We start from the raw sequence: 46,878 nt of genomic DNA, 5'->3' as shown, positions 1-46,878 counted from the left end.
TTTATCTTCATAAACAAATTGAATCCCGGTAAATATTGCCAAAAATATGGCTGCTGTTCCAAGATCTTTTTGAATAAACAACAAGCCTATTAAAAAATAGATAATTATCATTAATGTATATGGTTTAAACCTAAATTTTTTACTTATTTGATATTGGAAACTGGTATAATATGCAGCTACTAAAAAAATTACTATTATTTTAGTAATTTCTGACGGTTGCATTGAAAAGCTTCCCATGGATATCCAGTTTTTTGCACCCATCCCTTGATCGGTACCAAAAACTGCAGTAATTAAAAACAAAAATATTGAAATAGCAAAATAATGCAATGTATATTTTTCAAGCCTTCTGAAAACTCTCATTGCAAAATAAGTAATATAAAATAGTGAAATTCCCACTAATGACCAAACAATTTGTCTTATTCCAAGACTTGGATTTATTCTATATATAGTTATTATGCCTATTGATAAAAGCATAGAAGCTATTAAGAATAAATAATTATCTCCGGTAGAAACTCTACCTAATATAAAATTTGAAATATATAATATTAAAACAAGACCTGTAAATAAAAGTACAATGTATTTATCTACATGTTTATTATTAAAAAAGAATAAAAGTAAAATACTCAGTAATTCAAATGCCAATAATAAATCTCTTGGGCGTCTTGTTTTTAAAACCTTTTCTAACATGTTACCCCCTATTATCGACGAAAATAAATTGGATAAATCCGACACCTATTTTATCTCCATTTCTAAGCTCTATAATATCATGAACTTCTTCTCCATTTAAAAAAGTTCCATTAGCCGAATCTAAATCCTCTAAAAAATATGAATTCCCATCTTCAATTATTTTTATATGCTCTTTGCTTACAAATTTATCCTTTATAACTATATCACATTTTGATGAACGTCCAGCTACAACCTTCCCTTTTAATACATAATATTCATGCATTTTAAAATTTAAAGTATCCAGTCTATTTACTACTTTTAAATATGCTGTATCCGGAGACGATCCTTTTTTATCCATGCTTCTTATGTCAAGATACATAAGTCTTATAATTCCAAAAATAAATAAATATATTATAAATATGAATATATATTTTAAAACTTGTGATATTAATTCAAACACTTTTACACCTCTCTAATATAATCAACAATATAATATCACAAATTTAAATTAAATTAAACAAAAATGATATTTATGGTGTTAGTATGATAGAATATAAATGGTGATACATTATGATTATAAAAAATATTTTATATAACAAAAAATCTAATACTTTTACTGTAAATACTGACACTGACTACAATTTTGAAATTTTAGAAGATACCTTAGTAAAATTTAATTTGTATAAGTCAATGGAAATAAATCATGAAATTATAAAAAACATTTTATTTGAAAATAAAAAATATATAGCTATAAATTTAAGCCTAAAATATATAAGAAATTTAAAAACTGAATATGAAATAAGAGAATATTTAAAATTAAATCAAATAGAAACCGAAATAATAGATAAAACTATTTGTTACTTACAGTCTATGAACTATATAGATGATCTGAAATATGCTAAATATTATACATCCGACAAAATAAGAATAAATAAACATGGACTTCAAAAAATTAGACTTGCTCTATCATTAAAAGGAATAAATAAAAATATAATAGATTCCGTTTTTGAAGATGCAGATACGGACACCGAACATAAAAATTTATTATCTGAAATAGAAAAGAAAATTAAGTATAATAAAACAGATAAAAATCAATATGAGAAATTACTTAAATATTTAACAAATAAAGGATATAGTTATAGTAAAATAAAATTGGCTTTAAAGGAGATAAATTATAAATAATGAATTATTTTGTGTATATATTAGAATGTTCTGATAAAACTCTATATACAGGATATACTGTAGATTTATCTAAAAGAATTCTACTTCATAATTCAAAACTTGGCGCTAAGTATACAAGAGGAAGAACTCCTGTAACTTTAAAATATTTTGAAAAATTTAACAATAAGTCGGATGCTTTAAAAAGAGAAATTGAAATAAAAAAACTTTCAAAAATCCAAAAATTAAATCTAATAAAAAAGGGATAGTTTAAACTATCCCAAATCATTTTGTATTATACCAAGTATAAGCGCAAATAAAAATGAAATTATTCCCGCTGCACTACTTATTACAAAAATAACTATATTATCTAAGTTTTCAGGGTTAAAAAGATCATTTACTACAGAAAAAAGAGAAAACATACCTATACATATTAAAAAAATTCCCGGTAAATATTTCACAAATCTTAAGCTTTTAGTTACAAAATTAACTACAAATGTAACAATTATAGCTGCTATTATAACATAAATTGAAATCATTATATATTGATTGTGCCCTGACATTATTTCAAGTATCTTTGACATAACTCACCCCTATTTTTCAGTAGACATTTCTTTATCCCACATTTGAGAATATTTTCCCATCGACCATTGCGTCATTATAGTTTCAGAATTTTTAGGTATTTTAATCTCATAAATAACATTTGGATTTATTTCCTTATTTATTATATTATAAACCTTCAAGCTTTCAATTTCCATAGTTATTAAAAATCTATTATTTGGAGAAATAAAAGCATCTTTTACATTAGGAAATTTTTCTTTTATTTCCGACATAGGAATAGATAATTTATCATATTTTACAATATCTTTTGGAAGTAATATATTAAGATCAAAAATCTTATCTTTATAAGAATCGTCTTTAAACTTAATTATTCCAACAAGTTTCCAAAATCCATTTTCTCTTATAAAACCGATATTAGAACTATCATAAAAACCCATTTCATTGCCGTTCATACTAACCATTCCGGCTCTTTTAAAAAGATACTCTCCATCTTTAACTATATCATCAAGATCTATCTGATTATGATTATTTAAAATATTTAATGAATATAAACTATATCTGTTCTCATTTAAATATTGCTCAACAGTTTCATAGTAGTTAATATAATTTTCTGAAACAAACATAATTTCTTTTAAACTTGGTACTACTTCATTATTTATCTTAAATGATTCGTTGTTAAATTTTGAACTTACAATTACATCATCATTATAGAAATCTCCATTTTTTTGTCTATCAACTGAAATTTCAAAAAACTTGTTTTGTTTTGGCAATAAAATTTTATCAACTTCATTAGAATTTTCTATTTCATTATCTTTAAACTTAATAAAAATAGTCTTGTAGTCAAAAGCCTTAGTCGATGATTCATCTTTTGTATATTTTATTCCAAGTAAAAATCCATTTTCACTTGATTTTATACTTTCAATACTTTCAGATCTGTTAAATTCATCTTTTCCTCTTTTTAAAATTTCATTAAATTCATCATCACTTATTGTATCTGATATTTTAGTGATTTTTAAAAATACTTCATCTGCATAAATATAACATACATCTTCTGATGCTTTAATTATTTCATAAAATAAGCTATATTTATCATAGATATCAACAATATACAAATTATCTGAATCTATATTTAACTTTTTCTTATTTATATCAAATTTCTTGTATAAATAATTTGCAGCATTTACTTTTTTAGCTTTAAATGTTACATTTTCAGAATATAAATTTCCTACTATAGCACTATTGTTTGTAAAAACTACATCTTTTCCTATATAGTCTTTATAATTGAAATTTACTTCCCCATAATCTTCTTTAAATACGCACTTTGTTATAATCCACTTCCCGCTTATTGGAGTTTTTGAAATAGTAGGTGTTTCTACTTTATTCATATCAATATTAATGAATGAACAACCTGTAAGAATTAAAAGCATCAGTGTAATTAAAACTAATTTCACTCTATTCATTAATATCACCCTTATCATATATCGGAACAGGTATTGTAACCTTTACAGTTGTACCTATTTTTTCTTCTGAAAAAATCTCCACTTTTCCTCCATGTAATTTTGCTATTTCATCTGAAACTGAAAGCCCTATACCACTATGACTTTTAGAATGTTTTCCTTTATAAAATTTCTCTTTAACATGTGCAAGATCTTTTTTAGAAATTCCCATTCCATTATCAGAAACTAGAATCACAAATTTTTCATCCTCAACATAAGATTTCAGTTTCACCCAACCATTTTCAGATGTAAACTTTATTGCATTATCTATCAAATTTATAAGTAATTGTCTGATTCTATTCTCATCTCCGACTATTATAGCCTTATCTTCAGAAATATCTATTATAAAATCAACCTTATTAAGCTCCGCCCTCGGCTTCATTTGTTTTGCAACATCATTGCATGTATCAGCAATGTTAAAAGCATCTTTTTCAAGCTGTATCCTACCTGAAATAAATCGTGAAAAATCAAGTAGTTCTTCCACCATTTTTGCAAGTCTGTCACTCTCGTTTTCTATAATATTAAGTCCATCTTCAATCAGCTGTCTTTCATCTTCTTTTGCACTCTTTAATACAACTGCCCAACCTTTAATTGATGTTAATGGTGTTCTGAGTTCATGTGAAACCGAAGAAATAAAATCATTTTTTATTTGTTCTTTCTTAACAATCTCTTGCGCCATGGTATTTAATGTTTTAGATAACTGTCCAAGTTCATCTTTACTATTTACATTAGAATGTACCTTATATTGTCCGTTAGCCATTTTTTCTGCAACATTTTTAAGCTCCACTATGGGTTTTACTATTGATCTTGCCAATATTAAACTCATTATCGCTGTAATCAAAATTACTAGCAGCCCAAATAAAACTATTACAACAGCAGTTTTAAATATTGATATATTAACTTCTTCAAGTGATGATATGAATCTTAAATAACCAATTATATCACCATTTTGATTTTTTAATACTCCTGTAACTGCCATTGTTATTTCATCGGTATAGTTGTTTGAACCTACCCAAGAAGTTATTGTTCCGTTTTTTGCATATTTTACATCAGAACTTGTAATAGGATCTGTTGGCATAGCTCCAACTGTATCTAAAACAACATAGTGTTCTGCATCCAATATTTGAACTTCATAATTACTATGTGCCCATATTAAATCATTATCATCAATTAAAATTTCTTCAAGATTTTTATCCGAGTAAAATTTTTCAAAAAAATCCATTGATATGAGAAGCCTATTTTCAAGCTCATTTTCAATTGTATTATAATAAAATTGTTTGAATCCAACTATTAGAAAAAATGCTATTATCGTAACTGCAAATATTATTATAAATAAAAAACTATTTACAAGTCTTTTTCCTATACTTTTTTTCAAGCTACACCTCAATATGCCATCTATATCCGAGTCCCCAAACGGTTTCTATAAATTTTGGTTTAGCTGCATTTTCTTCTATCTTAGATCTTAGTCTTCTAATATTAACATCTACTATTTTAGAATCTCCGACAAAATCTTCTCCCCAAACAAGATTTAATATTTCATCTCTATTTAATGCTTTCCCGGGATTTTGCATAAAATTTTTCATTATTTGATATTCTGTAGGAGTTAATTCTAATTCTTCATCTCCTTTATAAAATTTTCTCGAATAAGTGTCTAGCTTAAACGGAGGAAATATTATTAAATTCTTATTTGTATGCTCTTCAGGTTCAAGTCTTCTTTCAAGTGATTTTATCCTAAGAGTAAGTTCAGTTGGATTAAAAGGTTTAGTTAAATAATCATCCGTTCCATATTGAAGTCCCATTATTTTATCATAGTCTTCTGTTTTTGCAGTTAACATCACAATTCCAAGCTCAGGAAATTCTCCTCTTAAAATTCTACAAACTTCAAAACCATCAATGCCGGGTAACATTACATCAAGAACAACAATTTCAGGATGAACTTCTCTTGCAATTGCAACTCCATCTTCTCCTGTTGGAGCCTCATATACATCATACCCTTCTCTTTCTAAATTTATCTTTACAAACTTTCTTATTGCATCTTCATCTTCAACTAACAAAATTTTAGTACTCATTATTTTAACCTCACTTTTATTATATGTGATACTATTTAAATTTTATCATAAAAAATAATCTTATTCCATATAATAAGAAACATAAGTTTTTAAAAACAAAAATCTTCGCATCATTTTTTAATACGAAGATTTTGATTTATTTAATCTATTTACTTATATAATTTGGAGCCTCTCTTGTTATTGTGATATTATGAGGATGATTTTCTTGCAATGTTGCAGTTGTAATCTTAATATACTTAGTATTTGTTTGAAGCTCCTTAATATTATGTGAACCTGTATAACCCATACCGGAACGAAGACCTCCCATTAATTGGTATACTACATCTCCGACTTTTCCCTTAATAGGAACTCTACCTTCCACTCCTTCAGGAACATATTTCTTAGTTTCTGTTTGGAAATATCTGTCACTTGAACCTGAGTTCATAGCTCCTAATGAACCCATTCCACGATAGCTCTTAAATCTTCTTCCTTCAGCAAAAATTTCTTCTCCGGGTGATTCATCAGTACCTGCTAATAGAGAACCTAACATAACTACATTAGCCCCTGCAGCTATGGCCTTTGTTATATCTCCCGAATATTTGATACCACCGTCTGCAATAATTGGAACTCCAAGTACATTTGCAGCTCTTGCAGCTTCCATAATTGCTGTTATTTGCGGAACACCTATACCAGTTACAACTCTTGTTGTACAAATAGAACCAGGTCCTATACCAACTTTTACACAATCTGCTCCGGCTTTAATAAGGTCATAAGTCCCTTCGTATGTCGCAACATTACCCGCAATTAATTGTATATTTGGAAATGCTGATTTAATTTCCCTTATTGTATTTAAAACACCTTCAGATTGTCCATGTGCTGTATCAATTACAAGTACATCTACTTTTGACTTAATAAGTGCATCAACTCTACTTAATACATCAGATGTTACACCTATTGCCGCTCCTGCTAGCAATCTTCCGCTCTCATCTCTTGTAGAATTAGGATATTGAACTTGTTTTTCTATATCTTTTATTGTAATTAATCCCTTTAATAATCCATCATCATCTATTAAAGGAAGTTTTTCAACTTTATATCTTCTCAATATTTTTAAAGCTTCATCTAAAGAAATTCCAACATGACCTGTTATTAAGTTCTCCTTTGTCATTACCTCAGAAATCTTTTTATCTAGGTCTTGTTCAAATCTTATATCTCTATTTGTTATTATACCTTCAAGCTTATTATTTTCATCCACAATAGGAACTCCACTTATCCTATAAGTATCCATCAATCTATCTGCATCAGCAATTGTATGATTTTTAGATAGAGAAAAAGGATCTGTTATAACTCCGTGCTCCGACCTTTTTACTTTATCAACTTCTTTTGCTTGAACTTCAACGGACATATTTTTATGAATTATTCCTATTCCGCCTTCTCTTGCCATGGCTATTGCCATATTAGCCTCAGTAACAGTGTCCATTCCGGCACTCATCAATGGAATATTAAGAGAAATTTTCTCAGTAAGCTTAGTCTTTAAATCTGTGTTATTAGGTAATACATTTGATTTCCCAGGTAACAACAAAATATCATCAAACGTTAATCCTTCTCCAAAATATTGCAAAATATCTCCTCCTTAAATATCATTTCATAATATTATAATTCTCTAAATTCATTTTTTCAAATAAAAAGTTAAAATATTCTTTTTTTATCTATTGTGATTTCTATAAACTCCGGTTTTATTTTCACTACCTTATATATTTCAGGCAAACTAACATTCAATTTAACATTATGAACTCCCGTTGTATAGTCTTTTAAATCTAAACTTAAACTCATATTTTCCTTATCAATTTTTTCAGTAGACAGTGGATCTTTGGGTGTTACAACAACTGTTATTTGATCGCCTTTATTAAAGTTCAATGTCAATTTTTCTTCTAATTTTTCTTCTAAATTTAAAATTTTTATTTCACTAAATTTAAAATCTATATTTTGCTCTGATAATGAAATTGGAAAATGGCTTGCAACGAACTTTAAATCATTATCAACAAGTGCAACCCCATCAGGCAAATCTATATCTACAGGGATTTTTTTCTCTGTCAAATCATTAACATTTACAGGTTTTGTAAGAATTTCATCAATCTTATTAATTACTGCAGAGTTTCCCTTTATAGTAACTGAATTAGGCTCTACAAAAAATTCCTTAGCATCTATATTATCAGATCCTTTTCCAATTATTCTAAGTCTTACCGGAACTATTTCTGTCTTTAATATAGGTACTTCTATATTTAAATTTTCAGGTTCAACTGTAAGCTCTGAAATTTCTTGAGCATCCTTATTATAAGCAATTACCGGTGTTGTTATAACTGTACTTTCACTTTTACCGGATATATCTGCAACAGCTACTATTTTATCAATTGAATCAATATATGTTTTTGGTCCGGTAATTTTAACTTCCTCTTTTTGTTTTACATTTCCAAGAACATAATTATCAGCAAGTTCACCAACCGTTTTTATATCAACATTTATATTCTTACTTATATTTTCATCAATTTTAAATGATATAGATTCAGGTTCTTTTGAATCTACAATTATATTATTCGCATCTACCTGTACCTTAATTGGAATTTTATAATCTCCAGAATAGTAGCCCGATAAGTTTACAGAAGCTCTTACACTTTCACGACTTATTTTAGAAATATTAGACTGCTTTCCCTTTAAAACTACATCAACTGTTGCTTCCTTTGGAGATATAACAGATAAATTATTACTTTTAATTTCAGCTATGTTTTCATATCTAACTTCTATACCCTTATATGTTACCTTCATTTCAGGATCAACTCCACTTCTGACATAAGACCATAAAAGTATCGCAAAAACCACAGAAATAATTTGAAGCATTCTTTCTTTACTTATCTGAGTTATTGCCTTTTTCATTACCTATCCTCCATTTATTTAATATTGAATTAGTAGTTTCTATTGATGTTTTAGTATAAACCTTTTCTAATATAGTTTTTAAAGTCGGTAAATCCAGATATCTTGAAATAATTCCACCTTCAGCTATAGAAATTGAACCTGTTTCTTCTGAAACTATTATACTCAAACAATCAGATCTTTCTGTAATTCCAATCCCCGCTCTATGACGTGTTCCAAGTTCTTTTGAAATATTGCCGTTATCAGATAAAGGTAAAAAACAAGCTGCTGCAACAACTCTATCTCCTTTAACAATGACAGCTCCATCATGAAGAGGAGTATTTGGAATAAATATATTAATCAATAATCCGCTTGAAACATATCCATCAATGCTTGTTCCGGTTTCAACTATTTCATTTAATCCGGTTTTTCTTTCAATTACAATTAATGCTCCTATCTTTTGTCGTGAAAGAGAAGCAACTGCATCACAAATTTCTGTAACAGTTGAAGGCATCTCATACTTAGTATTTAAATTATTTCTAATTGAACTTGAGCGCCCTAAAAATTCAAGTCCTCTTCTAAGTTCAGGTTGAAAAACTATTAAAAGTGCAACAATTCCCCATGTCATAAGTTTATTCAGCAACCAATAAAGAGTATAAAATTTTCCCCATTCACTTAATTTAGTCAAAATCAATATAACTAAGATACCTTTTGCAAGTTGCTCCGCACGAGTTCCCTTTAATAATTTTAAACAATTATATGTAATAATAGCTATTACGGTTATATCTATAATATCTCTAACTCTTATTATATTAAAAATATTGTCAAAAAAATTCATGATTTTCTCCTCGAAATTAAAATTAATGAACAAATCAGTCCAACTGAAATCAAAATATCTCCAATACTTATGACTTTGGGCATTGGATAAGGACTTGTAATCGCTATTATATCAGATAAAATTCTAGCTTTAGGATTGTCAAGCACTATATGACTTAAACTTCTACCTTTAGAAATAATATCAATAAGTCTATTATTATTTGTCAATAAAAGTGCTTCATAATCAACAGGCATTTTCCCGTTTAAAATTATTGGCACCAAATTTAAAATAAGACCTATTGAAATTAAAATTATCCCAAAATTATCATAATTAAATAACAGACCTATAATTAAAACTGCAAATGAAATAATATGAAAATACTCATAATATTTGATTACAGTATATGTGATTATCTTAAAATCATAACTTGTAAATAAAATTATCAATAAATTTGAAATAATTCCAATGACAATTAAAGACTTTCCTTTTAAATTAAATTTATTGAAATTATCAAAATTTCCATTGAAAAATTTTGATAATATTAAACCTATAATAATTGCTTCTAAAATCATATCAACACCTAATATAATAATATCATAAATCAGCTGATAAATGTTAAAAAAGGAGACAAGATTCTCAATTATTTTAATTTATTTTTAAGTTCTCTAACTTGTAATTTTATAAAAAATATAGTTAATAAAAAATTATATGTCATCATTTTAAAATATTCCAATTTAGAAAATGATTTATATGGAAAATGATTCATGGCAAATGTCATATTTGCATTGCTAAAAATATATTTGAGCTCAGGTATTTTTGCAAAAGCTGCTGCCAACATTCCTAATAATGCATACACAATTGAAAGTGCAACCGGTATTGCAAAAGAATTTATTTTTAATGATAAATAACACTGAATACATATTATAGAAATATTAAATAAATTTATAATTATAATAAAATATAAAATTTCAAATGGAAATTGACTATTAAAATTTAAAAAACTTCCAGAAATATTAAATAATATTAAAAAATATATTTGTATTATAAAAGAAATAATAAATACAACACAAATTTTAGATAGAATTATATTATAAAAACTTTTTGATGAACTGAATAATAATTTAAAATTATTATTTTTATGTTCGTTATTCCAAATATATGCACATACAATTCCAATAAGAGCCGGAAAAAATATTAATCCATAAAACAGATAAACCTGCGTCCAAAGACTAATCCATTCCAAATTTAATATTTCTCTGTTTATATAATAATTTACAGTTCCATATCCTACAGAAAATATTGGAAGTAAAATGATCGGCAAAAACAACTTTGAGTTTTTAAGTTTCTTAAATTCAATTCTTATCATGAAATCATTCATCTCCTCTTATATTTCTACCGATTAAATATATAGTTATTCCAAGAATGCCTGATAAAATAAGCGGTAAATAATTTATAGGTAATATATTTCTTACAAATTTGTCCTCTGAAATCATCGTAACTTTAATTGACGAAAGTGACAAATACCAAGAATAAGGCATAAATATACAGATAAATTTAGAAATAAGTGATGATAGAAGTCCTACCAATGTGCCTATTATCGCTATTGAAATTGATATTAGTTGATTTTCCCATTTTAAAGATAAAACATAATGAAAACTCATAAGTAAAAATGATATTAAACTCTGCGATATAAAATATACAATAAATCTAAAAATAGGTATTGGTTGATGAAGTCCTACAAATTTAGAAATACATATGAGAAAAATCCACTCTAACATTTGATATATCAAATACTTTTTATAAATATTCCAAAATTTTACACTATATATTTTATTAAAACTGACCCCGCAACTTTTTAAAAATTTCCACATATATGTGTCATTTTCGATACTTACTGCTTTACTTATAATAGAGGCAATTAGTATAGGAGTTAATAACTGCTTAATGAAAAAGTAAAAATCCAATGCATAATTCCATGGGATATCCTTGCTACTAAACATATTTTTAAAATTTGTTGAAAATAAAACAACAGACATAAAAAATCCATTTATCGTAAAAAAGGCTAAAAATACCAAAAATAAAAAACTTCCCCTAAACTTTTTATTTTCTATTTTTCTTAAATTAACATTCACATTATTTTTCATAACATCACTTATAAAGTATTCCTTTCAGTAAATTCTATAAATAAATTTTCCAAAGATTTAATCTCTTCAAATACTCTGTAAATTTTTATATTGTTCTTCACCAACAATTCAATAATATTTCCCACCACATTGTTTTCAACATATTTTATTTTTATAAATTCATCATCACATTCAAAATTTATATTGTCTAAAATTTTAGTAGCTCTATTATTATCGGATGTTTTAAACTTAATTTCTCCTCTATAATTACTTTTAAAGTCTGAAATTGTACCTTGATAAAGCATCTTTCCATTTCCTATTATCCCTATTTTATCTGCAACTTTCTCAATTTCATCGAGAATATGAGATGAAACCATAACAGTACAACCATATTTTTTGGGTAAGTTCCTTATTAAATTTCTTATATCTTCCATAGCATGAGGATCTAATCCGTTTGTAGGCTCATCTAAAATTATAAGTTTTGGAAAGCCCATAAGTGCCATTGCTATGGCAAGTCTTTGTTTCATTCCAAGCGAATAATTTTTAACCCTCTTTTTTATATTGTTTTTTAATCCTACAATATCTATAACATCATCTATATCTGTTTTCTTTAAACCTTTAAGCTCTCTTACTATATCCAAATTATCATAAGCAGTTAAATTATTATAATATGCAGGTCCCTCTATCAATGAACCTATATTTTTTAGCATATTTAACCTATTATTATCATTAAACTCCTCTCCTGCAATTCTTATAATTCCTTCATCTTTAACAGTAAGTCCACAAATCATCTTCATTGTCGTAGATTTACCTGCTCCATTCGGTCCTATAAGTCCATAGATACTTTCTTCCGGTATTTTCATATTATCAATATCTACTACTGTATTTTTACCATAATTCTTTTTTAAATTAGTTAATTCTATAAAATTATCCATAAATCTCACCTCAACAGTATATTATCAATTTATGTTTAAATTTACTTTTAATTAACCTTAAATTTACCTTAATTTTAAAATCAATCCACAAATATCAAATATAAAATGATATACTTAATTTTGAGGTATAATTATGAATATAAAAAATAGAAAAATCTTAATAGTAGATGATGATGTAGTAATTGTAAATCTTGTTAAGAGAATTTTAAATGAATGTGGATTTAAAAATATAAAATGTGCTTACAATATAGCTGATGCAATTAAATTATTTGATAGAGAAAAATTTGATATTGCAATACTCGATATATTACTTCCTGACGGACTCGGATTTGATTTAATTAAATACTTTCGAAAAAACAATAATATTCCCGTATTATTTTTATCGGCAATATCAGATATAGAAAATCAATATAAAAGCTTTATGCTTGGAGGAGATGATTATATAGTTAAACCGTTTTTACCAAAAGAATTGGAACTTAGACTTATTGCTATTTTAAACAGAAGTTATGGAAATGATGATAACATTGTATTTCTAAAAAATTCTAAAATAGATTTTGAAAAAGCATTAGTCATCAAATCTAATAAAGAAATTCCCCTTACTGCAAAAGAATATGAAATTTTAAAACTTCTTTATGAAAACAAAAATAAGATTGTTACAATAGACGGAATATTAAATTCCATTTGGGGTGTTGATTCTTTTGGATATGAAAATTCACTAATGGCACATATCAGAAAAATTAGAGAAAAAGTTGAATTAAATCCATCGTCTCCTAAAAACTTACTTACATTTAAAGGCCTTGGTTATAAATTGAAGGTAGAAACATGAACTCCATAAAATATTATCTAAAATCACTTCTTAAATTCTTTATAATCATATTCCTGTTTTTTATAGCATCACTATTTTTATTTATTTTTGGAGTATATTATAATTACCAAAAATTCAATAAATCTGACATAGAACCGTTAAGCGTTTATTATATGATTGAAGAAAATGGAAAGTTGAATCTTTCAGATAAAAACAAAGAATTTTTAGATAAAAATAATTTGTGGATAATGGTAATATCTTCAAACGGAAAAATTAAAGAAAATTATAATCTTCCAAAACACCTAAATAGAGATTATAGTATTCAAGATATAATAAAATTCACAAGGTGGTACCTTGATGGTTATCCGGTATTTACTTTTGTATTAGATGAGGGTATATTGGTAATCGGATATCCTCACGGTGTATATGAAAAATTTCCAACAAATTTTTATCAATATGATTTATTTGCAAATATATTAAAATTGATTTTTATAGTTTTTTTATTTGATATATCAGCTTTATTTTTAGTGTATATATATTCCAAGAAAAAAATAATCGATGAAGTTTATCCTATTGCAACAAGTATTAAAAACTTATCTGAAAATAAATCTATAAATCTCCCTGAAAACGGAAATCTTATAGAAATAAAACAAGCCTTAAATAAAACATCAAAATTAATGAAAAATAACAGTTCTCAAAGAGAATTTTGGATTCGCGGAATAAGTCACGATCTTAGAACCCCGCTTACAAAAACTATCGGATACAGTTATTTGTTAGAAAAGAGAATAGGTAAATGTGAAGAAATTGAAATAATAAAGCAAAATTCCGAACTAATGCAAAATATTATTTCAGGACTAAATTTAACATATACTTTAGAAAATTCAATTTTTGAATATGGTTTTGAAAACACGGACATAAAAAAATTATTAAGAGAAATAATAGTTGATCTTATCAATACTTCTTCTACGTTTTTTGAAATCAAATTTAACCCAAATGACCAAGAATATAAAATAAACTGCAACAAAAATTTGATAGAACGCGCGATAAGAAATATTCTTTTGAACAGCATAATTCATAATGATAATGTAATAATTACAGTATCTCTCAATAAAATTGATGATAATGTAGAAATAATAATAAAAGACAATGGATCTATATCTAAACAAAAAATAACTGAATTAAATTTAAAAACAGAAAATCAAGACGTACATGGACTTGGAATTTTAATCACAAAAAAAATAATTGTCTTGCATGGAGGAACAATAAATTTTTATTATAATAATCCCGGATTAAAAACTGAAATAAAACTAAAAAAGGGTTTATAGTCAGTCATTCGACTTTATTATAAACCCTTTTCCATTATAAATATTTATTTTACACTTCTGATTCAATATTTCGTTACTAACTCCTATTCCGGATGTACTATTTATTATAATATGATTTGTATCATATAATAATCCTTCAGTGGAATATTCAACACATGTACTTATAGGAATAACACTTATATATTTATACCAGGACTTTTCAAATTCATAAATACCATTTTCAAAATAATATATTTCATTATTGTTATCTATTAATTTAGCATTTATTTTCCCAAAAAGTTTCTGAAGTAAAAATATATTTGAAACAGTATGATCAAGCCTTGTTCCTGTTGCTCCTAAAATAACTATTTCATCAACATTCTTCTCAAGTAAAATTTCAAGTGCAGCCTCAGTATCAGTAAAATCTTTCTGGCATGGATATTTTTTAAATTCAAGATTTTTTTCTTTTACAAATTTTTTACCATTGTCATCAATAGAATCAAAATCTCCGACAATCAAATCAGGCTTTAAATAAGTTCCAACAAAATTTTTAATTCCACCATCCGCACATACAATAAAAGAATTCTTAGATTCTCTTTCTAATATTGGAAAATTTACTTTATTTCCACCTGATACTAATAACCCCTTCATTTTAAAAGCTCTTTAAATTTAATTATAGTTTTTTTTGGATTTTCACTCCCAAATATTGCAGAACCTGCAACTAAAATATCAGCTCCTGCATTATATACTTTAAGTGCATTATTTAATTTTATTCCGCCATCTACCTCTATTAAACATTTTGATTTAGCATTATTTATAATCTTTTTAACATCTTCAACTTTTCTGGTAGAGCTTTCTATAAAACTTTGACCTCCAAATCCCGGATTTACGCTCATTATTAAAACTAAATCAATATCTTCAAGTGTATAATCTAAAATAGATAATTCCTGTGCAGGATTTATTGCAATTCCAGCTTTAATTCCAAAACTTTTTATTAAATTAATTGTTCGATTTAAATGTAGTGTTGAATCAGGATGAATAGTAATAATATTTGCTCCGGCTTTCACAAAATCTTCTATATATTTTTCAGGCTCATTAATCATTAAATGTACATCAAAATCTATATCAGTAAGCTTTCTAAATTGAGACACTATTGACGGTCCAAACGATATATTCGGAACATAATTTCCATCCATTATATCTATATGAACAAAATCAGCCTTTGCTTCATTCATTGCATCAAAATCTTTTTTTACATTAGTAAAATCACATGATAATATTGAAGGTGAAATCAAAAATATCGCTCCTTTTCCTTTAGTTCATTGTAAATTTCTAAATAGCTATCATACCTTGATTTAGATATTAGCCCATTTTCAACCATTTTCTTTATATTACATTCCGGTTCATTTATATGCTTACAATTATTAAATTTACATTTACCCGAATTTCTTTTAAATTCTCTAAAAAATTGTTGCAATTCTTCACTGTTTATGTCTAAATCAAAACTTGAAAATCCCGGAGTATCAAATATATATGTATTATTATCTCCCGTAAAAATTTCAGTATGCCTTGTAGTATGCTTTCCTCTTTTTGTCTTTTCGCTGACATCTCCTATTAAAATATCCTTCTTCAAAATATTACTTGCTATTGTAGATTTACCTGCAGCAGAAACTCCACACAAAGCAGTAGTTTTTTGTTTTAAATATTCTCTTAATAAATCTATCGTAAATGTATATTTATAAGAGATTAAGAATGTTTTAAATCCTGCTTTTCTATAAATTTCCATTAATTCTTCAGCCTTATCCCTATCAAGATCATATTTATTTATAGCAATCAATATGTCAACCTTATTTTCATAAAAGCATATCATTTTATCTATTAAGTTTAAATTGTACTTAGGATCCTTAGTCGGTATAACTATTAACACTTGATCTACATTAGCAACTGCAGGTCTTAAAAGCTTATTTTTTCTGGGATATACTTTTTCAATATATCCCAGTTTATTTTCATCATATTTAAATTCGACAATATCCCCGACTAAAGGCTTTATATCATTGTTTCTAAAATTTCCTCTAGCTCTTGTTTCGTAAACTTCAGATTCAGAATTAACATAATAGAAACCACCGGTAAGTTTGATTATTTTACCTTTCATTCATCCTCCTAATCAATAACCTCAGTTCTTACTTTTTCGTCATCAACATAAATCTCAAATTTATCTCCGTGTTCCGCATAATCTAATGGAACTAAAACAGTTCCTTCATCTGCAGATTTCATATAATCATATATTTTATACTCTCCACCGTTTGGTGTAAATCTATACACAGTTACTTTATGTCTTTGTCCATCATTTGGAAGATCTACGCTTAAACTGTTTTGAGTAGAAGTACCGTCAGATGGATTTAAATCTCCATCTTCTTTTGGACCTTCACTTACATATATTGTAATTGTTGAACCTTTATCTGCTACTCCTTCGGGTTCATATCTTGATACATCTCCTCTGTCCACATTATTTGCCTTTATATATTTCACATCAACAACAAATCCAACTTTCTCAAGTGTAGCTTTAGCTTGTGCTTCTGTTAAACCTCTTATATTTGGAATCTCCTTACTCTTATCTTCAGCACCCTTTGAAATGCGAATTGATATACCTTGTTTTTTTGATACTTCGCTTTCTGCTTGAGGTTCCTGTGAAATTATCCTATCAGATTCAACAGTATCGCTATAATCCATTTGAATATCAATTATATTAAGTCCCGAATCTTTAGCAAGTCTTTGTGCCTCTTCCAATGTTTTATTCACAAGATTAGGAACCTTAATTGAATCTTCCACTATGTTTACAACTACGCTTACAGAAGTACCTTTTTCAACCTGTTCGCCTTCTTTTGGTGATTGAGATAAAATTTCTCTATTATTTTTATCTTCTCTTTCTTCAACTCCGGATTGTTCCATAACTAATCCAATTGCTTTAAGTTTTGCTTCCGCTTCTTTTTCATCAAGTCCTACTATATTTATAACTGATACTTTTTCCACCTTATCTACATCCGTATTATTTCCCGACATTATTTTAGGAACTACAAAAATTAATAGTCCAAACAACAATAATGCACATAATATTCCAAGAAGTACAGGCGTAAAAGAACTTTTTTTCTTTTTCTTAACCTCTTTTTCAATAACACGTTCAGGTTTAGGCGTATTTCTTCTAACAACTTTTTTATCTCTTGAAGCTGCAATTTCCGATTTATTAACAGGCATTGTATTCCTTGAAGAGCTATTTGTATAATTGAAATTAGTTGTTCTTCCAAATTGAATATCCTTTATATCCTTTATTAAGCTATATACATCAGCATATCTATCATTAGGTTCTTTCATTGTCATCTTTAATACTATTGAATCTGCCATTGACGATATATCGCTATATCTTGAAGATGGCTTTGGCATATTACTTTGAACCTGCATAAGTGCTACTGATACAGGATTTTCTGCATCAAAAGGAAGTTTACCCGTTAACATTTCATAAAGTACAATACCTAGAGAATATATGTCTGACCTATTATCTACTTTAGTACCTCTTGCTTGCTCAGGAGAAAAATAATGTACAGAACCCATTATTGCATTTGTAGCTGTAACAGTTGAATTGTCAGCAACTCTTGCTATGCCAAAGTCAGTTACCTTTACTCTGTCATCCTTAGTAACCATAATATTTTGAGATTTTATATCTCTATGCACAATATTCTTTGAATGTGCAACTTTTAATGCTTCAGCAATTTGCACACAATAATTTAAAGCTCGTTTTTCATTTAAACGCCCTTCTTCATTTATAACTTCTTTTAATGTTTTTCCATCTATATATTCCATTACAATATAATGAACTTTTTGAGAATCAATTTCTTCTGAACCTACATCATAAATACTAACTATATTAGGGTGAGAAATACTTGCAGCAGCAAGTGACTCTCTTTTAAATTTTCTAATGAAATTATTGTCATCGTTATATTCCGCTTTTAAAATCTTAATAGCTACAATTCTATCAAGTTTTCTGCAATGAGCTTTATAAACATCGCCCATTCCTCCGGTTCCTATCTTTTCAAGGACCTCATATCTATTTCCTAATACTTTACCAATCATGAGAACACCTACTTATTATCTATTATAATCAATGTAACATTGTCAATTCCGCCATTTAAAAGAGTTTCTTTAATTAATTTATCCTTGGCTATTTCAATTTCATATTTGTTTATTATTTCTAATATTTCTTTTTCATCAACCATATTTGTAAGCCCATCTGAACACAACAAATATTTTGTATTCTTATTAATTTTCAGCTTATTTACAGTTACCTCTATAGTTTCTGATGTACCTAAGGCTTTTGTAAGTACATTTTTCTTAGGATGCTCCTTAGCTTCCTGTTCAGTTATTTCTCCTATTTGAATTAAATAATTGACAAAAGAATCATCTGTTGTAATTTGATTTATCTCATCACAATTTATCTCATATATTCTGCTATCTCCGATATTGACATAGTATAAATATCCATCATAAATATAACACATAGAAAGAGTTGTTCCCATTCCTCTATATTTCATATCTTCACGAGATAAATTAAAAATTTTTTCATTAGCCATTTTTACTGAATTTACTATTACTCTTTCAAGCTCTTCATCAGAATTAATATTTTCTTCAGAAAAATAATCCACTATTGTTTGAACAGCCATTTGACTGGCGGTTTCTCCAGCTAAATGACCTCCCATACCATCGGCAAGTATAAAAATATTTTCGATTTTACCGGGAATATAATACGAATCTTCGTTATTATCTCTAATACATCCCTTATCAGTCGCAGCTACAAACATTTTTATCGCCTCCTTCATACTTTCTTCTAAGTTGTCCACATGATGCCATTATATCCGCACCTAATTCTCTTCTTATTGTAACATTTAACTTCAAAGCTTCAAGCTTTTTCTTAAAATCTTCAACTTCTTTTTGGTTTGGTCTTTTCTTATTATATTCTTTTATCGGATTTAATGGAATTAAATTTATATGAGCTTTTAATCCATTAATTAAACTTTTAAGTTCTTGTGCATTTTCTAATGTGTCATTCTGACCTCCAATTAAAGTATACTCAAAAGTTATCCTGCTATTTGTCATATTTGAATAATTTTTACAAGCTTGTATTATCTGTTCAATGTTATATTTTTTATTAATTGGCATAATGTTGTCTCTACTAATATTATTAGTGTTATGAAGAGATATTGCAAGAGTTATTGGCAAATTTTCTTTAGAAAGCTCATATATCTTATCTACTATTCCACAAGTAGATATTGTTATATTTCTATAGCTTAAATTTTTTCCTTCTTTGCTATGAACTAATTTTAAAAATCTAATTACATTATCATAATTATCAAAAGGCTCTCCACTACCCATCAAAATTATATTAGATACATTTATATTAAACCTTTTTTCAACTTCATAAACTTGTCCAAGCATTTCATAAGCAGATAAATTTCTAATTAATCCTTCTTTTGTTGACGCACAAAAAACACAACCCATTCTACAACCAACTTGAGTTGAAATACATTGAGAATACCCATGCTTATATTTCATTAATACTCCTTCAACAATATTTTTATCTTCAAGTTTAAATAGAAATTTTTTAGTTTCATCAAGTTTTGATGAATACTCTTCAAGGATTGAAACTGTCTGAATTTTTTCATATTCTAAAATCTTTGTAATCAAACTCTTAGGAAGATTAGAATTTTCTATGTCTGTCCTTTTTTGCTTATGGAAAAAATTATATAGCTGCATAGCTCTAAAATTTTTTTCTCCATAAAATTTTACTTTGTTTTCAATTTCATCTAAATACAGGTTATTAATTTCCATCAATTAATCCTCTTAATCTTTGCTATAGAAAAACCATCCATATTATGGGTATTAGTATATATTTTTAAAATATCTGAATTCTCTATTTTTTCAATTTCAAAATTCTTATTTTCATCTAAAAATTTATTAATTATATCTTCATTTTCTTCTCTTGTTATTGTACATGTGGAATATGTTATTATTCCGCCTATTTTTACATATTTAGATGCATTATTTATTATATTCATTTGAATTTTTGTGAGTTTCTCTATGTCTTCAGGCTTCCTATTCCATTTTATTTCCGGCTTTCTCCTATATAATCCAAGACCCGAACAAGGTGCATCCACAATTACATTGTCAAATAAATTATAAAAAGTTTTATTATATATCGTAGCATCATTCTTTAGAATTTTTATGTTCTTAATTCCAAGCCTCTCCATATTCTCTCGAATCAACGAAATTTTTTTATTTGAAATATCGCATGAAATTATTGATGCATCTCTATTTAACATAGCTATATTAAAACTCTTCCCTCCGGGAGCACTACATAAATCTAAAACTTTTGCCTTTTCATTAAATTTTGTAAATTCTGATACAAGCATAGATGCCTCATCCTGAATATAAAAATACCCTTCCTTAAACAAAAATGAATCCAAAATCGATTCAGGATTTTTTACAATTAAAGCATTCTTGGAATATTTAGTTTTTTCTGTATCAAATCCTCTTTTTTTAAGCTTGCCCGCTAAGTCTTCGACACTACATTTTAATGTATTTACTCTTATTGTAAATGGCGCTTGTACATTATTGCATTTTAAAAGTTCTTTTGTAAAATCTTTTCCCTTTTCTTCTAAAATTAAGTCTACATAAAATTTAGGATGTGAATAATAGATGGAAAGATACTCAGCATAATCTGTCTCTTTTACATCATTTAACCAAAATTCAGACTTTTCTATATTTTCTTTATCTCTTAAAATATTCCTAAGTAATCCATTCACAAATCCTGCCGACCCTTGATTCCCAAAAATTTTAGCTAAATTTACACTTTCATTTATAATAGAATAGTCAGGTATTCTACTTGTAAAAAATATCTGATATATTCCCATTTGTAAAATAGTCAAAATAGTTCTGTGTATTTTTTTTATTTTAATTTTAGAATACTTAGATACAATATGTTCTAATAAAAGCTTATTTTGGACTACTCCTGTAGTTATATTAACTATTAAATTATAATCTCTTTTGTCAATTTTAGATTTAGATAAAATTAACAGTTCTTCATTTAAAAAGGCACCCTTATAAAGGACATTATCTATTATAAAAAGTGCCTTTTTTCTAATATCTTTCATATTTAATCTCTTCTCTTTCCGAATAATGCCAATAATCTAAAAAGTTGTCCCAATGCAATTAATGTAGATGCAACATAAGTTAATGCCGCTGCCGAAAGAACTTCTTTCGTTCCTACAAGTGCATCAACCGACAAAATATTGTTAGATAATTCAGCTTGTGCTCTTCTACTTGCATCAAATTCTACAGGTAGTGTAACTATCTGAAATAAAACTGCTATCGCAAACATTGCTATTCCAAGTTTTATCATAAATGCCGAGAAAAACAATCCCATCATTATAAATATCATTGACAAATTAGATCCTATATTTGCAGCCGGAACAAGTGCAGCTCTAATTTTTAATGGAATATATCCTCTTTCATGCTGAATAGCGTGCCCCACTTCATGTGCCGCTATTCCAAGTGCTGCTATACTTCTTCCTGAATATATATCAGACGATAAATTTAAAACTTTATTTTCAGGATCATAATTATCTGAAAGTTTTCCACCTATCATTTGAATTCTTACATCTCTTAAATTATTTCTATCCATTATTAGCCTTGCAACATCTGCACCTGTTAATCCTGTATTTGAATCAATTCTTCTATATTTTTCATAAGTAGAATTGATTTTTGATTGAGCAAACATAGCAAGTAACAATCCGGGTATTATATAATACATATATTGGAAACCAATACCATAATAACCATAACCAAACATAATACTACACCCCCAAAATTTCTCCGACTTTAAAACTATTTCCGGCAAGATACGATTTAATATCCATTAACTTTTTCCCCGGAAATTGAAGCTTTAATATTGAAACAGTTCCATCTATTGCTGAAATAATTAATTTCTTATTTGAATCAATAATCTCTCCCGGTAATTTATTTTGAATATCTTTTGAAATTTCAACTTCTACTATTTTAAATCTTTCTCCTTTGTATACTGAAGAAGCATACATTCTGTCATTAAGGCCTCTTACAAGTCTGTCTATTTCAAATACACTCATTTTTTTAAAATCAATATGCCCTGTTTCTCTTTCTATTTTTTCAGCATAAGTCGCCAATTCTTCATCTTGTTTTTTAAAATTTACATTTTTATTTTTTAACTTTTCTATAAATTCTACTATTAATTTTGCTCCCATTTTAGCAAGTTTTTTTTCAAGCTCAGATGCAGAAAGCTTTCCGATTTCAATGCAATCTGTTATCGCAACATCACCCGTATCAAGACCTTTCTCCATTTTCATAATACTTATTCCTGTACAACTTTCTCCATTTATTATTGCTCTGTTTATGGGTGCCGCCCCCCTAAGCTTTGGAAGTAATGACGCATGAATATTAATTGAATAATATTTAGGTAAGTATAATACTTCTTCTTTTAAAATTTGTCCATAAGCTACTACAACAAATAAATCCGCATTTTTTGATTTTAAATATTTGACTGATTCTTCTGAATTTATATCCTCAGGTTGATAAACTTCAAGCCCAAGAGCTAATGCTCTCTCTTTTATTGGAGATGAAAGCAGCTTTTTACCTCTTCCTCTTTTTTTATCAACTTGAGTTATAACTGCACTTATATTATATTTTTCATTAAGCGCATCAAGTGCATCTATCCCAAATTCAGGAGTAGACATAAAAATTATATTCATTATATTTCCTCATCTTCACTATTTATAACATACATCTCTTCAGCTATATCAGAATATAAAATTCCATTTAAATGATCTATCTCATGTTGAAGAATTCTTGCCAGATATTCTTTAGCTTCTATTTCTTTTTTTTCTCCATTTTCGTCTAAGTACTTAACCTTAATTTCGTTAAATCTTTTAACCTTACCTTGTTTATTTGGCAATGACAAACAACCTTCATAACCTAATTGTGTTCCCGATTCAAAAATTATTTCAGGATTGATAAGAGCAAATCTATGTTCCGTTCTGTCATCAACGGTTATGACTCTTCTTAGTACACCGACTTGCGGAGCTGCTAATCCAACTCCTTCTGCCTTATCCATCGTTTCATACATGTCTTCTATTAAGGTTTTAAGCCTATCATCGAATTTTACAACTTCTCTCGATATCTTTCTAAGAACAGGATCATCATCTGTTCGTATAACTCTATATGCCATAATTCACCTCATATAAATTCTATTTCAATAAATATATTATTCTTATTAAGCTTTAATCTACTATTTATTAATACCCTTTTTATAACTTCAATTAACTCCTCCAAATTATTAGGATCAACTTTAAGCGTTATTTTACGATTAAATACATTTTTTATTTTAGGCATTTTTATTATCCTTGTATGTTCAACTTTATATCCTCTAATTTCTCCAGCAAATGAATTTAAAATTTCATTTGCCATAAAATCAAGCTTATTTTCAAATTCAGAATATAAATGTATATTTACAAGCTTAATAAAAGGAGGATAATTAAATTCTTTTCTATATCCTATCTCTTTATTATAAAAACGCTCATAATCTGCATTTTTAGAATACACAATGCTATAATTATCAGGTTCATAAGTTTGTATAATAACATCTCCGCCTTTATTCGATCTTCCTGCCCTCCCGGAAACTTGAGTTAAAAGTTCAAATGTAGTCTCAGTAGCTTTATAATCTGAAATGTATAAAGATAAATCTGCCGCTATTATCCCAACTAATGTAACATTTTCAAAATCTAATCCTTTAGCAAGCATTTGAGTTCCTATTAAAATATCTACTTCTTTGTTTTTTACACTTTCATAAATATTATCATAAGAATTTTTTCTTACAGTTGTATCTCTATCCATTCTAATAATTCTTGCATTAGGAAATAATTTTTGTACTTCTTCTTCAACTTTTTGAGTTCCTACTCCAAACTGTTTTATAAACTTACTTCCACATTCATGGCATCTATCTACCATTTTCTTAGTTGAACCGCAATAATGACATCTAAGCGAATTTGTGTTTTTATGATATGTCATAGATATGTCACAATTATCACATTTTATAACATGACCACAAGATCTACATGATACAAAATTAGAAAATCCTCTTCGATTTAAAAACAATATTATTTGTTCTTTTTTTTCTAATTTTTCTTCTATTAAATTACGAAGTTGTTCACTAAAAATAGAAACATTACCTCTAAGAAGCTCTTTTCTCATATCAACAATTTGAACAGTTGGAAGTTTAGCACCTAAAACAGCTCTATGTTTTAACTTAAATAGTCCATATTTCCCACTTAATGCATTATAATAACTGTCAATACTTGGAGTTGCACTTCCTATAATAACTTTTCCATTTAATATATTCATCCTCTTTTGAGCAACTTCTAATGTATCATATCTCAATGCATTATGAAATCTATACGAACTATCATGTTCTTCATCTATTATAACTAATTTTAAATTTTTAAACGGTGCAAATATTGCAGATCTAGCTCCAACAACTACATCAACATATCCATTTTTAATTTTTTGCCACTGATCATACCTCTCTCCGGTAGACAACTTAGAATGAAGTACAGAAACCTTATTTTCAAACCTTCCCATAAATCTTTCAATCATCTGAGGAGTTAACCCAATTTCAGGAACAAGAACTATAACTTGTCCACCGGCTTTTATAACTTCTTCTGCAAGTTTTAAGTAAATTTCAGTTTTTCCACTTCCCGTTAGTCCATATATTAAATCAGTTTCTTTATTTGAATTAAATATCCCATTTAAAACTTTTAACTGTTCATCATTTAATATTTTTGATTCTAATTTTTGCTTATCTTTATATGGATTTCTTTCAATAAATTTATCATACAGTTCAACTATTTCTTTATTTACAAGACTTTTTAATGGAGCATCCGATAATTTTAAATCTGAAAGTAAATTAGCCCTTGAAGTTTCAATTTTTTCTTGTAAATATTTAATAATTAAGCTTTGCTTTTCAGTTATTTTTAATGATTTCTCTCCAATTTTTCTCAAGTAATTTTTTGACAACTTAACATATTTCTGTGTTTTTTCCCCACCTATTGTATCAATCTTAAAATCAATTTCGATTACTTTCTTTTCTATAAGAACTCTTAAAAAATTTTTTAATTTTTCATCTCCATCCAAAAAATCAAGTTCATAATTATTTTTCTCTAGGAGTCTTATAAACTCATTCTGACTATCATTAAGCTTAATATTCTCGTTTATTTTTGCAATTTTTTTGATTTTTTTAACATCTCCCGGTGGAAATATAGGAGAAAAACTTTGAGAATAAGTAGTTAAATACCTATCTGACATCCAAAAACCAAGCTCAATTAAATCTTTTTCCAATATTGGTTCATAGTCTATTACATTAATTATAGTTTTTAATTTATAATTTACTTTTTCTATATTGTCATGAATTTTTACAACTAATGCAATTCTTGTACTATTACCTCTGCCAAAAGGAACTATTACTCTCATTCCGATTTCAATAAATAAGTTTTCCGGACATTTATATAAATATAAATCATCTATCTTAGATACGCTATTTTGTATAAAAACACTTGCATATTTCATATAACCACCATTAAAAAAGCAAGATTTTCTCTTGCTTAAAATAATTTTCTAACCTTATTTAATATTACATTTGCAAGTTCAGTCTTTGTCATTAAACCCAGAGTTTCTACATTTTCATCTCTATCAATAATACTGGCGATATTAGTATCAGTTCTAAATCCTGCTCCTGCTTGCTTTATATTATTTACAACAATAATATCAAAATTTTTACTTCTAAGCTTGCCGATTCCATAATTTATCTCATTATTTGACTCTGCTGCAAAACCCACAACAATTTGATTCTTTTTGCTATTTCCAAAATGTTTTGCTATATCTATATTATGAACAAGCTCAATATATTCCAAATCCTTTTGTGCCGTTTTCTTTATTTTTTCTTCACTATACTTTTTAGGTCTATAATCTGCAGGGGCTGCTGCTTTTATTAAAACATCACACTTATCAAAATATTTTTCAACTGCATTGAACATATCTTGAGTCGTAGATACCTTAACAAAATTATCAACCTTAGGCGCTTCTATACTTACAGAACCTGAAATAAGAGTTACATCCGCTCCTCTTTTCTTAGCTTGCTTAGCAAGAGCATAACCCATTTTACCGCTTGAATGATTTGTAATATATCTAACGGGATCTATAGGTTCAATAGTAGCGCCACTTGTAATTACAAATCTTTTTCCTTCTAAGTCTTTTTCCGTAAGAGCACTATCTATTTCATCAATAATCTCTGCCGGCTCTAACATTTTTCCATCCCCAACATCATTACATGCCAATACACCATTTTGAGTGTCAAGTATCATCACACCTCTATCTGATAATTTTTTCATATTTTCTCTATTGGCATGGCTATTTAACATAAATGTATTCATAGCAGGGACTATCATCACTTTTGAGCGACTTGCAAGTAATATAGTAGTCAGTAAATTATCACAAATACCATTTGCAAACTTTGCAATCGTATTTGCACTTGCCGGTGCAACAACAATTATATCTGCCCACTTTGCAAGAGAAATATGTTCAACATCCATATTTGAAAGTTGTTTAAACATATCTACATGTACTATATCATTGGACATTGTCTGAAATGTAAGTGGAGTTACAAATTCACATGCAGCTTTAGTCATTACAACTTTTACATTAGCGCCTTGTTTTCGCAAATTACTTACAATAGATGGTGCCTTATATGCAGCAATACCTCCTGTAACTCCAAGTAATATATTTTTATTTTTAAGCATTTTCACTCATACTCTCTTTAAAATTAACTTCTTCATCATTAATCTCATCTTCTATTTTAGAATTTTCTTCATATTCATCTTTCATTTTTTTCATTCTGCTATTTTTAAGAATTTCGAGTTTATGCACTTTTTCATCCTCTATTTTTTTGTTATAAGCACGATCTGACATAGGCTCCCCAAACAAAATAGATTTGTCCATTATTTCTTCAATAGCTATTGATACCGGTTTTTCATTCTCAGTATTAACAAGTGGAGCTGAACCGTCCACAATTTTTCTTGCTCTTTTAGAAACTAGTACCACTAAAGAATATCTGCTATCTGTTACATTTTTTATTTTATTAAATGAAGGTATTATCATTTTACTCACCTTTCTTTTCTTTCATTACTTCTTTTTTTATATCTTTATGTCTTTTAACTCTAAGCTTTTCAGCTTCAATTATGTTTTCTATATCTATAACAGCTTGTTCAACTGTATTATTTACAACAAAATAATCATATTCACCGACAAAGTCAAGTTCTCTAAATGCATTTTTAAATCTCGTATTGATTTCTTCTTCCGTCTCTGTGTCTCTCTTTATAAGTCTACTTTTTAATTCGTCCATTGTCGGTGGAAGTAAAAATATAAATACTGCCTCTTTATATTTTTCTTTTACTTGTAATGCTCCTTGAACATCTATTTCCAATAGAACTATTTCACCTTTTTCTATTTCGCTAAATACAAACTTTTTTGGAGTTCCATAATAATTTGTATGTACAAAAGCATATTCAAGAAGTTCATCATTTTTTACCATATCTTCAAATTCTTCAATAGTAGTAAAAAAATAATTTTCTCCATTAACTTCATTTGGTCTAGGAGTTCTTGTAGTAACCGATGTAGAAAAGGATATCTTATTATTTCTACTCATAAGTGCTTGACTTACTGTACCCTTTCCACTTCCTGAAGGTCCTGATAACACTAATAAAAAACCTGCTGACAAAAAAATCAATCCTCCTTAACTTTTCCTTCACTTATCCTTGCCGCTATTGTTTCCGGTTGTATAGAAGCAAGAATTATCTGACTTGTATCCATAATTATAACAGATCTTGTCTTTCGTCCATAAGTCGAATCTACTAATAACCCCTTATCTCTACTTTCAGATATTAATCTCTTTATTGGAGCAGAATCAGGATCGATTACCGCTATAATTCTACTTTCATTAATAATATTTCCAAAGCCTATATTTATCATTTTAATTATTTTTTAACTCCTACTCTATATTTTGAATTTGTTCTCTTATCTTTTCTATTTCGGATTTCAATTCAACTACACAATTTAATGTATCTATATCCGTTGATTTAGAACCTATTGTATTTACTTCTCTATTTAATTCTTGAACTAAAAAATCAAGTTTTCTTCCAATAGCTCCATCCAAATTGATTATTTTATTAAATTGTTTAAGATGTAAAAAAACTCTTGTAATTTCTTCGTCAATAGATAACCTGTCACACATTATTGCAAGCTCTGTACTAAGCCTTGGTAAATCTAGATTTTTAATATCTACATTAGACTCTATTGTTTCCCTCAACTTTTCTGTATTTTCTTTTAAAGTTATCGGTGCTCTTTCTTTAATCATTGCGGAAATTTTTTCAATATCTGAAATTCTTTCTATAAAAAACTTTTTTGTTTCTTCTCCTTCTATATTTCTCATTGAAATAAAATTAGTCAAAGCTTCATTTAATGCTTCATCCAAAATCTTTGAATATTCATTTATATCTTCTTCATTGTTTTTATTTACAAGAACTCCCTGCATATAGTATATATCCCTAAGAGATATATCATCACTAATATTAAGCTCATTTTTAAGTTCTGTAAGAGCTAAATAATATTGTTTAGCTAAAGCAGTATCTACTTCTATTTTAACATCTGTAGAATTAATGTATTCAAGATTTATAAATACATCAATCTTTCCTCTATTTACACTGTCTTTTATAGATTTTTTAACTCTTTCTTCAAGAGCAAATAATATTTTAGGAAGTCTTACTGATATATCACAATATCTGTTATTTACAGACTTCATTTCTACTTTAATGCTGAATCTTTCATTAGAAGCTATTCCACTTCCATATCCTGTCATGCTATTCATTTATAACACCCCATTTTATAGTATTATACTTTATTTCTGATAGATTTGCCATAAAAACAAGACAAAAAAAGAGAATCTTTTCAGATTCTCTTTTTATTTTACTACAATATTATAAATCTTACCCGGAACATATATTTCCTTCACAATATTCTTTCCGTCAGTATAATTTCTATAAACTTCATTTTGCATAGCAATCTGCCTTGCAACATCTATATTAGCATCCCTTGGAATCTCTATTGTGTACCTAACCTTGCCGTTAAATTGAACAGGAAGCGCAATACTATCATCAATAGTCTTTGCTTCATCATACTCAGGCCATCTAGCTTGATTTAGATATCCACCAAGATTTGTAATTTCCCACAATTCTTCTGTTATATGTGGAGCAACTGGATTTAAAAGTATTAAATATGTTTTTAAATCTTTTTTAGTGATACTCTTATTTTCATTAAATTCATTTAATAAACTCATTAATGCTGCTATTGCCGTATTTGCTTTTAAGTTCTCATAATCATGCGAAACTTTTTTTATAGCCTTGTGGATACTGGACTCAAGACTCTTACTATAATCTTCACCGTTATTTAAAATAGACTGAAGATTCCAAACTCTCTCTAAAAATCTTCTACATCCCTTAACGCCATTGTCACTCCATGGAGCGTTCTTTTCAAAATCTCCTATAAACATTTCATAAGTTCTAAGAGTATCCGCACCATAATCTCTAATTATATCATCAGGATTTATTACATTACCTCTTGACTTACTCATTTTTTCACCATTATTCCCAAGAATCATTCCGTGAGATGTTCTCTTTTTATAAGGTTCTTTGGTAGGAACAACTCCTATATCATATAAAAATTTATGCCAAAATCTTGAATATAATAGGTGAAGAGTTGTATGCTCCATACCTCCATTATACCAATCAACTGCAGTCCAATATTTTAGTGCTTCTTTTGATGCAAGCTCCATATCATTATCAGGGTCTGTATATCTTAAAAAATACCAAGAACTTCCTGCCCATTGAGGCATAGTATCCGTTTCTCTTTTCGCAAAGCCTCCACAATGAGGACATGTTGTATTTACCCAACTATCAATTTTAGAAAGAGGACTTTCTCCATTATCTGTAGGCTCATAGTTTTCAACATCAGGTAATAAAACAGGTAATTCAGCTTCAGGAACCGGAACCCAACCGCACTTTTCGCAATATATTAAAGGTATTGGTTCTCCCCAGTATCTTTGTCTTGAAAATACCCAATCACGCAACTTAAAGTTTATTTTTCTATGTCCTATTCCCTTATCTTCAATCCACTTTAGCATTGAATCAATGGCATCTTTAACTGATTTTCCATTTAAAAATCCAGAATTTATCATAATTCCTGTTTCAGTATCTATGAAAGCTTCTTGTCCGACATTTCCACCATCAATTACAGGAACTATATTAAGATCAAATTTCTTTGCAAACTCATAATCTCTTGTATCATGAGCCGGAACTGCCATTATAGCACCTTTACCGTAACTCATTAATACATAATCCGAAATCCAAATAGGAATTTGCTCTTCAGTCACCGGATTTATAGCATATAGTCCTTCTATTACTACTCCTGTTTTTTCAGTTGAAAGCTCTGTTCTTTCAAAATCAGATTTTTTGGAGCACTCTTCCTTGTATGTTTCTATTGCCTCTAAATTTTTAATTCTATCAATATATTTTTCAATTAATGGATGTTCCGGAGCTATTACCATATATGTCGCTCCGAAAATAGTATCAGGTCTCGTTGTAAAAACTTCAAGATAATCATCTGAATTTGCAATATTGAATTTAATTTCAGCTCCTTCACTTCTGCCTATCCAATTTTTTTGTTGAGTCTTAACCCTTTCAATATAGTCTACTTCTTCAAGATCATCTAAAAGTCTTTGTGCATAATCAGTAATTTTAAGCATCCATTGACTTTTAACTTTTCTAACTACCTCATGACCGCATCTTTCGCATTTACCGCCAACTACTTCTTCATTAGCAAGTCCCGCTTTACATGAAGGACACCAATTTACAGGCATTTCAGTTTTATATGCAAGCCCTCTTTTAAAAAGTTGTAAAAATATCCATTGAGTCCATTTATAATATTTAGGATCTGTTGTATTAACTTCCCTTGACCAGTCAAAGGAAAATCCTATTGATTTTAGCTGTTTCTTAAATCTATTTACATTTTGTTTAGTAACTTTCGCAGGATGAATTTTATTTTTAATGGCAAAATTCTCAGTTGGAAGTCCAAATGCATCCCATCCCATCGGATATAAAACATTATATCCTTCATATCTTCTTTTTCTTGCAACAATATCAAGTGCAGTATAAGGTCTTGGATGTCCTACATGAAGTCCTTGTCCTGAAGGATATGGAAATTCTACTAATGCATAAAATTTTTCCTTGTCAAATTCATTTTTTGTAACATAAGTTTTATTATCATCCCAAAACTTTTGCCATTTTTTTTCTATTTCATTTGGATTATAATTATTCATCTGTTCCTCCTAAAATTCTGCAGAACCAACTGTTCTTGGAAATGGTATTACATCTCTAATATTGCTCATACCTGTAACATACATTACAGCTCTTTCAAATCCAAGTCCAAATCCTGAGTGTTGAGCGCTACCATACCTTCTAAGATCTAAATACCACTTATATGTGTCCATATCCATTCCAATATTTTTCATTTTTTCTTCTAATACTTCAAGTCTATCCTCTCTCTGAGAACCTCCAATTATTTCTCCAACTCCGGGTACAAGAAGATCCATTGCAGCTACCGTTTTTTTATCTTCGTTTTCTTTCATATAAAAAGCTTTTATCTCTTTTGGATAGTTTATTACAAATAAAGGCTTTTTATATACTTCTTCAGTCAAATATCTCTCATGCTCAGTCTGTAAGTCAACTCCCCATTCAACAGGATATTTAAACTCACGTCCTGATTTTTTTAATACTTCTATAGCCTCTGTATAAGTAATTCTACCAAAATCAGAATTTACAACATTATTAAGTCTCTCAAAAAGTCCCTTATCAATAAAGCTATTAAAAAACTCCATTTCATCTTTTGCATTATCAAGTACATATTTAATTATATACTTTAACATTTCTTCTGAAATTCTCATATTTTCTTCAAGATCTGCAAATGCAAGTTCCGGTTCTATCATCCAAAATTCTGCAGCGTGCCTTGCTGTATTTGAATTTTCAGCTCTGAAAGTAGGTCCAAAAGTATACACGTTTCCAAATGCTAAAGCAAATGATTCAGCCTCTAATTGTCCAGATACAGTTAAATTAGTTGATTTTCCAAAAAAGTCATTCGAAAAATCAACTTTACCATCTTCAGTTAAAGGAATATTTTTTAAATCAAGAGTTGTAACTTGAAACATCTCTCCTGCCCCTTCTGCATCTGATGCTGTTATAAGTGGAGTATTTACATAAACAAATCCTTTTTCTTGGAAAAATTTGTGTATTGCAAACGCAAGAATAGATCTAACTCTAAATACTGCATTAAATGTATTAGATCTTCCCCTTAAATGTGCAATAGTTCTTAAATATTCCATCGTATGACGCTTTTTTTGAAGCGGATAATCTCTGTCAGATTCACAGTAAGCTTCAATTTTTACTGCATGTAGCTCAATTGGCTGCTTTGCTCCGGGACTTTCCACGATTTTTCCCTCTACTAAAAGAGAAGAACTTATGGGATATTTTTCAACTTCAGAAAAATTTTGCAGCTTATCATCGTATACAATTTGCAGACTTCCAAAGCACGAACCATCTGTAAGTTCTATAAATCCAAAATTTTTAGATGATCTGCTTGTTTTTATCCATCCTTCAATTTTTACATCTCTATCAATAAATTTTTGACTGTTTTCTAAAATTTCTCTAATAGTTAATCTCATAATTCCTCCTAATATATCAACTTTATTTTTTATTTTCAATTTATATATAGGTTGTATTATAGCCATTTTGTAACAGTTTGTCAAATTGTAGAAGTATTTTTACATAAAAATAAGGCCCTTTAGGACCTTATCTTTTCATTATTGAGCTATTGATGGAACAAATGGCTTTTTAGCTGTTCTTGCTACATCTTCGGCAACATATCTAAATAACTCAGAGTACATTGATTTTGCATCTTTAAAAGCCTGCATTCCCAGCTTTTCTGCCATTTCATTTGCATATTCAACTGCTCTTTTAGGATCTTGATGATACAAAACTAAAAATTCTTTATTTCTTGCATCTTGTTCTTCTATTAATTTATCTTGATACTTACTCCAGTATTCTCTAATACTCTTTCCATATTTATCTCTATTTAATTCAGCTAATGTAGATAATCCTCTAAATACCCAATATGCCTGTGTATCATCAAAATTTGATGATTTTTTAGCATATGCCTCAGGAGTTTTTGATAAATTAGGGAAGTATGGAACATACACATTGTGTTCCGCATTTCCCATAGCAAGCCATAAAATTCCAGGAACTTTTGCAGGGAAATTTTCTTTTAATTCTATTATATGACACTCAACTTGTCTTTCTATTCCTATAACTCTTACGCCTTTATTTTCAGGCTTATTTCCATCTAACTTAGTTCCTTCATATCTATATTTTTGTAATTCCATAACATCTTTTAAAGAAACCTTTTTATCCGGTTTGAAAAATAAATTATAGTTACTTTCATAAGACAATTTTTTTGAAGGTGCAAGAAAATTTTGTCCGCCCCATACTCTTGCTCTATCATAATCTTGAAGTTCAGGAGCATAAGTTGCCCTCACTGAAAACTTTCCATTTACTTTTTTTATTAAATTATGTTTTTCAGGCATACTAATTAATTCTTTAGATGCTATAACATTTTCTGTATCATTTACATCTACGTAATCAAGCCATAAACAATTTGGAATTACCGCACAAACATCAGTTGGCAATTTAATTGCAACATATTGATGTCCTGATACTATTTCCATGTACCACGCTTCTTTATGATCTGCTATCATTAAAACGTTACATTCAGCAGCTCCCTCTTTATCAATTATTTCTCCAAGAAGTTTAACGCCTTCTTTAGCTGTGCTACATCTTGAAAGAACTAATGTAGTTATGTCTGCTTCTCTAAGACCAGTATCAATAAGAGGATCTACTTTTTCAATTTCTTCTCTATAATCTGCAGATACTGTTGCAGATATTGCAACTCCTTTTTCGTTATAACCAACTTCGTCATAAATACCATCATCATCATAGCCATCTGAATCAGGAACTGCACAATATTGATAAGTATGCATAGCTTGAGGCCATTTAAACCCCGTTATTTGATCTTCATACATTTCACCGTCTTTATGATCTGCAGCCGGATATACAACAAAACTTTTCGGATGTCCTCCACCTATATCTTCTGTTCTGCAAATTAAAGTAGAACCATTCTTAGATACATCTTTTCCTACATAAGTTCCTGTACAGGCAAGTGCACTATTACCAACACTTAATATCATAATAAGTGCCAATAACAAAGATAACATTCTTTTCTTCATAATTATAATTCCTCCTTACGAAAATGATTTCCTAGTTAATATTATAGCAATATTTAATCAAATATAAAAGAGCATAAATATTTATTAAAAAACACAATGCTATGTTTTAAATATTTATGCTCTATTCCATAATCAAATTGATTGAAAAACACAATTTCTAATTCTATTTTTTTCTTATTTATCTTTAAGTTTAGCCATAAAATCTTTTATTTTTTTCTCATATCCATTGTTAGATGGTTCATAATAAATCCTATCTACAAATTCACTTGGAAGATATTGTTGCTCTACATAATTATTTTCATAATCATGAGGATACTTATATATAGCTTCTTTTTTTATATCTGGACTATGCTTATCTCTTAGATACATCGGTATATAAAAATTTGTTCCATATTTCACATCATTAATAGCCGAATTAATTCCAAGATATGCCCTATTAGATTTTGGAGCTGTAGCAAGATATGTGGTTGCTTGTGCTAAAATAATTCTGCCTTCCGGAAATCCAACCATATTAACTGCATTAAATGCCGCTACTGCAACTACAAGCGCCATAGGATCCGCATTTGATATATCTTCTGATGCGGATATTATTAATCTTCTTGCTATAAATTTAGGTTCTTCTCCTGACTCTATCATCTTTGCAAGGTAAAAAAGTGCAGCATTAGGATCAGATCCTCTAATTGATTTTATAAAAGCTGATGCAGTATCATAATGCTCATTTCCATTTTTATCATAATTTATGTTTTTACTTTGTAAACAATCTTTAATAATATCTATATCTATTTTTATCTTATTATCAACCATATCTGTAGATAAAATTGCTATTTCTAAAGAATTTAAAATATTTCTCCCATCACCTGAAGAATTATTTATCAAAAAATTAATTGCAGCATCATCTATTTCTATATTTAAATTACCGAAACCATTTTCATCATTTAAAGCTTTTATTATAAGTTCTCTTAATTCTTCCTGACAAAGAGCTTCAAGTGTTAATATTTGGCACCTGGAAACTAATGCTTTATTAACTTCAAAGTAAGGATTTTCAGTTGTAGCTCCTATTAGAATTATAATTCCCTTTTCAACAAAAGGAAGAAGAGCATCTTGTTGAGTTTTATTAAATCTATGAATTTCATCTATAAACAGTATAGTATTTTTATTTTCATATTTTAAAAATTCTTCAGCTTCATTTAACACTTCTCTTAATTCTTTTATATTTGATGTTACAGCTGAAATTTGAACAAATCTTTTTTTTGTGGTATTTGCAATTATTCTTGCAAGAGTTGTTTTCCCAACTCCGGGCGGTCCATAAAATATCATCGAAGATACTCTGTCCGATTTTATAATTCTACTTAAGTATCTTCCTTCACCGACAAGATGTTTCTGTCCAAAAAATTCATTTAGATTTTTTGGCCTTAGTCTTTCTGCAAGCGGTGCATTTGTTTTTAAATTTTCCTGCATATTTAAAGTAAATAAATCCATAAAATCACTTCTTCTTGCTTATTATATCTTGCAGTTCATCAAAAAAACTATTTACATCTTTAAATTGCCTATATACAGAAGCAAATCTAACATAGGCAACTTCATCAAGTTCTTTTAGTTCCTGCATTACCATTTCACCGATTTCAGTAGTTGTAATTTCTTTTTTTAATGAATTTTGAATCTTTTTTTCTATATTGTCTACTGCAGCTTCTATTTTTTCAATTGATACAGGTCTTTTTTCACATGATTTTATTATTCCATGAACTATTTTATTTCTATCAAAGCTCTGTCTATTTCCATCTTTTTTTTCAACTATTATAGGTGTCTCTTCAATTTTCTCATAAGTTGTAAATCTTCCCTTACAATTTATACATTCTCTTCTACGTCTTATTGTACTGCCTTCGTCTGTCGGTCTTGAATCTACAACTTTAGATTCAGAATACCCACAATATGGACACTTCATATTATCACCTCATCAAAAATACCTCATCAAATGATGAGGCATTAATTAGTTTTTCTTTGTTCTTAAAAATGAAGGGATTTTTAATTCTCCATCTTCAAAATTTTTTACAGAATCTTTAGAATCAGATCTGCCACTAATATCAAGACCTGGGAATTTTTTTCCCTTATCTTCTTTATATTGATCAAATTCAGTAGCTATTACTGTAATTTTTATTTGATCTTTAAGTGATTCATCAATTCCTGCTCCAAATATAATATTTGCATCTTCATCTACACAGTCACGAATTAAATCTGCAGCTTCATTAACTTCAAAAATTCCAAGATCATTTCCTGCTGTTATATTAAGAAGTACAGATTTTGCTCCTTGAATAGAAGTTTCAAGTAGAGGAGAATTTATAGCAAGTTTAGCAGCTTCAGTAGCTCTATCGTCCCCGGATGCAACACCTATACCCATATGAGCAATACCTTTATCATACATAATTGTCTTAACGTCCGCAAAGTCAAGATTTATTAGATTAGGTACCGAAATTAAATCTGATATACCTTGTATACCTTGTTTTAATATTTCATCCGCCATCTCAAAAGCTTTTGAAAAACTTGTCTTTTTATCTGAAATTGAAAGGAGTCTATCATTTGGAATAATAACCAATGTATCTACTTTATCTTTTAATGCGTTAATTCCTCTCTCTGCAAATTTTGCTCTCTTTATACCCTCAAAGGCAAAAGGTTTTGTTACTACACCAACTGTAAGTAATCCTAATTCTTTTGCAACATCCGCAATTATAGGAGCTGCTCCAGTACCGGTTCCACCGCCCATTCCGGCAGTTATAAATACCATATCGGCACCTTCAAGACATGCTCTTATTTCATCACGAGACTCTTCTGCAGATTGTTCTCCAACATCAGGATTGGCACCTGCACCTAACCCTTTTGTTACTTTCTCTCCTAATTGAATTTTACTTTCTGCAAGAGAATTTTTTAATGCTTGTCTATCTGTATTAAAAGCAATAAATTCTACTCCCTTAACTCCGGCATTTATCATTCTGTTAACAGCATTATTTCCGCCGCCACCAACGCCAACTACCCTTATCTTGGCAAAATCATCATGATCCATATCAAAATCCAACATAAACATCCTCCTTATATAATAAATTACTTATTCATCATAATAAACCTATAATAGTATTTTATAAATAAATTGTAAAATAGTCAATATCTAAACACTTCATTATAAAAAAACATCGTTAATTTTCACTTTCCGTTAAATTTTCATCAAAATTATCTTTGTCATTTTTATCATTACCATTTGAATAATCACTTTCTATTTCTACTATAATATTATCTCCTTTACTCATATCTATTAAAGTGGCTCTTTTATTTGTTTTCCTAATATCTTCCAATACTTGTCCTAACATCTTAAATTTGTAATCAAGATTAGTAGGTTCTCCAAATTTAATTTCAATATTATCCTTATTTATACACCTAATAGAATTAGAACTTATATTTACACTTTTCAAATTTTGAAAAATTTCTTTTTCATCAAAAAGCTTTTTTATAAAATTTTTAGTTTGATCATCTTTAGCGTATAAAAACTTTCCAAGTTTTAAATCTTTTTCATCTATTCCGGTAAGTTCTACAATATTTTGTAATGGTTCATTTTTTATTCCAATAATTCTAAATTCATCATCAAGCAAATAATAATCCATATAATTTTCTATTTGTAGAATCGGTTTTCTTTCATAAACTGAAATAGTTACACGCCTTGATAATGAAAAAGAAATTTTTGAAGTTTTAATTATCGGAATATTATTTATATTTTTAATTCTATCTTTTTTATTTACAGAAAAATAATTTTCTCCAACTTTAAATTCAGACTTTTTTATTATCTCAGACTCTTTTGCTTCTGATGCCCCTTTTATATTAATTGATCTTACATTAAATACTCCCAATTTTAGCATAAAAAATATTATTATACTAAACAAAATTATTATAGAAACTATTTTTCTTATCAAAAGCCTTTTCTTTCTACGCTTTATAATTTTCTTTTTTCTATTTCCGTTATTCATTATTTTAAACTTTCTATTTTATCTACCAATAATTTTACAGCTTCAATATTCCCGATTTTTTTTGAATTCAATGCCATCCCATTTCTTAAATTATCATTTGAAATCAGTTCAACTATATTATTATATAAAATATCTCCGTTTAAATTTTCTTCTAATATAACTTTTGAAGCACCTTTATTCTCGTAGCTTTTAGCATTAAAAACTTGATGATTCCCTGCAGTATATGCTTTTGGAATTAAAATACTTGCAATTCCAACCGCCGACACTTCAGCAAGTGTCATTGCACTTGAACTTGCAATTACAAGATCACTTGCCATTAATAATTTTGGAATTTCATATGAATAATTTAATATCGTTATGTTTTCAGAAATATTATTTTTATTTAAATTTTCCATAAATTTATTATAGTGAGTTTTTCCTGTTATGTGCATAAATTTAAAGTTTATATCCTTTTTACTTTTTATTATATCAATAACAGCTTCATTTGTAGATTCTTGTCCTCCGCTACCTCCAAATGATAAAACAAATTTTTCACTATCTAAAATTCCAAGTTCTCTTCTCGCATTCTCTCTATCTATATTTTCAAAGTCATCTCTTACAGGATTTCCGGTTATAATTATATTATCAGTATTCAAATATTCTCTAGCTTCTTCAAAATTAAGTGAAACAAGATTTGCCTTTTTAGCCAAAAGTCTATTTGTTTTTCCCGGATATGCATTTTGTTCTTGAATAACAGTTTTTATTTTCTTTTGCTGAGCTTTTAAAACTATCGGAGCACAAACATAACCTCCGGTACCTATTACAACATCCGGCTTAAATTTTTTTATTATTTTATTGCATTCTCTTAAACCCTTAAAGAGAGTCAACATTGTAATAAAAGTTTGCTTATTTATTTTTTTTCTTGGTAATCCTTCTATGTGAATCGGTTCAAAATCAATACCATATGTTTTTACAAGTTCTTCTTCAAGACTTCCTTCTTTCCCTACATACAATATTTCATTATCCCTATTTCTTTTTCTTAATTCATTTGCTATCGCAAGTGCCGGATAAATATGTCCTCCGGTTCCTCCACCGGATAAAATGTATTTCATTTATTCTTCCACATCCCTTGAAATTCTAAGTAGCAAACCTATTGAAATCATAGTCAACATTAATGATGTTCCTCCATAAGAAATAAATGGAAGTGTTATACCCGTAACCGGAAATAATCCACAGCCAACTCCCAAATTAAATATTGCCTGTATTCCGATATATGTCGTAATTCCAACTGCTACATATTTATCATAATAATTTTTTGCCTTATATGCAATCAAATATCCTCTATATATTAACATAAAAAACAAAAAAATCAAAAATATGGCTCCTATGATACCGAACTCTTCACAAATAATAGGAAAAATAAAGTCATTATATGCAAGTGGTACATTAGAATATTTTTGTCTTGAATGAAACAATCCTACTCCTCCAAATCCGCCCATAGCTATCGCATACAATGATTGTGTTATTTGATATTTATCTTTTGTTAATGTTCCGCTATCTGTAAAAAACGAAAACATTCTCTTTATTCTATACGGAAATAAAACTATCATCGGCACAATTGATGCTCCCCCAATGCCAAGTAATGTCACAAATTGATGAGACTTTATTCCCCCTACAAAATACATAGAAAATAATGATATTCCTATTACAACAGCTGTTGAAAGGTCTTTCAACATTATCGGAACAACTGATATTGCCATGATTAATACTAATGAATAAAATGTATAACTATTTCCCATATTTTTTTTGTTAATATCAAGAAGCTTCGCCATATACACAATAGATGTTATTTTTAAAATATCTGATGGTTGAAATTTAAATGATGAACTCGGAATTCTTATCCATCTTATCTGTCCATACTTCCCCCAGCCAAGAGGAGTCCATAATGCAAAAATCAAAAAAATCCCCACTATAAAACCAATCCCAGATAAATTTCGGATTGTTTTTCTTGGTAATTTTGAAACAACAATAACTCCGATAAATCCAAGTATAGAAAATATTAATTGTCTTTTTGCAAAATAAAACCCATCGCCGTCAAAATTTTTTACACCTTCAGGGTAACTTGCACTTGTTACTGCAATAAGACCAAAAAATACTAAAAGTATCAAAATTATTATTAACGGAAAATCCATAGATTTTAATTTGTTTTTATATTTTTTCATTATATCAACTCATTTACTAATTTTTTAAAATGTTCTCCTCTTTTTTCATAGGAAGTATACATATCCCACGATGCACATGCCGGTGACAACAATACAACATCTCCACTAGATGCTATGCTATTAGAAAGCATAACCGCCTTATCTAAGTCATTAACCATATATATTTCATAGCCTAACGGCTTTGATATTTTCTGCAATATATCTGCTGTTTCTCCAAGTAATATAAGTTTTTTTACTTTGCCAAGCCCTATATTAAGCATCTCTGAAAAATCAGCTTTCTTATCATATCCGCCTGCTATTAAAATTATATTTTTTTCAATAGCGTTAATTGCCATAATTGTAGAATCCGGATTAGTTCCTTTAGAATCATTATAATATTTTACCCCATTTAACTCTCTTACAAATTCTATTCTATGTTCCACTCCCATGAAATTAGAAATAGACTTTTTTATGACCTCATTTTTTATTCCAAGAGATTTTGCGATAGCTGTTGATGCAAGTACATTTTCTACATTATGTACTCCCGGAATTTTTATATCATTCACAGACATTATAAATTCCGTAGAATCTTTACTTCTAAAGTAAATACCGCCTTCCTTTACAAATGTACCAAGCTTCCCGGAATCTTCAAGTGAAAAATAATATATATCTCTATCGAAACTTAAACTTTTTAAATTCTGATCTCTATAATTGAATATAGTGTAATCATCTTCATTTTGATTTTTAAATATTTTATATTTAGCATTTTTATAATTAGAAATATTCCCATGCCAGTCTAAATGGTCGCTTGTAACATTTGTTATAACCGAAACTATCGGTTTGAAATCATAAGTATACTCTAATTGAAACGAACTTGCCTCAATAACTATATAATCATCTTCTTCAGCTTCAAGAGCTATATCTAAAATTCCCTTTCCAATGTTTCCTACACAGTATGTCTTTCTATCACTGTTTAATATCTGATAAGTTAATGAAGTTGTTGTTGTCTTTCCATTCGTTCCTGTTATTGCTATTAAATTTTTACACTTAGTAATCCCATAAGCAACTTCAATATCTGATACAACTTTAATATTTTTTTCATTAGCAAGCATTAAAATTTCATTTTTAGGATTTATTCCCGGGCTCTTTATTATCAAATCAATTTTATCAATATCTTTTTTATTGAAAATTTTAAAGTCTATTTCAAAATCTTTGTTTAAATTGTCTTCATTTTCATCATAGGCGTATAAATTGCACTCAAAATTACTCATACATTTCAATGCGGATTCGCCTGTAACTCCTAGCCCAAAAATTAATATATTTTTATATTCGTACATAATTATCTCCTAAAATAACATTTTATATGAAATTAAACACAATATTAATTCCACAGCATAAAATACAACTACTACCTTGGTTTCTTTCCAACCTTTTTGTTCAAAATGGTGGTGAAGCGGTGACATCAAAAATACTCTTTTGCCTCTAAGTTTAAATGATGCTACCTGTATTATTACAGATAGAGTTTCTATAAAATATATACCTCCCGCTACAGGAAGTATTAAAGGTAAATTTAACAGTATTGCAACGACACTAACTGCTCCGCCCAATGCAAGAGAACCTGTGTCTCCCATAAATACTTTTGCCGGATATTTATTATAATATAGAAAGCCTAATAAAGCTCCTATTAGCAATATACAAAATAGTTCCACTGTTGTTCTTCCGAGTTTATGTGCAACAACAGCGAAAAAACCTAAGCAAATTATAGTTATTCCACTGGAAAGACCATCTAATCCATCTGTCAAATTCACCGAATTAACTGTTCCAACTACGACAAATACAATAAATGGTATATATAATAATCCTATGTTTATGTTCAAATTTAATATAGGAATTATTATATTTGTATTAAGTTCCGGAGTTTTATATTGATAAAACAATATTATTAAAGCTACCAAAATTTGACAGATTAATTTTTGTTTTGCAGTAAATCCTAAATTTCTCTTTTTTACAACCTTAATATAATCATCTATAAATCCTACCAAACCAAATGCAAAAGTTGAAAATAAAAGCATTACAATTTCAAGACTTTTATCTTTGGATAAAATTACCATAATTAATATAGTAATTAAAAACATTACTCCGCCCATCGTAGGCGTTCCACCTTTTACCAAATGACTTTGTGGACCATCTTCTCTAATACTTTGACCTGCTTTCAACTTTTTTAACTCCGGTATTACAATTTTCCCTGACATTAACGATATAAGCATTGATAAAATTAAACTAATCAGGATTCTACTTTCCTGCATAAATACACTTCCTAACTTTAATTACTTTTCTTTATTCAAATTCTTTTTGTTATTTTCATCATTTTTAGATTCTCTGATATTTTCATCTGTAGGAGAAATCGACATAGTAAATACTACAAAAGTATTACTGTTGATTTTACTATTAGGTCCTACAGATTGATATGTCACTTCACCTGTGCCTTTTATATTATACTCCACGTTTAAATCTTTTAAAATAGTCTTTAATTCCTTCTCGGTCTTACCAACTAAATTTGGCATAACTTTATCTTCTTCAATATTGGAATTTACACTTAAATCTACTATTGTTTCAAGATTTACCATGGCTCCAGCTTCCGGATATTGTTTCATAACTATTGAAGCGTTAGAAATATTATTTATATTTGCATTAAATTGTAATCCCACATCTACAATTTTTTTACCTGCGTCCGATAACAACAATCCTGTTACATCAGGAACTTCTACAATATTTCTGTTATCAGATGTGTCAATTTTCTCTGTCTTTGGAATATTTAAATATTCTAAAGTATTTTTTAACACATATTGAGCTGCCGGTACAACTACAGTTGCAGCATAAAAATCTCCTCTCGGTCTTTGCATAACAACAAGTACTGTTATCTTAGGATCATTTATAGGCGCAACCCCTACAAAAGAAGATATATAATTATCTTCGTATCCTCCATCTTTTGATGGTATATATGCTGTACCTGTCTTTCCTCCAATTTGATATCCGGGAACTCTTGCCAGTCTTCCTGTTCCATCATCAACTACTTTTTTCATCAATCTCTTCATAGTATTTGATGTTTCTTCAGATATCACCTTTCTCTTTAACTCAGTCTTAAATTTTTTAATAACATTTCCATTTTTATCTTCAAATCTATCGACTATTTTAGGTGTATTTAAATTTCCTCCATTTACAATTGCAGACACTGAATTTATAAGTTGAATAGGAGTCACCGCTATTCCATGTCCATAACTCAATGTAGCGAGTCTTATATCTCCTATTTCGTTAGCATTTGCCGGAATTTGTCCTTTGATTTCTGCCGGTAAATCTATGCCTGTCTTTTCTCCAAAACCAAATGCTTTTATATATTTTAATAGTTTTTCAGCACCAAGCTCTCTACCAATCTTTACAAATGTAATATTGCAACTTTCCGCCATCGCCTGTTCCATAGTTTTATTTCCTATATTTTTAGTATTACAAATTATTTTTGTACCCGGCAAAACAGGTGGACAATAATATATTTTTAAAGGACTTGTTGTATTTTCTTCCAGAGCCGCTGCTGCAGTTATTACTTTCATAACAGAACCCGGCTCATATTGAGAACTCACACAAAAATTTGTCCAATTTTCAAACCATAATTCCGCTTTTTCCTCTTTACTTAAATTAGGCCAAATTTTTTCCTGTTCTTCCCCTACCGGTGCCTTAGGATTATTTGCATTATAACTTCTATTATTAGCCATAGCAAGGATTTCGCCAGTAACCGTATTTTGAACTATAATGGAAACCATATCCGCATTGTGTTTTATTCTCGCGTCCAATGCAGCTTCTTCTGCAAATTGTTGAATTGTTTCATCCAATGTAAGCACCGGATATGCCCCTTCTTTTGGTGCATAATTTTCTTCATCTGTCAAAGGAATTTGAGTATATGAATTATTCTTTATTGATATATTTTTTCCTGCTATTCCAGATAATTCATCATCATACTTAGCTTCAAGACCATATTGACCAACTCCATCATCACTTATAAATCCGATAACATGACTGGCAATAGCATCATAAGGATAAAATCTTCTTGCAACATCTTCTATTGAAAGTCTCGGTATTTTTAAATCTTTTAATTCAAGAGCTTTTTCTCTTGAAATATTTGAAGCTATTTTTATAATTTTATCGCCAACCATAATATCCAAAATTTCTTCCTTGCTAACTTCCAACACCGTTGCTATTTTCTCTGACGCCTCTTCCAATACAGCTCTTTTATAAATATTAAATTCTTCTGTCTTTTGAGATTCACTTTTTTCAAAATTCATATTATAAAATACATTTGCTTTGGTGACATTTACTGCAAGTTCTTTCTTATTTCTATCATATATTATTCCCCTGTCAGCTCTTACAAGTTCAGTCTTAGTCAACTGATTCAACGCTTTTCTTGTCAGGTCTTCACCTTGAAATACATTAATATATAATAATTTTAATACTATCGCTATAAACAAAAAACCCAAAAAGAAAAGTAGAAAAAAAACCTTTTTATTCGCAGTTTTCGACAAATTATTCTCTACTTTATTTTTCTTTTCAGGCTCTGTTAATTTCATTCTTTTGTTCATGATTCCTCCTAATCTTTAGTAAATGATTTAAGTACAGAAATAATAGGACTTAAAAATACGTTGTTATTTACATCTTTTTGTTTTTGGTCCTTACTTATATCTACATAAACAATTTGATTTTCTTTAGGATAAATCATACCTAATTTGTACATTGCTTCATCTTGTATTTCAGTTGAGCTTTTTATTCCCTTTACCTCTCCTATTAAAGACATTTTAGTCTTTTTAAGTTCCGAAATTTCCTTTTGTTGTATCATAATTTTCTTATCTAAACTTGAAAGTTGTGCATAAGTTAATGTAGATGCACATACAACCATCATAACAATAATAAGAGTTATATATAAAGGTCTTTTTGAGGCTCTATTAATTTTTTTTATTTTATTTTTCTGTATTTTAAAATCATTTTTTACTTTAAACATTTTACACCTCTATAATTTTTCTGCAACCCTTAATTTTGCACTATGTGCTCTGTTATTTTCTATTAGTTCTTTTTCAGAAGCAACTATAGGCTTTCTTGTTATTATTTCAATTTCACGTTTTTTACCGCAGTTGCATACTGGAGCCTTTTCAGGACAAATACAATCTAAATAATAATACTTGAATGTTTCTTTAACTATCCTGTCTTCAAGAGAATGAAATGATATTACAGCTATTCTTCCACCTGGATTTAATCTGTCAAT

At 28.5% G+C, this 46,878-nt stretch carries 47 protein-coding genes; 4 read left to right on the top strand and 43 right to left on the bottom strand.

The window, feature by feature from the left end; translation table 11 throughout:
• A partial coding sequence (locus tag HMPREF0629_RS04440) for an FtsW/RodA/SpoVE family cell cycle protein (RefSeq protein ID WP_176686342.1) occupies positions 1-687 on the bottom strand: 687 nt, incomplete at its 3' end.
• Between the two features lies 1 nt (position 688).
• Positions 689-1,126, bottom strand: a complete 438-nt coding sequence (locus tag HMPREF0629_RS04435; RefSeq protein ID WP_009222157.1) for an FHA domain-containing protein — start codon at positions 1,124-1,126, stop codon at positions 689-691.
• Between the two features lie 110 nt (positions 1,127-1,236).
• On the opposite strand from HMPREF0629_RS04435, the gene HMPREF0629_RS07675 reads away from it, so the two are divergent.
• The gene (locus HMPREF0629_RS07675) at positions 1,237-1,848 is read left to right on the top strand and encodes a RecX family transcriptional regulator (RefSeq protein ID WP_009222156.1); all 612 of its coding nucleotides are present in this window, start codon (positions 1,237-1,239) and stop codon (positions 1,846-1,848) included.
• A complete protein-coding gene (locus HMPREF0629_RS04425; RefSeq protein WP_009222155.1) occupies positions 1,848-2,093 on the top strand; it encodes a GIY-YIG nuclease family protein in 246 nt (81 codons plus the stop codon). Before HMPREF0629_RS07675 ends, HMPREF0629_RS04425 begins: the two co-directional genes overlap by 1 nt.
• A gap of 6 nt (positions 2,094-2,099) precedes the next feature.
• On the opposite strand, the gene HMPREF0629_RS04420 is transcribed toward HMPREF0629_RS04425, so the two are convergent.
• The 11 genes from HMPREF0629_RS04420 to HMPREF0629_RS04370 form a co-directional block, all read right to left on the bottom strand.
• Entirely contained in the window at positions 2,100-2,408 is a 309-nt protein-coding gene (locus tag HMPREF0629_RS04420; protein ID WP_009222154.1) for a hypothetical protein, read from the bottom strand.
• A gap of 9 nt (positions 2,409-2,417) precedes the next feature.
• On the bottom strand, positions 2,418-3,845 hold the full coding sequence (locus tag HMPREF0629_RS04415) for a hypothetical protein (protein ID WP_039856626.1): 1,428 nt from the start codon (positions 3,843-3,845) through the stop codon (positions 2,418-2,420).
• A complete protein-coding gene (locus HMPREF0629_RS04410) occupies positions 3,838-5,256 on the bottom strand; it encodes a HAMP domain-containing sensor histidine kinase (RefSeq protein WP_009222152.1) in 1,419 nt (472 codons plus the stop codon). Before HMPREF0629_RS04410 ends, HMPREF0629_RS04415 begins: the two co-directional genes overlap by 8 nt.
• 1 nt (position 5,257) lies before the next feature.
• Positions 5,258-5,950 (bottom strand): response regulator transcription factor, encoded by a 693-nt coding sequence (locus tag HMPREF0629_RS04405; RefSeq protein WP_009222151.1) that lies wholly within the window; start codon positions 5,948-5,950, stop codon positions 5,258-5,260.
• 145 nt (positions 5,951-6,095) lie between these two features.
• Positions 6,096-7,547: an IMP dehydrogenase gene (guaB, locus tag HMPREF0629_RS04400; protein ID WP_009222150.1), complete on the bottom strand. Its 1,452-nt coding sequence runs from the start codon at positions 7,545-7,547 to the stop codon at positions 6,096-6,098.
• A gap of 68 nt (positions 7,548-7,615) precedes the next feature.
• Positions 7,616-8,857: a YbbR-like domain-containing protein gene (locus tag HMPREF0629_RS04395; RefSeq protein ID WP_036728905.1), complete on the bottom strand. Its 1,242-nt coding sequence runs from the start codon at positions 8,855-8,857 to the stop codon at positions 7,616-7,618.
• Positions 8,829-9,671 carry a diadenylate cyclase CdaA gene (gene cdaA / locus HMPREF0629_RS04390; protein WP_036728908.1) on the bottom strand — a complete coding sequence of 281 codons (843 nt, stop codon included), beginning with the start codon at positions 9,669-9,671 and terminating at the stop codon, positions 8,829-8,831. The genes HMPREF0629_RS04395 and cdaA overlap by 29 nt, the downstream gene beginning before the upstream one ends.
• Positions 9,668-10,222, bottom strand: a complete 555-nt coding sequence (locus HMPREF0629_RS04385) for a DUF5317 domain-containing protein (RefSeq protein WP_009222149.1) — start codon at positions 10,220-10,222, stop codon at positions 9,668-9,670. The genes cdaA and HMPREF0629_RS04385 overlap by 4 nt, the downstream gene beginning before the upstream one ends.
• A gap of 68 nt (positions 10,223-10,290) precedes the next feature.
• Positions 10,291-11,016, bottom strand: coding sequence for an ABC transporter permease (locus HMPREF0629_RS04380; RefSeq protein ID WP_009222148.1), 726 nt, complete (start codon positions 11,014-11,016; stop codon positions 10,291-10,293).
• 4 nt (positions 11,017-11,020) lie between these two features.
• Positions 11,021-11,794: an ABC transporter permease gene (locus tag HMPREF0629_RS04375; RefSeq protein WP_009222147.1), complete on the bottom strand. Its 774-nt coding sequence runs from the start codon at positions 11,792-11,794 to the stop codon at positions 11,021-11,023.
• An 8-nt stretch (positions 11,795-11,802) separates the two neighbouring features.
• Positions 11,803-12,708: an ABC transporter ATP-binding protein gene (locus HMPREF0629_RS04370; RefSeq protein WP_009222146.1), complete on the bottom strand. Its 906-nt coding sequence runs from the start codon at positions 12,706-12,708 to the stop codon at positions 11,803-11,805.
• Between the two features lie 133 nt (positions 12,709-12,841).
• Here HMPREF0629_RS04370 and HMPREF0629_RS04365 point away from each other — a divergent pair, with 133 nt between their 5' ends.
• Both HMPREF0629_RS04365 and HMPREF0629_RS04360 read left to right on the top strand, forming a co-directional pair.
• Positions 12,842-13,534 (top strand): response regulator transcription factor, encoded by a 693-nt coding sequence (locus HMPREF0629_RS04365; RefSeq protein WP_009222145.1) that lies wholly within the window; start codon positions 12,842-12,844, stop codon positions 13,532-13,534.
• Positions 13,531-14,838: a sensor histidine kinase KdpD gene (locus tag HMPREF0629_RS04360; RefSeq protein WP_009222144.1), complete on the top strand. Its 1,308-nt coding sequence runs from the start codon at positions 13,531-13,533 to the stop codon at positions 14,836-14,838. Before HMPREF0629_RS04365 ends, HMPREF0629_RS04360 begins: the two co-directional genes overlap by 4 nt.
• Here HMPREF0629_RS04360 and HMPREF0629_RS04355 read toward each other — a convergent pair whose 3' ends face one another.
• The 30 genes from HMPREF0629_RS04355 to mraW form a co-directional block, all read right to left on the bottom strand.
• On the bottom strand, positions 14,839-15,468 hold the full coding sequence (locus HMPREF0629_RS04355) for a thiamine diphosphokinase (RefSeq protein ID WP_009222143.1): 630 nt from the start codon (positions 15,466-15,468) through the stop codon (positions 14,839-14,841).
• On the bottom strand, positions 15,465-16,112 hold the full coding sequence (gene rpe, locus HMPREF0629_RS04350; protein WP_009222142.1) for a ribulose-phosphate 3-epimerase: 648 nt from the start codon (positions 16,110-16,112) through the stop codon (positions 15,465-15,467). The genes HMPREF0629_RS04355 and rpe overlap by 4 nt, the downstream gene beginning before the upstream one ends.
• Positions 16,109-16,969: a ribosome small subunit-dependent GTPase A gene (gene rsgA / locus HMPREF0629_RS04345; RefSeq protein ID WP_009222141.1), complete on the bottom strand. Its 861-nt coding sequence runs from the start codon at positions 16,967-16,969 to the stop codon at positions 16,109-16,111. Before rsgA ends, rpe begins: the two co-directional genes overlap by 4 nt.
• An 8-nt stretch (positions 16,970-16,977) precedes the next feature.
• Positions 16,978-18,942 carry a Stk1 family PASTA domain-containing Ser/Thr kinase gene (gene pknB / locus HMPREF0629_RS04340; RefSeq protein WP_009222140.1) on the bottom strand — a complete coding sequence of 655 codons (1,965 nt, stop codon included), beginning with the start codon at positions 18,940-18,942 and terminating at the stop codon, positions 16,978-16,980.
• Between the two features lie 8 nt (positions 18,943-18,950).
• Positions 18,951-19,667 carry a Stp1/IreP family PP2C-type Ser/Thr phosphatase gene (locus HMPREF0629_RS04335; protein ID WP_039856625.1) on the bottom strand — a complete coding sequence of 239 codons (717 nt, stop codon included), beginning with the start codon at positions 19,665-19,667 and terminating at the stop codon, positions 18,951-18,953.
• Positions 19,648-20,694, bottom strand: a complete 1,047-nt coding sequence (rlmN, locus tag HMPREF0629_RS04330) for a 23S rRNA (adenine(2503)-C(2))-methyltransferase RlmN (RefSeq protein ID WP_036728928.1) — start codon at positions 20,692-20,694, stop codon at positions 19,648-19,650. The genes HMPREF0629_RS04335 and rlmN overlap by 20 nt, the downstream gene beginning before the upstream one ends.
• Complete coding sequence (gene rsmB / locus HMPREF0629_RS04325; RefSeq protein WP_009222137.1) at positions 20,694-22,016, bottom strand: 16S rRNA (cytosine(967)-C(5))-methyltransferase RsmB; 1,323 nt, start codon at positions 22,014-22,016, stop codon at positions 20,694-20,696. Before rsmB ends, rlmN begins: the two co-directional genes overlap by 1 nt.
• A gap of 2 nt (positions 22,017-22,018) precedes the next feature.
• Complete coding sequence (locus HMPREF0629_RS04320) at positions 22,019-22,714, bottom strand: zinc metallopeptidase (protein ID WP_009222136.1); 696 nt, start codon at positions 22,712-22,714, stop codon at positions 22,019-22,021.
• 4 nt (positions 22,715-22,718) lie between these two features.
• Positions 22,719-23,645 (bottom strand): methionyl-tRNA formyltransferase, encoded by a 927-nt coding sequence (gene fmt, locus HMPREF0629_RS04315; protein WP_009222135.1) that lies wholly within the window; start codon positions 23,643-23,645, stop codon positions 22,719-22,721.
• The gene (def, locus tag HMPREF0629_RS04310) at positions 23,645-24,121 is read right to left on the bottom strand and encodes a peptide deformylase (protein WP_009222134.1); all 477 of its coding nucleotides are present in this window, start codon (positions 24,119-24,121) and stop codon (positions 23,645-23,647) included. Before def ends, fmt begins: the two co-directional genes overlap by 1 nt.
• An 8-nt stretch (positions 24,122-24,129) precedes the next feature.
• On the bottom strand, positions 24,130-26,514 hold the full coding sequence (priA, locus tag HMPREF0629_RS04305; RefSeq protein WP_009222133.1) for a primosomal protein N': 2,385 nt from the start codon (positions 26,512-26,514) through the stop codon (positions 24,130-24,132).
• 35 nt (positions 26,515-26,549) lie between these two features.
• The gene (coaBC, locus tag HMPREF0629_RS04300; RefSeq protein WP_039856851.1) at positions 26,550-27,743 is read right to left on the bottom strand and encodes a bifunctional phosphopantothenoylcysteine decarboxylase/phosphopantothenate--cysteine ligase CoaBC; all 1,194 of its coding nucleotides are present in this window, start codon (positions 27,741-27,743) and stop codon (positions 26,550-26,552) included.
• Entirely contained in the window at positions 27,736-28,101 is a 366-nt protein-coding gene (gene rpoZ / locus HMPREF0629_RS04295; RefSeq protein ID WP_039856623.1) for a DNA-directed RNA polymerase subunit omega, read from the bottom strand. Before rpoZ ends, coaBC begins: the two co-directional genes overlap by 8 nt.
• 1 nt (position 28,102) lies before the next feature.
• On the bottom strand, positions 28,103-28,720 hold the full coding sequence (gene gmk, locus HMPREF0629_RS04290; RefSeq protein WP_009222130.1) for a guanylate kinase: 618 nt from the start codon (positions 28,718-28,720) through the stop codon (positions 28,103-28,105).
• Positions 28,721-28,725: 5 nt separating this feature from the next.
• Positions 28,726-28,971, bottom strand: coding sequence for an extracellular matrix/biofilm biosynthesis regulator RemA family protein (locus HMPREF0629_RS04285; protein WP_009222129.1), 246 nt, complete (start codon positions 28,969-28,971; stop codon positions 28,726-28,728).
• A 19-nt stretch (positions 28,972-28,990) separates the two neighbouring features.
• Entirely contained in the window at positions 28,991-29,866 is an 876-nt protein-coding gene (locus HMPREF0629_RS04280; protein ID WP_009222128.1) for a YicC/YloC family endoribonuclease, read from the bottom strand.
• A 93-nt stretch (positions 29,867-29,959) separates the two neighbouring features.
• Positions 29,960-32,371 carry a leucine--tRNA ligase gene (gene leuS, locus HMPREF0629_RS04275; RefSeq protein WP_009222127.1) on the bottom strand — a complete coding sequence of 804 codons (2,412 nt, stop codon included), beginning with the start codon at positions 32,369-32,371 and terminating at the stop codon, positions 29,960-29,962.
• Between the two features lie 9 nt (positions 32,372-32,380).
• Positions 32,381-33,769 carry an asparagine--tRNA ligase gene (asnS, locus tag HMPREF0629_RS04270; RefSeq protein WP_039856620.1) on the bottom strand — a complete coding sequence of 463 codons (1,389 nt, stop codon included), beginning with the start codon at positions 33,767-33,769 and terminating at the stop codon, positions 32,381-32,383.
• A 138-nt stretch (positions 33,770-33,907) separates the two neighbouring features.
• Entirely contained in the window at positions 33,908-35,386 is a 1,479-nt protein-coding gene (locus tag HMPREF0629_RS04265; RefSeq protein ID WP_009222125.1) for a C69 family dipeptidase, read from the bottom strand.
• A gap of 174 nt (positions 35,387-35,560) precedes the next feature.
• On the bottom strand, positions 35,561-36,865 hold the full coding sequence (locus HMPREF0629_RS04260) for a replication-associated recombination protein A (protein WP_009222124.1): 1,305 nt from the start codon (positions 36,863-36,865) through the stop codon (positions 35,561-35,563).
• 4 nt (positions 36,866-36,869) lie between these two features.
• A complete protein-coding gene (gene nrdR, locus HMPREF0629_RS04255; protein WP_009222123.1) occupies positions 36,870-37,328 on the bottom strand; it encodes a transcriptional regulator NrdR in 459 nt (152 codons plus the stop codon).
• A gap of 45 nt (positions 37,329-37,373) precedes the next feature.
• Complete coding sequence (gene ftsZ / locus HMPREF0629_RS04250) at positions 37,374-38,456, bottom strand: cell division protein FtsZ (protein WP_036728950.1); 1,083 nt, start codon at positions 38,454-38,456, stop codon at positions 37,374-37,376.
• A 115-nt stretch (positions 38,457-38,571) separates the two neighbouring features.
• Complete coding sequence (locus tag HMPREF0629_RS04245; protein WP_009222121.1) at positions 38,572-39,393, bottom strand: cell division protein FtsQ/DivIB; 822 nt, start codon at positions 39,391-39,393, stop codon at positions 38,572-38,574.
• On the bottom strand, positions 39,393-40,484 hold the full coding sequence (gene murG / locus HMPREF0629_RS04240) for an undecaprenyldiphospho-muramoylpentapeptide beta-N-acetylglucosaminyltransferase (protein ID WP_009222120.1): 1,092 nt from the start codon (positions 40,482-40,484) through the stop codon (positions 39,393-39,395). Before murG ends, HMPREF0629_RS04245 begins: the two co-directional genes overlap by 1 nt.
• Positions 40,485-41,594 carry an FtsW/RodA/SpoVE family cell cycle protein gene (locus tag HMPREF0629_RS04235; RefSeq protein ID WP_009222119.1) on the bottom strand — a complete coding sequence of 370 codons (1,110 nt, stop codon included), beginning with the start codon at positions 41,592-41,594 and terminating at the stop codon, positions 40,485-40,487.
• Positions 41,594-42,910, bottom strand: a complete 1,317-nt coding sequence (murD, locus tag HMPREF0629_RS04230; protein WP_009222118.1) for a UDP-N-acetylmuramoyl-L-alanine--D-glutamate ligase — start codon at positions 42,908-42,910, stop codon at positions 41,594-41,596. Before murD ends, HMPREF0629_RS04235 begins: the two co-directional genes overlap by 1 nt.
• Positions 42,911-42,919: 9 nt before the next feature.
• On the bottom strand, positions 42,920-43,879 hold the full coding sequence (gene mraY, locus HMPREF0629_RS04225) for a phospho-N-acetylmuramoyl-pentapeptide-transferase (protein WP_009222117.1): 960 nt from the start codon (positions 43,877-43,879) through the stop codon (positions 42,920-42,922).
• Between the two features lie 21 nt (positions 43,880-43,900).
• A complete protein-coding gene (locus tag HMPREF0629_RS04220) occupies positions 43,901-46,201 on the bottom strand; it encodes a penicillin-binding transpeptidase domain-containing protein (protein ID WP_255263827.1) in 2,301 nt (766 codons plus the stop codon).
• An 8-nt stretch (positions 46,202-46,209) separates the two neighbouring features.
• Positions 46,210-46,617: a septum formation initiator family protein gene (locus HMPREF0629_RS04215; protein WP_009222115.1), complete on the bottom strand. Its 408-nt coding sequence runs from the start codon at positions 46,615-46,617 to the stop codon at positions 46,210-46,212.
• A gap of 9 nt (positions 46,618-46,626) precedes the next feature.
• Positions 46,627-46,878: 16S rRNA (cytosine(1402)-N(4))-methyltransferase (gene mraW / locus HMPREF0629_RS04210; protein WP_039856617.1), on the bottom strand; the 252-nt coding region annotated here is incomplete at its 5' end.

The sequence above is a fragment of the Peptoniphilus sp. oral taxon 386 str. F0131 genome, from assembly GCF_000090945.1.
In the GTDB taxonomy this organism is placed as follows: Bacteria; Bacillota; Clostridia; order Tissierellales; family Peptoniphilaceae; genus Anaerosphaera; species Anaerosphaera mikwangii.
Note: the sequence above shows the minus strand (reverse complement) of the source record. Positions and strands in the feature narration are given on the sequence as shown.

Coding starts and splice junctions, on each gene's coding strand:
- HMPREF0629_RS07675 (WP_009222156.1), top strand. CDS start 1,237: ATGATTATAAAAAATATTTTATATAACAAAAAATCTAATACTTTTACT.
- mraY (WP_009222117.1), bottom strand. CDS start 43,879: ATGCAGGAAAGTAGAATCCTGATTAGTTTAATTTTATCAATGCTTATA.
- rpoZ (WP_039856623.1), bottom strand. CDS start 28,101: ATGATAATACCTTCATTTAATAAAATAAAAAATGTAACAGATAGCAGA.
- HMPREF0629_RS04285 (WP_009222129.1), bottom strand. CDS start 28,971: ATGATAAATATAGGCTTTGGAAATATTATTAATGAAAGTAGAATTATA.
- rsmB (WP_009222137.1), bottom strand. CDS start 22,016: ATGAAAGATATTAGAAAAAAGGCACTTTTTATAATAGATAATGTCCTT.
- HMPREF0629_RS04395 (WP_036728905.1), bottom strand. CDS start 8,857: ATGAAAAAGGCAATAACTCAGATAAGTAAAGAAAGAATGCTTCAAATT.
- HMPREF0629_RS04260 (WP_009222124.1), bottom strand. CDS start 36,865: ATGGATTTATTTACTTTAAATATGCAGGAAAATTTAAAAACAAATGCA.
- HMPREF0629_RS04380 (WP_009222148.1), bottom strand. CDS start 11,016: ATGATAAGAATTGAATTTAAGAAACTTAAAAACTCAAAGTTGTTTTTG.
- HMPREF0629_RS04215 (WP_009222115.1), bottom strand. CDS start 46,617: ATGTTTAAAGTAAAAAATGATTTTAAAATACAGAAAAATAAAATAAAA.
- asnS (WP_039856620.1), bottom strand. CDS start 33,769: ATGAGATTAACTATTAGAGAAATTTTAGAAAACAGTCAAAAATTTATT.
- HMPREF0629_RS04365 (WP_009222145.1), top strand. CDS start 12,842: ATGAATATAAAAAATAGAAAAATCTTAATAGTAGATGATGATGTAGTA.
- HMPREF0629_RS04415 (WP_039856626.1), bottom strand. CDS start 3,845: ATGAATAGAGTGAAATTAGTTTTAATTACACTGATGCTTTTAATTCTT.
- pknB (WP_009222140.1), bottom strand. CDS start 18,942: ATGATTGGTAAAGTATTAGGAAATAGATATGAGGTCCTTGAAAAGATA.
- rsgA (WP_009222141.1), bottom strand. CDS start 16,969: ATGAAAGGTAAAATAATCAAACTTACCGGTGGTTTCTATTATGTTAAT.
- HMPREF0629_RS04265 (WP_009222125.1), bottom strand. CDS start 35,386: ATGAAGAAAAGAATGTTATCTTTGTTATTGGCACTTATTATGATATTA.
- nrdR (WP_009222123.1), bottom strand. CDS start 37,328: ATGAAGTGTCCATATTGTGGGTATTCTGAATCTAAAGTTGTAGATTCA.
- HMPREF0629_RS04360 (WP_009222144.1), top strand. CDS start 13,531: ATGAACTCCATAAAATATTATCTAAAATCACTTCTTAAATTCTTTATA.
- HMPREF0629_RS04425 (WP_009222155.1), top strand. CDS start 1,848: ATGAATTATTTTGTGTATATATTAGAATGTTCTGATAAAACTCTATAT.
- HMPREF0629_RS04385 (WP_009222149.1), bottom strand. CDS start 10,222: ATGATTTTAGAAGCAATTATTATAGGTTTAATATTATCAAAATTTTTC.
- HMPREF0629_RS04420 (WP_009222154.1), bottom strand. CDS start 2,408: ATGTCAAAGATACTTGAAATAATGTCAGGGCACAATCAATATATAATG.
- ftsZ (WP_036728950.1), bottom strand. CDS start 38,456: ATGTTGGATTTTGATATGGATCATGATGATTTTGCCAAGATAAGGGTA.
- rlmN (WP_036728928.1), bottom strand. CDS start 20,694: ATGGAAATTAATAACCTGTATTTAGATGAAATTGAAAACAAAGTAAAA.
- coaBC (WP_039856851.1), bottom strand. CDS start 27,743: ATGCTTAAAAATAAAAATATATTACTTGGAGTTACAGGAGGTATTGCT.
- cdaA (WP_036728908.1), bottom strand. CDS start 9,671: ATGAATTTTTTTGACAATATTTTTAATATAATAAGAGTTAGAGATATT.
- HMPREF0629_RS04220 (WP_255263827.1), bottom strand. CDS start 46,201: ATGAACAAAAGAATGAAATTAACAGAGCCTGAAAAGAAAAATAAAGTA.
- HMPREF0629_RS04355 (WP_009222143.1), bottom strand. CDS start 15,468: ATGAAGGGGTTATTAGTATCAGGTGGAAATAAAGTAAATTTTCCAATA.
- HMPREF0629_RS04280 (WP_009222128.1), bottom strand. CDS start 29,866: ATGAATAGCATGACAGGATATGGAAGTGGAATAGCTTCTAATGAAAGA.
- HMPREF0629_RS04320 (WP_009222136.1), bottom strand. CDS start 22,714: ATGTTTGGTTATGGTTATTATGGTATTGGTTTCCAATATATGTATTAT.
- def (WP_009222134.1), bottom strand. CDS start 24,121: ATGGCATATAGAGTTATACGAACAGATGATGATCCTGTTCTTAGAAAG.
- murG (WP_009222120.1), bottom strand. CDS start 40,484: ATGAAATACATTTTATCCGGTGGAGGAACCGGAGGACATATTTATCCG.
- HMPREF0629_RS04370 (WP_009222146.1), bottom strand. CDS start 12,708: ATGGATAATTTTATAGAATTAACTAATTTAAAAAAGAATTATGGTAAA.
- fmt (WP_009222135.1), bottom strand. CDS start 23,645: ATGAATATAATTTTTATGTCTACTCCTGAATTTGGGATAGATGCACTT.
- murD (WP_009222118.1), bottom strand. CDS start 42,910: ATGTACGAATATAAAAATATATTAATTTTTGGGCTAGGAGTTACAGGC.
- HMPREF0629_RS04235 (WP_009222119.1), bottom strand. CDS start 41,594: ATGAAAAAATATAAAAACAAATTAAAATCTATGGATTTTCCGTTAATA.
- HMPREF0629_RS04405 (WP_009222151.1), bottom strand. CDS start 5,950: ATGAGTACTAAAATTTTGTTAGTTGAAGATGAAGATGCAATAAGAAAG.
- HMPREF0629_RS04335 (WP_039856625.1), bottom strand. CDS start 19,667: ATGTTTGTAGCTGCGACTGATAAGGGATGTATTAGAGATAATAACGAA.
- leuS (WP_009222127.1), bottom strand. CDS start 32,371: ATGAATAATTATAATCCAAATGAAATAGAAAAAAAATGGCAAAAGTTT.
- priA (WP_009222133.1), bottom strand. CDS start 26,514: ATGAAATATGCAAGTGTTTTTATACAAAATAGCGTATCTAAGATAGAT.
- HMPREF0629_RS04245 (WP_009222121.1), bottom strand. CDS start 39,393: ATGAATAACGGAAATAGAAAAAAGAAAATTATAAAGCGTAGAAAGAAA.
- HMPREF0629_RS04375 (WP_009222147.1), bottom strand. CDS start 11,794: ATGAAAAATAATGTGAATGTTAATTTAAGAAAAATAGAAAATAAAAAG.